This window comes from Mesocricetibacter intestinalis, assembly GCF_004363295.1.
GTDB classification, from domain to species: domain Bacteria; phylum Pseudomonadota; class Gammaproteobacteria; order Enterobacterales; family Pasteurellaceae; genus Mesocricetibacter; species Mesocricetibacter intestinalis.
On record NZ_SNYQ01000010.1, the window covers coordinates 1 to 57,671 of the forward strand.

46 protein-coding genes (1 of these 46 running past the window's edge) are annotated in these 57,671 nt (G+C 47.3%); 23 read left to right on the plus strand and 23 right to left on the minus strand.

Going from position 1 to position 57,671, the window contains the following annotated elements; all coding sequences use genetic code 11:
* The 7 genes from EDC45_RS09420 to EDC45_RS09450 form a co-directional block, all read left to right on the plus strand.
* On the plus strand, positions 1–2,859 hold a 2,859-nt coding region (locus tag EDC45_RS09420; RefSeq protein WP_208107270.1), incomplete at its 5' end, for a YadA-like family protein.
* A gap of 483 nt (positions 2,860–3,342) precedes the next feature.
* Positions 3,343–4,470 carry a glutamine-hydrolyzing carbamoyl-phosphate synthase small subunit gene (gene carA / locus EDC45_RS09425; protein WP_133545761.1) on the plus strand — a complete coding sequence of 376 codons (1,128 nt, stop codon included), beginning with the start codon at positions 3,343–3,345 and terminating at the stop codon, positions 4,468–4,470.
* Between the two features lie 132 nt (positions 4,471–4,602).
* Positions 4,603–5,253, plus strand: coding sequence for a leucine efflux protein LeuE (gene leuE / locus EDC45_RS09430; RefSeq protein WP_133545763.1), 651 nt, complete (start codon positions 4,603–4,605; stop codon positions 5,251–5,253).
* A gap of 34 nt (positions 5,254–5,287) precedes the next feature.
* A complete protein-coding gene (carB, locus tag EDC45_RS09435) occupies positions 5,288–8,497 on the plus strand; it encodes a carbamoyl-phosphate synthase large subunit (RefSeq protein ID WP_133545765.1) in 3,210 nt (1,069 codons plus the stop codon).
* Positions 8,498–8,855: 358 nt separating this feature from the next.
* Positions 8,856–9,971, plus strand: a complete 1,116-nt coding sequence (locus tag EDC45_RS09440) for an MBL fold metallo-hydrolase (RefSeq protein WP_243728783.1) — start codon at positions 8,856–8,858, stop codon at positions 9,969–9,971.
* Between the two features lie 136 nt (positions 9,972–10,107).
* Positions 10,108–11,256 carry an iron-containing alcohol dehydrogenase gene (locus EDC45_RS09445; protein WP_133545767.1) on the plus strand — a complete coding sequence of 383 codons (1,149 nt, stop codon included), beginning with the start codon at positions 10,108–10,110 and terminating at the stop codon, positions 11,254–11,256.
* 271 nt (positions 11,257–11,527) lie between these two features.
* Entirely contained in the window at positions 11,528–12,922 is a 1,395-nt protein-coding gene (locus tag EDC45_RS09450) for a cytochrome c peroxidase (RefSeq protein ID WP_133545769.1), read from the plus strand.
* A 238-nt stretch (positions 12,923–13,160) separates the two neighbouring features.
* Here the strand turns inward: EDC45_RS09450 and glpC are convergent, their stop codons facing one another.
* The 7 genes from glpC to EDC45_RS09485 form a co-directional block, all read right to left on the minus strand.
* Positions 13,161–14,432 carry an anaerobic glycerol-3-phosphate dehydrogenase subunit GlpC gene (gene glpC, locus EDC45_RS09455; protein WP_133545771.1) on the minus strand — a complete coding sequence of 424 codons (1,272 nt, stop codon included), beginning with the start codon at positions 14,430–14,432 and terminating at the stop codon, positions 13,161–13,163.
* A complete protein-coding gene (gene glpB / locus EDC45_RS09460) occupies positions 14,432–15,715 on the minus strand; it encodes a glycerol-3-phosphate dehydrogenase subunit GlpB (protein WP_133545773.1) in 1,284 nt (427 codons plus the stop codon). The genes glpC and glpB overlap by 1 nt, the downstream gene beginning before the upstream one ends.
* A complete protein-coding gene (gene glpA, locus EDC45_RS09465) occupies positions 15,705–17,387 on the minus strand; it encodes an anaerobic glycerol-3-phosphate dehydrogenase subunit A (RefSeq protein WP_133545775.1) in 1,683 nt (560 codons plus the stop codon). Before glpA ends, glpB begins: the two co-directional genes overlap by 11 nt.
* Before the next feature lie 229 nt (positions 17,388–17,616).
* The gene (glpQ, locus tag EDC45_RS09470) at positions 17,617–18,717 is read right to left on the minus strand and encodes a glycerophosphodiester phosphodiesterase (protein WP_133545777.1); all 1,101 of its coding nucleotides are present in this window, start codon (positions 18,715–18,717) and stop codon (positions 17,617–17,619) included.
* Between the two features lie 75 nt (positions 18,718–18,792).
* The gene (locus EDC45_RS09475; RefSeq protein WP_133545779.1) at positions 18,793–19,704 is read right to left on the minus strand and encodes a hypothetical protein; all 912 of its coding nucleotides are present in this window, start codon (positions 19,702–19,704) and stop codon (positions 18,793–18,795) included.
* Positions 19,705–19,834: 130 nt separating this feature from the next.
* The gene (gene glpT, locus EDC45_RS09480; protein ID WP_133545781.1) at positions 19,835–21,280 is read right to left on the minus strand and encodes a glycerol-3-phosphate transporter; all 1,446 of its coding nucleotides are present in this window, start codon (positions 21,278–21,280) and stop codon (positions 19,835–19,837) included.
* Positions 21,281–21,826: 546 nt separating this feature from the next.
* Positions 21,827–22,570 carry an MIP/aquaporin family protein gene (locus EDC45_RS09485; protein WP_133545783.1) on the minus strand — a complete coding sequence of 248 codons (744 nt, stop codon included), beginning with the start codon at positions 22,568–22,570 and terminating at the stop codon, positions 21,827–21,829.
* 367 nt (positions 22,571–22,937) lie between these two features.
* Between EDC45_RS09485 and glpK the strand changes: the two genes are divergently transcribed.
* Positions 22,938–24,452 carry a glycerol kinase GlpK gene (gene glpK, locus EDC45_RS09490; protein WP_133545785.1) on the plus strand — a complete coding sequence of 505 codons (1,515 nt, stop codon included), beginning with the start codon at positions 22,938–22,940 and terminating at the stop codon, positions 24,450–24,452.
* Between the two features lie 113 nt (positions 24,453–24,565).
* On the opposite strand, the gene EDC45_RS09495 is transcribed toward glpK, so the two are convergent.
* The 8 genes from EDC45_RS09495 to EDC45_RS09530 form a co-directional block, all read right to left on the minus strand.
* A complete protein-coding gene (locus tag EDC45_RS09495) occupies positions 24,566–24,964 on the minus strand; it encodes a hypothetical protein (protein ID WP_133545787.1) in 399 nt (132 codons plus the stop codon).
* Between the two features lie 483 nt (positions 24,965–25,447).
* On the minus strand, positions 25,448–26,782 hold the full coding sequence (rimO, locus tag EDC45_RS09500) for a 30S ribosomal protein S12 methylthiotransferase RimO (protein ID WP_133545789.1): 1,335 nt from the start codon (positions 26,780–26,782) through the stop codon (positions 25,448–25,450).
* 137 nt (positions 26,783–26,919) lie between these two features.
* Positions 26,920–27,555 carry a peptidylprolyl isomerase gene (gene slyD / locus EDC45_RS09505; RefSeq protein WP_133545791.1) on the minus strand — a complete coding sequence of 212 codons (636 nt, stop codon included), beginning with the start codon at positions 27,553–27,555 and terminating at the stop codon, positions 26,920–26,922.
* A 63-nt stretch (positions 27,556–27,618) separates the two neighbouring features.
* Positions 27,619–28,320, minus strand: a complete 702-nt coding sequence (locus EDC45_RS09510; protein WP_133545793.1) for an SIMPL domain-containing protein — start codon at positions 28,318–28,320, stop codon at positions 27,619–27,621.
* A gap of 63 nt (positions 28,321–28,383) precedes the next feature.
* Entirely contained in the window at positions 28,384–28,836 is a 453-nt protein-coding gene (gene rraB / locus EDC45_RS09515; protein ID WP_133545795.1) for a ribonuclease E inhibitor RraB, read from the minus strand.
* 57 nt (positions 28,837–28,893) lie between these two features.
* Positions 28,894–29,277, minus strand: coding sequence for a large-conductance mechanosensitive channel protein MscL (gene mscL, locus EDC45_RS09520; RefSeq protein ID WP_133545797.1), 384 nt, complete (start codon positions 29,275–29,277; stop codon positions 28,894–28,896).
* Positions 29,278–29,351: 74 nt separating this feature from the next.
* Positions 29,352–30,728 carry a Trk system potassium transporter TrkA gene (trkA, locus tag EDC45_RS09525; protein ID WP_133545799.1) on the minus strand — a complete coding sequence of 459 codons (1,377 nt, stop codon included), beginning with the start codon at positions 30,726–30,728 and terminating at the stop codon, positions 29,352–29,354.
* A gap of 112 nt (positions 30,729–30,840) precedes the next feature.
* Complete coding sequence (locus EDC45_RS09530) at positions 30,841–31,428, minus strand: anthranilate synthase component II (RefSeq protein ID WP_133545801.1); 588 nt, start codon at positions 31,426–31,428, stop codon at positions 30,841–30,843.
* A 107-nt stretch (positions 31,429–31,535) separates the two neighbouring features.
* On the opposite strand from EDC45_RS09530, the gene EDC45_RS09535 reads away from it, so the two are divergent.
* Positions 31,536–32,522 carry an aminodeoxychorismate synthase component I gene (locus EDC45_RS09535; RefSeq protein WP_133545803.1) on the plus strand — a complete coding sequence of 329 codons (987 nt, stop codon included), beginning with the start codon at positions 31,536–31,538 and terminating at the stop codon, positions 32,520–32,522.
* Complete coding sequence (locus tag EDC45_RS09540) at positions 32,522–33,106, plus strand: aminotransferase class IV family protein (protein WP_133545805.1); 585 nt, start codon at positions 32,522–32,524, stop codon at positions 33,104–33,106. The genes EDC45_RS09535 and EDC45_RS09540 overlap by 1 nt, the downstream gene beginning before the upstream one ends.
* 278 nt (positions 33,107–33,384) lie before the next feature.
* On the opposite strand, the gene pssA is transcribed toward EDC45_RS09540, so the two are convergent.
* A complete protein-coding gene (pssA, locus tag EDC45_RS09545) occupies positions 33,385–34,743 on the minus strand; it encodes a CDP-diacylglycerol--serine O-phosphatidyltransferase (RefSeq protein WP_133545807.1) in 1,359 nt (452 codons plus the stop codon).
* 167 nt (positions 34,744–34,910) lie between these two features.
* Between pssA and EDC45_RS09550 the strand changes: the two genes are divergently transcribed.
* Positions 34,911–36,050: a TrmH family RNA methyltransferase gene (locus tag EDC45_RS09550; RefSeq protein WP_133545809.1), complete on the plus strand. Its 1,140-nt coding sequence runs from the start codon at positions 34,911–34,913 to the stop codon at positions 36,048–36,050.
* Here the strand turns inward: EDC45_RS09550 and EDC45_RS09555 are convergent.
* Positions 36,047–36,316 (minus strand): YfhL family 4Fe-4S dicluster ferredoxin, encoded by a 270-nt coding sequence (locus tag EDC45_RS09555; RefSeq protein WP_133545811.1) that lies wholly within the window; start codon positions 36,314–36,316, stop codon positions 36,047–36,049. The two genes, EDC45_RS09550 and EDC45_RS09555, sit on opposite strands and share 4 nt — an antisense overlap.
* A gap of 205 nt (positions 36,317–36,521) precedes the next feature.
* On the opposite strand from EDC45_RS09555, the gene EDC45_RS09560 reads away from it, so the two are divergent.
* From EDC45_RS09560 to EDC45_RS09575, 4 genes are all read left to right on the plus strand, one after another.
* The gene (locus tag EDC45_RS09560) at positions 36,522–37,259 is read left to right on the plus strand and encodes a ribonuclease T2 family protein (protein WP_133545813.1); all 738 of its coding nucleotides are present in this window, start codon (positions 36,522–36,524) and stop codon (positions 37,257–37,259) included.
* A 200-nt stretch (positions 37,260–37,459) separates the two neighbouring features.
* Positions 37,460–38,632 carry a phosphoglycerate kinase gene (pgk, locus tag EDC45_RS09565; protein WP_133545815.1) on the plus strand — a complete coding sequence of 391 codons (1,173 nt, stop codon included), beginning with the start codon at positions 37,460–37,462 and terminating at the stop codon, positions 38,630–38,632.
* Between the two features lie 107 nt (positions 38,633–38,739).
* A complete protein-coding gene (gene fbaA, locus EDC45_RS09570; RefSeq protein WP_133545817.1) occupies positions 38,740–39,819 on the plus strand; it encodes a class II fructose-bisphosphate aldolase in 1,080 nt (359 codons plus the stop codon).
* 100 nt (positions 39,820–39,919) lie between these two features.
* Positions 39,920–41,179 (plus strand): O-antigen ligase family protein, encoded by a 1,260-nt coding sequence (locus EDC45_RS09575; RefSeq protein WP_133545819.1) that lies wholly within the window; start codon positions 39,920–39,922, stop codon positions 41,177–41,179.
* 79 nt (positions 41,180–41,258) lie between these two features.
* On the opposite strand, the gene EDC45_RS09580 is transcribed toward EDC45_RS09575, so the two are convergent.
* Complete coding sequence (locus tag EDC45_RS09580) at positions 41,259–42,152, minus strand: LysR family transcriptional regulator (RefSeq protein ID WP_133545821.1); 894 nt, start codon at positions 42,150–42,152, stop codon at positions 41,259–41,261.
* A gap of 355 nt (positions 42,153–42,507) precedes the next feature.
* Between EDC45_RS09580 and atoD the strand changes: the two genes are divergently transcribed.
* Genes atoD through EDC45_RS09600 form a run of 4 tightly spaced genes read left to right on the plus strand, consistent with a single transcriptional unit; the run spans position 42,508 to position 46,413 of the window.
* Positions 42,508–43,167: an acetate CoA-transferase subunit alpha gene (gene atoD, locus EDC45_RS09585; RefSeq protein WP_133545823.1), complete on the plus strand. Its 660-nt coding sequence runs from the start codon at positions 42,508–42,510 to the stop codon at positions 43,165–43,167.
* A 15-nt stretch (positions 43,168–43,182) separates the two neighbouring features.
* On the plus strand, positions 43,183–43,836 hold the full coding sequence (locus EDC45_RS09590; RefSeq protein WP_133545825.1) for a 3-oxoacid CoA-transferase subunit B: 654 nt from the start codon (positions 43,183–43,185) through the stop codon (positions 43,834–43,836).
* A gap of 9 nt (positions 43,837–43,845) precedes the next feature.
* Complete coding sequence (locus EDC45_RS09595; protein ID WP_133545827.1) at positions 43,846–45,189, plus strand: TIGR00366 family protein; 1,344 nt, start codon at positions 43,846–43,848, stop codon at positions 45,187–45,189.
* A 42-nt stretch (positions 45,190–45,231) separates the two neighbouring features.
* Positions 45,232–46,413, plus strand: coding sequence for an acetyl-CoA C-acetyltransferase (locus tag EDC45_RS09600; protein WP_133545829.1), 1,182 nt, complete (start codon positions 45,232–45,234; stop codon positions 46,411–46,413).
* A 201-nt stretch (positions 46,414–46,614) separates the two neighbouring features.
* Here EDC45_RS09600 and asnC read toward each other — a convergent pair whose 3' ends face one another.
* Positions 46,615–47,067, minus strand: coding sequence for a transcriptional regulator AsnC (asnC, locus tag EDC45_RS09605; protein ID WP_133545831.1), 453 nt, complete (start codon positions 47,065–47,067; stop codon positions 46,615–46,617).
* Between the two features lie 172 nt (positions 47,068–47,239).
* Between asnC and asnA the strand changes: the two genes are divergently transcribed.
* Positions 47,240–48,232, plus strand: a complete 993-nt coding sequence (gene asnA, locus EDC45_RS09610) for an aspartate--ammonia ligase (RefSeq protein ID WP_133545833.1) — start codon at positions 47,240–47,242, stop codon at positions 48,230–48,232.
* 40 nt (positions 48,233–48,272) lie between these two features.
* Here asnA and dusA read toward each other — a convergent pair whose 3' ends face one another.
* Together dusA and EDC45_RS09620 are read right to left on the minus strand one after the other, a co-directional pair.
* The gene (dusA, locus tag EDC45_RS09615; RefSeq protein WP_133545835.1) at positions 48,273–49,256 is read right to left on the minus strand and encodes a tRNA dihydrouridine(20/20a) synthase DusA; all 984 of its coding nucleotides are present in this window, start codon (positions 49,254–49,256) and stop codon (positions 48,273–48,275) included.
* A gap of 19 nt (positions 49,257–49,275) precedes the next feature.
* Positions 49,276–50,649 carry a chloride channel protein gene (locus tag EDC45_RS09620; protein WP_133545837.1) on the minus strand — a complete coding sequence of 458 codons (1,374 nt, stop codon included), beginning with the start codon at positions 50,647–50,649 and terminating at the stop codon, positions 49,276–49,278.
* Positions 50,650–50,842: 193 nt separating this feature from the next.
* Here EDC45_RS09620 and ansB point away from each other — a divergent pair, with 193 nt between their 5' ends.
* Both ansB and EDC45_RS09630 read left to right on the plus strand, forming a co-directional pair.
* Positions 50,843–51,892, plus strand: coding sequence for an L-asparaginase 2 (ansB, locus tag EDC45_RS09625; protein ID WP_133545839.1), 1,050 nt, complete (start codon positions 50,843–50,845; stop codon positions 51,890–51,892).
* Positions 51,893–52,245: 353 nt separating this feature from the next.
* Positions 52,246–52,707, plus strand: coding sequence for a DMT family transporter (locus EDC45_RS09630; RefSeq protein ID WP_133545841.1), 462 nt, complete (start codon positions 52,246–52,248; stop codon positions 52,705–52,707).
* 221 nt (positions 52,708–52,928) lie between these two features.
* Here EDC45_RS09630 and polA read toward each other — a convergent pair whose 3' ends face one another.
* Positions 52,929–55,721 carry a DNA polymerase I gene (polA, locus tag EDC45_RS09635; protein ID WP_133545843.1) on the minus strand — a complete coding sequence of 931 codons (2,793 nt, stop codon included), beginning with the start codon at positions 55,719–55,721 and terminating at the stop codon, positions 52,929–52,931.
* A 111-nt stretch (positions 55,722–55,832) separates the two neighbouring features.
* The gene (gene guaB, locus EDC45_RS09640; RefSeq protein ID WP_133545845.1) at positions 55,833–57,296 is read right to left on the minus strand and encodes an IMP dehydrogenase; all 1,464 of its coding nucleotides are present in this window, start codon (positions 57,294–57,296) and stop codon (positions 55,833–55,835) included.
* A gap of 186 nt (positions 57,297–57,482) precedes the next feature.
* Here guaB and birA point away from each other — a divergent pair, with 186 nt between their 5' ends.
* Positions 57,483–57,671, plus strand: partial view of a bifunctional biotin--[acetyl-CoA-carboxylase] ligase/biotin operon repressor BirA gene (birA, locus tag EDC45_RS09645; RefSeq protein WP_133545847.1) — the 5' portion only. 747 nt of this gene lie beyond the right edge of the window; the window shows 189 of its 936 coding nt (coding positions 1–189); it begins with the start codon at positions 57,483–57,485; its stop codon lies off the right edge, out of view.

A 57,671-nucleotide genomic window follows, 5' to 3' on the forward strand; every position in this document is an offset into this window, starting at 1 on the left:
GGCAATGTCATCACGGAAAACGTAACCCGTGAAGTGGCGACCATGGACGACGGTCTTATCTTTGCCGGTAATAATAACGACACGCTTAACCGCCACAAATTGAACAGCCAAGTCAATATTGTGGGCGAAGGTGTGGAGAAAGAGGCTTCGGAAAGCTTCGTGAGTGCGAGCGGTAATATCAATGTGAAAGCGGACGGTAACAACACCCTGACCGTTCAGTTAAATAAAGATATTAACCTGGGCAATAACGGTAGTCTGACCTTGGGTGATACCCGCTTGGATAACAATGGCTTGATTATCCAAAACGGCCCATCGGTAACCACAACAGGTATTAATGCCGGAAATAAACTTGTTACGAATGTTACAAGTGGTGTAGAAGGTTCTGATGTAGATGGAAGTACATGGCAGGAAAAATTTGCCAATGTAACAGGTGATGCCTTGAACAATGCGGTGAATGTTGGAGATCTGAAAAATGCAGCAGCGAATATTACTAATAATACGCTGGCGCAAACAGGCTTTAACTTAGCGGCGGCGGCGAAAGATGGCGGTACCTATGTTGTGAAAGAGGGCCTAACTGACGCGGATAAACGCATTGCCAATAATGAAACCTTCAAGCTGACGGCCGGTAAGAACATTGCTATTACCCAAGTTGAAAATGGTTATGAAATTGCCGCCGGTAATGAAATTATCATTGGTGAAAAAGGTGAACCGGGACAAGAAGGTCAACCGGGTAAACCTGGTGTTGACGGCAAGATCGGGGTACAGGGTAAAGACGGTGCTTCCGTTGTGCTCAACGGTAAAGACGGCTCAATCGGTTTAACCGGCCCGAAAGGTGCGGACGGTAAAGATGGTCAATCGGCCAATATTACGGTAGGCAACGGTCAAACCACGCTAGATCCGAAAGACGGCAAAGATGGTCAGGATGGCAAAGACGGCATTACCCGTATTGTGTATGAGACCACCCGTCCGGTATTGGATGAAGAGGGTAAACCGAAAACGGATGATAATGGCAATGTCATCACGGAAAACGTAACCCGTGAAGTGGCGACCATGGACGACGGTCTTATCTTTGCCGGTAATAATAACGACACGCTTAACCGCCACAAATTGAACAGCCAAGTCAATATTGTGGGCGAAGGTGTGGAGAAAGAGGCTTCGGAAAGCTTCGTGAGTGCGAGCGGTAATATCAATGTGAAAGCGGACGGTAACAACACCCTGACCGTTCAGTTAAATAAAGATATTAACCTGAGCAGTAACGGTAGTCTGACTGCCGGTGATGTAAACACAACCAACTTAACCGTAGGTAATGTAACCGATAAAGACGCCCCGAAAGTAAGCTTTACGGCGGAAAATGCCACGACGGTAAGCGGCAATGAGGATGCTTCGGGTGCCGCATTGAACTTAACCACTAATGGTAAGCCGACACAGATTACAGGTGTGGGATCGGTATTAAATACCAGTATGGTCGGTTCATCATCATTGCTTAATTTGGGCAACTTAAGCACTGCCTCACTGAACTCGGTGGCCACGGTACGTGATTTAACCAATATGGGTTGGTTAGTATCGGCAAAAGGTAATGATTATCTGGATACGGTAAAAAATGCTAATGAAGTAAAATTCATTGGAACCGGTCTTGCTAATGTTACCGGAGAAACTAAAGATAACGTTCGTGAAATTACCATTGATGTTAAGGGTAAATTAATTGAAAAAACCGTTACAAATGAAAATGGCGATTTGATTATTACCTATACGGACGGTACAACAAGCACTGTTCCGAAAGGACAAAAAGGTGATCCGGGCGAAAAAGGCGAATCCGGTCAAAAAGGTGAAGAGGGGCCTACCGGTCCGCAAGGTCCTAAGGGCGAAGATGGCGCTACCGGTCCTCAGGGCCCGCAAGGTCCTAAGGGAGAGGACGGCGCTACCGGACCTCAGGGGCCGCAGGGACCTAAGGGTGAGGACGGTACCGGCGGTCAAAACGGAAATTCTTCCGACTTAACTCTGGGTGAAGGTCAAACTACCATCGATCCTAAAGATCGCGGCGAGAATATTACCCGTGTTATCTATGAAAGCACGACTACACGTCCTGTAATGGATGAGAAAGGAAATATTGTCCTTGACAAAGACGGTAAACCGGTTATGGAAACGGTAACGGTTAAACGTGAAGTGGCCACTATGGATGACGGTTTGGAATTTATGGGTGATACGGGTACGGTATCTAAACAAAAATTAGGTTCGCGTGTCGATATTGTCGGAGCGGAAACCGAACGTTCAACAGGTTCCGAACAAAGCGGAAAAGCTAAGAATATTACCGTTAATTCAGACGGTAAAGGTAAGCTTGAAGTGAAACTTGCCGAAAATATTGATTTAGGTGATAAGGGCTCCATCCGTACCGGAGATACGGTTATTAATAATGAAGGCGTTACCGTGGGTAATACCAGCATTAAGAATGACGGTATCCGTATTGAAAACGGGCCTTCGGTAACCTCTAAAGGTATTGATGCGGGTAATAAAGTTATCAGCAATGTAAAAGAAAGCGATGTGGATACGGATGCAGCAACCGTCGGACAACTGAAGAGAGTTGCGGGTAACGTTAATCACATTAATCAGAGAGTGGATAAACTGGATAAACAGGTTCGTGGTATTGGTGCTAACGTAGCAGCGGCAGCTTCATTACCTCAGGTGTATATTCCGGGTAAATCTATGGTATCCGCCGCTGCCGGAGGATATAAAGGTGCATCCGCTGTGGCTGTGGGTTATTCCAGAGCCAGTGATAACGGCAAACTTATTCTGAAGCTTACCGGAACGGCCAACTCCGAAGGAGATTACTCCGGCGGTGTTGGTGTCGGTTATCAGTGGTAATCGCCCGTTAAAGGGAAAAGCTCGAACTTTTCCCGCTGCCTAAAATAGATTAAATCCGCATATCAAAGCCTTAAGGGTGAGTAAGATGCGGATTTTTTTATGTTTTATTGGTAAGCCGATAGGGACGGAATCCGGCGTTGCTTGGAAAAGAGCGGTCAAAAAATTGAAAGTTTTTATATGAGAATAAGTATGTTCGAGAGGCCTCGCTTTTACTAACGGATAAGGGAGAGGTTGCTTTGAGGTCGCTAAATATTGAGTGAATTTTATTATATTGGACTGAAGTGATTTTTTATGCTAAAAAAGTGAATAAAAAATCATATGAAATTCGCTTGAATAACTTACGGCGCTTCATTAGAATAGCGAGGCTTGGCAAAGCCAGACACAGTTTAGTTAAGGTTCGTATTCCGACCCGGATTGCTAAATTGTGGTTAATGAACATTCGTAAGTGTTCAACCTGACGATTACATTTACCAGGAGTAATTTATGTCTGAACCTGCAGTTTTAGTACTGGCGGACGGTAGCGTTTTTTACGGTACATCCGTCGGCGCCACGGGTTATACCCTTGGCGAAACGGTGTTTAATACCTCGATAACCGGCTATCAGGAAATACTCACCGACCCTTCTTATTTTCAGCAAATCGTAACTTTAACCTATCCCCATATCGGTAATACCGGCACCAATCCAGAAGACATTGAATCCGAGCGGGTATATGCCGCCGGTCTGATTATCCGTGATCTTCCTCTATTGCATAGTAATTTTCGTGCCAATCAGAGTTTAAGCGATTATTTAAAAGCCAATAATGTGGTCGCCATTGCGGATATAGACACCCGTCGTCTGACCCGGATTTTGCGCAATAAAGGCGCACAGGCGGGCTGCATTATGTGCGGTGAGATTGATGAAGACAAAGCACGGGAATTGGCACTAGGTTTCGGTTCCATGGCGGGTAAGGACTTGGCTCGGGAAGTTACCGGCCGCAAGCCTTATCGCTGGACCCAAGGCGAGTGGCAGCCGGGACGGGGCTATGCCGAGGTAGAAAATCCTTTATTTAATGTTGTCGCCTATGATTTCGGGGTGAAGCATAATATTCTCAGAATGCTGGCGCAGCGTGGTTGTAATATTACCGTAGTACCGGCCGAAACAAGTGCGGAAGAGGTGTTGGCATTAAATCCGGACGGTATTTTCCTGTCTAACGGCCCCGGCGATCCGCAGCCTTGCGATTATGCGGTGTCGGCAATTCGAACCCTGTTGGCATCAAAGAAACCCATATTCGGTATTTGTCTGGGACATCAGCTATTAGGACTGGCGGTCGGCGCAAAAACCAAAAAAATGCCTTTCGGACATCATGGTGCGAATCACCCGGTACAGGAGCTGGCTTCACAGAAAGTTTTTATTACCAGCCAGAATCACGGTTTTGAGGTGGATGAAGAAAGCTTGCCGGAAAATGTGTATGTAACCCATCGTTCCCTGTTTGATCACTCGGTTCAGGGGATTGAATTGCGCGATCAGCCGGCATTTTCTTTCCAGGGCCATCCGGAAGCCAGTCCGGGACCAAATGATATCGCCTGTTTGTTTGATAAATTTATTGCCAATATGCGCGCCGCAAAAGCCTAAAGTGCGGTCAAATTTTTCATTATTTCAGGCGAAGTTAAATTATCGCATCAAGCTGTTTTAACTGTCTGACAAACAAAACAGAAAATAAGGGTTTTACCCTGAAATTCCGTTCAATACGAAGGAATAAAGACAATGCTCGGTATTACGGATCCCATTACTTACCTTATCGGTGTTATTACTATTATCCTGCTGCCGGGAGCAAACACCATGTTTAGCTTAACCGTTGCGGGGCGTTATGGTATTGCCGAAGGTTATAAGGCGGCAGCCGGTATTTTACTCGGGAATAGCGTGCTGATGGCTATTAGCGCTCTGGGCGGCGCCTCGTTATTGATGGCGATTCCCCATCTGTTCGAGTTATTGCAAATGCTGGGCTGCGGTTATTTAACCTATATCGGGGTGAAAATGCTGTATGCCGGACTAGGGCGTTGGCACAATAATGGCGGGCGCGTTAAAGCGGTACCGACTCCGGTGAAAAGCGTACGGCATATTTTTCGGCAGGCGTTTTTGCTCAGTTTGCTGAATCCGCAGACCATTTTCTTTTTTCTGTCTTTTTTCGTTCAGTTTGTCGATCGCCATTATTCACAGCCGATATTAAGCTTTTTTCTTCTGGCCGGAATTTATCAGCTGGTGTCATTGATTTATCTGAGTATTCTCATTTTAAGCGGAGCATCGCTGGTGGCTCGGTTCGGGCGGAGCAAACCCCTGGCCGGCGCAGCGATGTCATTAATCGGATTTGCCTTTATCGGTTTTGCCGTAAAACTCTGGACGGCAAGCATAAAGTAACGAACCCCCTACTAAATAAATATACGGAAGCACTATGCCAAAACGTAACGACATAAACACAATTTTGATTATCGGCGCAGGGCCGATAGTAATAGGTCAGGCCTGCGAGTTTGACTATTCCGGCGCACAAGCCTGTAAAGCCTTACGTGAAGAAGGTTATAAAGTGGTACTGGTTAATTCCAATCCCGCCACTATTATGACAGATCCCGATATGGCGGACGTTACCTATATCGAGCCCATAACCTGGCAAACGGTGGAAAAAATCATTGCGAAAGAACGTCCCGATGCCATTTTGCCCACCATGGGCGGTCAAACCGCTCTTAATTGTGCGCTGGATTTATCCAAACAGGGCGTGCTAAAAAAATACGGGGTGGAATTAATTGGCGCCACGGAAGATGCCATCGATAAAGCGGAAGATCGCGGCCGCTTTAAGCAAGCGATGGCAAAAATCGGCCTGAATACGCCGAAATCCTTTGTATGCCATAGTTTTGAAGAAGCCTGGGCGGCACAGGCGGAGGTCGGCTTTCCGACCTTAATCCGGCCTTCGTTTACGATGGGCGGATCCGGCGGCGGTATCGCCTATAACCGCGATGAATTTAGCGCAATCTGCGAACGCGGCTTTGAAGCTTCGCCGACCCACGAACTATTAATCGAACAATCGGTGCTGGGTTGGAAGGAATATGAAATGGAAGTGGTACGAGACAAAGCGGACAATTGCATTATCGTCTGTTCCATTGAAAACTTCGATCCTATGGGTGTACATACCGGCGACTCCATTACCGTAGCACCGGCGCAGACGCTGACCGATAAGGAATATCAGCTGATGCGTAACGCTTCATTGGCGGTGCTGCGCGAAATCGGGGTGGATACCGGCGGTTCTAACGTACAATTTGCGATTAATCCGGCTAACGGCGAGATGATTGTGATCGAAATGAATCCTCGTGTCAGCCGTTCTTCCGCCCTGGCTTCGAAAGCCACCGGTTTTCCTATTGCCAAGGTAGCGGCCAAATTGGCGGTGGGTTATACCCTGAATGAGTTGCGTAATGATATTACCGGCGGTTTAATTCCCGCTTCTTTCGAACCTTCCATTGATTATGTGGTTACCAAAGTACCGCGCTTCGCCTTTGAAAAATTCCCGCAGGCGGATGATCGTCTGACGACGCAAATGAAATCCGTCGGTGAAGTGATGGCGATGGGACGTACCTTCCAAGAGTCCCTGCAGAAAGCCTTGCGCGGTTTGGAAACCGGCATTTGTGGTTTTAATCTGATGTCGGAGGAAGCGGAAAAAATCCGGCGCGAACTGGGTAACCCGGGGCCTATTCGTATTTTGTATGTGGCGGACGCTTTCGGGGCCGGTTTCAGTTTGGAAGAGGTACATCATTACAGTAAAATCGATCCTTGGTTCCTGATTCAGATTCAGGATTTGGTACAGGAAGAGCTGGCTTTGGAAAAACGCCGTTTGGAGGATTTGGATCGCGATGAGTTGCGCCGTTTGAAACGCAAGGGCTTCTCCGATAAACGCATTGCCCAATTGACCCGGAGCGATGAAAGTGCGGTCAGAAAACGCCGTTATGCTTTCGATTTGCATCCGGTGTATAAACGGGTAGACACCTGTGCGGGCGAATTTAAATCCGATACCGCCTACTTGTACTCCAGCTACGAGGAAGAATGCGAAGCTTACCCGTCCGAACGTAAAAAAGTGATGATTTTGGGCGGCGGGCCTAATCGTATCGGGCAGGGAATTGAATTCGACTATTGTTGCGTACATGCCGCTCTGGCATTACGCGAAAGCGGTTTTGAAACCATTATGGTGAACTGTAACCCAGAAACCGTATCTACCGATTTCGATACCTCGGATCGTTTATATTTTGAACCCCTAACCCTGGAAGACGTACTGGAAATCATTCATGTGGAAAAACCTTGGGGCGTAATCGTGCATTACGGCGGCCAAACGCCGCTTAAACTTGCTAACGCTTTACATGAAAACGGGGTAAATATTATAGGTACCTCCGCCGATAGCATTGATCTGGCGGAAGATCGCGAACGTTTCCAGCAGGTGTTGCACGCACTGAATTTGCGTCAGCCGGCCAATCGAACCGCACGTAATGCGGAAGAAGCGGTACGCCTCGCCGATGAAGTGGGTTATCCGTTGGTGGTACGTCCTTCCTATGTGCTGGGCGGGCGGGCGATGCAAATTGTGTATAACGACGAAGAATTACGCAAATATATGCGTGAAGCGGTGTCCGTATCCAATGATAGCCCGATTTTGCTTGATCATTTCCTGAATAATGCCATTGAAGTCGATGTGGACTGTATTTGCGACGGCGAGCAGGTTATTATCGGCGGTATTATGCAGCATATCGAACAGGCGGGTATTCACAGCGGCGACTCCGCCTGCTCTCTGCCGCCTTATTCTCTATCCGCGGAGATTCAGAACGAAATTCGCCGCCAGACCAAAGATATGGCTTTTGCTCTCGGGGTGAAAGGGTTAATGAACGTACAGTTTGCGGTGCAGAACAATGTGGTTTATGTGTTGGAAGTTAACCCGCGCGCCAGTCGTACGGTGCCTTTTGTCAGTAAAGCCAGCGGCCGTCCGCTGGCGAAAATCGCCGCCCGCGTAATGGCGGGGATTAGCCTGAGCCGGCAACAGATCGAAGGTGAAGTGATTCCGGATTTCTATGCGGTAAAAGAGGCGGTATTCCCATTTATTAAATTCCCGGGGGTCGATACCATTTTAGGGCCGGAAATGAAATCCACCGGTGAGGTCATGGGGGTTGGCGCCACTTTCTCCGAAGCTTTCCTGAAAGCTCAGATTGGCGCTGGAGAGCGTATTCCGAAAACCGGAAAAGTATTTGTCTCGGTAGATGATGCCGATAAGGCGCGATTATTGCCGATTGCACAGCACTTACAGGAACAGGGGTACGGAATTTGCGCCACCATGGGGACGGCGAAATTCCTGCGTGAACAAGGGGTTTTTGCTCAGCCGGTGCATAAGGTACGCGAAGGGCGCCCGCATATTGTAGATGCCATTAAAAACGGCGAAATCGCAATTGTAATCAACACCGTCGGTAGTCTGCCGGAATCTATTGCCGACAGTCATGCTATACGGCGTACCGCATTACAACATAAGGTCTTCTTGCAAACCACATTGTCCGGTGCGGAAGCGCTGGTGGAAGGGTTGAAAAGCCTGGATAACTGTGATGTTTATTCAATACAGGCGCTGCAGCACAAGCTCGGTGCCTAAGCTAAAGAGCTAACTTTAAACGGAACCGTATTAGGGTTCCGTTTTTTATCCCGTCGCTTTTCCCTTCAATGCGAGAAAAAAACTTGGCAAATTTCGACCGCACTTTATTTATGAAATCTGCTCATAAGCGCATTGAGTTTTTCTTTACTAATGCTTGTTGTGCTTTTTTATTATAATAAGCATCTTCTATCGGCAACGGAAAACACCTTCCTCCGCTTGAGTATATACCGAGTGTTAGTGGTTAACCTTTTGTTTTATAGAGCTTATTTTACCGAAGCGGAGGAGGTTGTCATTTCGTCTGCAGATTAATTTGGGTATTATTGCCTAGAAAACGGATGAAATAACCACAGGGAAAATAATGTTAAAAAATATTTTTATCGCACTTATTCTACTGATTGCCTTTGTATTAATCGGTGCTTACTGGTTTATGCACAGCAAGCCTTTCGGACGTTATCCTGAAGGTGAACGCCTGCAACGGGTGGAAAGTTCGCCGAATTACCATCAGGGAGAATTTCGCAATCTTTCGCCCAAGGCGCAATCTACCCAAACTACGAAAAAACCGCGCTGGCAGGTGTTCTACGAATTTTTATTCGAACAACGGGAGAATCTTCGTCCGCAGCAGAAATTACCCGGGATAAAAACCGATTTAAAAGCCTTACCCGCGGATCGAAACTTTTTTGTCTGGTTCGGCCATTCTTCCTATTTATTGCAGCTCGAGGGCAAACGTTTTCTGGTGGATCCCGTTTTAGTTGCAGGTTCACCTTTATCTTTTATTAATAAAATGTTTGAAGGCTCAAATCTTTACGGCCCGCAGGATATGCCGAGCATAGATTACCTGATTATCACCCATGATCATTGGGATCATCTTGATTATGAGGCGGTAACCGCACTGCAACCGAAAGTCGGACGGGTCATAACCGGGCTTGGGGTAGGCGCGCATTTGGAATACTGGGGTTACCCGGCAGATAAAATTATTGAATTGGACTGGGATCAACAGGTTCGGCTAGAAGGCGAATTTCGGGTTACCGCACTGCCGGCGCAGCATTTTTCCGGGCGCGATTTAACCCGTAATAAAACCCTGTGGGCCTCTTTTATGCTGCAGACGCCGCATGAAAACATATATATCGGCGGTGATAGCGGTTACGGCGATTTCTACCGGGATATCGGCCGTCGTTTTCCGCATATTAGTCTGGCGATTATGGAAAACGGTCAGTACAATCAGGACTGGTCGAATATTCATATTCTGCCGGAACAGTTGTTGCAGGCGATTCGGGATTTAAATCCGCAGCGGGTGATCGGTGTGCATAATTCTAAATTTGCGTTGTCCAAACATCCTTGGAAAGAACCCTTGGAAAAACTGTTCCGAGGCGCACAGCAGCAGGGGTTTAATTTGTTTACGCCGATGATCGGCGAAGTTTTTTACTTTAGTGAAGACAATCAAGAGTTTACCAAATGGTGGGAAACAATCCGCTGACTTCCGTCTGGATAAGGGTAAAAAAACTTGGCTAAAAACCACCGCACTTTAGGTGTATCCGGGGAAAAGGTTATATGGGGTAACCTCCCGTTAAGGGATTCAACATAACATTCATGTAATAAAAGGAGTGATAATTATGTATCAATTTAGTTTTTATAATCCGACTCGAATCGAATTCGGCGCTGAAAAAGAAAAACGGATGGGTGAGTTTATGGCTCAGTTCGGAGTGTGTAAAACACTGATTGTGTACGGCAGCGAGCGCATTAAAAAATCCGGTTTATTTGATTCCGTGGTTGCCGGTTTGAAGGAGAAGGGAATTGAATTCGTCGAAATGGGCGGGATTAAAAGTAATCCGGTGTTAAGCAAAGTCAATGAAGGTATCGTCTTGGCGAAACAATTCGGGGCGGACAGTATTTTAAGTATCGGCGGCGGTTCTTGTTTGGACAGCGCCAAAGCCATTGCCGCCGGCACCTGCTATGAGGGCGACGTATGGGATTTCTTTATCGGGAAGAAAGTGGAAAAAGCACTGGCGATTTTCGATATTATGACCCTTGCCGCTACCGGCAGCGAAATGAATTCCGGCGGCGTAGTAATGAATGAACAAACCTTGCAGAAATATTCAATTAAGGGCACGCCGCTGTTCCCGAAGGTTTCCGTAATCAATCCTCAACTACAGTCCACGGTTAGCCGCGATTATCTGGTGTATTCCGCGGCGGATATTATCGCCCATTCCATTGAAGGGTATTTTACCGCCAGCATTCAACCGGAAATTATCAATATGCAAATTGAGGCGAATATTAAAACTGTGATTAAAACCACCGAGATTTTACTTGAAAATCCTCATGATCTGGATGCGCGCGGCGATTTTGCTTGGGCGGCGACCATGGCTCTAAACGGGTTAACCTATGTCGGTACCAAAGGCGCCAGCTATCCCAACCATATGATCGAACACGCCATGAGTGCTGTGTGCGACGTGCCGCACGGTGCGGGTTTATCTGTGGTGATGCCGGCCTGGATGAAGTGGTGGAAAAAGCGTAATCTCGCCCAGTTCGAACGTTTTGCCAGAGAAATTTTCGGATTACAGGGGGCCGATGCGGGGATTGAGGCATTAAAAGCCTGGTTTGACAAAATCGGTACCCCGACCACATTGGCGCAACTGAAGATTGAAGGTAAGGTGCTGGAGCAGGTAATTGATAACGCGACTCAGAACGCCCTTGACTGGCAAATGAGCGATATTTATACCCGCGAAGCCATCGCCGAAGTATTTGCGCTGGCAAAAAACTAATTAAAGTGAGTTAACACGAGGCCCTTAGTCTAATATTTCGGCTAAGGGCGTATTTTTTATAGTGGAATCTTTGTTTAATACTGAAAATCAGAGCGGATTGTTAGCGGGAAAAAGGATTTTTATGTAATAATATTGCCGTTAGCTATCGATTCGATAGGATTTATATATTATATTTATCGAAAAAGATTCAATAAACTAACATAAAATATGGGGATAATATATCCCCGCGTTTTTTCTCACTGTTACAACAATATCCATGGAGGATTGCTTTATGAAAAAGCTCGTGTTGCTAGGAACAGCCGTTGCCGTAGCAGGTTATTTAGGCACGGTAGCCTATCTTAATCAATTTGATAAACGGCAGGCCGAAACCTTATTGAGTGCCAGTTCGCTACAGGATCCGCAACAGCGTGCGGTAGCGCAAATTCTGTATAAAAACGGTTGCCAGTATTGTCATACCCCCTCAGCGGAATTACCCGCCTATAAGCATGTTCCCGGTATTAGCGGGCAAATGCGCCAAGATATCGCCGAGGGTAATCGTGTCTTTCGTTTAGATCGCTTATTTGAAGGTATGCAGGATCCGGATAAACTTTCCGAAGCGGATCTGGCAAAACTTGAGCGCGTGCTTTTAAACGACGAAATGCCGATTTCCAGCTTCCTGCATTTGCACTGGGGTTCACGCCCCGACGAAGAGGAAAAAGCGATCTTATTTGACTGGATTCATGCCCAACGCGCCGCTCATTTCTTACCGAAGCTCGTTGAGGGCGCGGATGCCGCTCGTTTCGTACAGCCAATACCGGATAAGCTACCTACTGATCCGGCACAGGTGGCTTTGGGTGAAAAGCTTTATCATGATACACGTCTCTCTAAAGACGGAACGGTTTCCTGCCACAGCTGCCATCAGCTGGATAAGGGCGGTGCCGACGGGCTGGCGACATCTACCGGGATTTACGGGCAGAAGGGCGGAATTAACGCTCCGACGGTGTTTAACGCCGCCTTTAATAAATTGCAATTCTGGGACGGCCGTGCCAAGGATTTAGCTGATCAAGCTTCCGGCCCGCCGCTAAATCCGGTGGAAATGGGCTCCGACAGCTGGGAGCAGATTTTAGCTAAATTCTTAGCCGATGAAGAATTTAAGGCGGAGTTTTTAAGCGTATATCCGGAGATCTCACAACAGACTCTGACCCATGCCATAGCTGAATTTGAGAAAACCCTGATTACCCCGAACAGTCCTTTTGACCGTTACCTAAAAGGGGATAAAACGGCGTTAAACGATAGCCAGATCCGCGGTTATCAATTATTCCAGCAGCATAAATGTGATACCTGTCATACCGGCACTGCATTGGGCGGACAATCCTTCGAATACATGGGCTTATACGGCGATTATTTTGCCGCACGAGGTACACCGTTAACGGAAGCGGACGAAGGTCGTTATGCGAAAACCAAGGATCCGAGCGATATGCATAAGTTTAAGGTACCGACATTACGCAATGTGGCCCTGACCGCCCCTTATATGCACGACGCGCGCACCGATAAATTAGACGAAGCGGTTCGTATTATGCTGCAATTCCAAAGCGGTAGCAAAGTGGTGGAAAGCGAAGTACAGGATATAACTAATTTCTTACATAGCCTGACCGGCGAACTGCATGGTAAATCCTTAGCGAAGTAAAGCGCCCTTAGCGCTTGTAGTGCTACCTGATAGCGACTTATTTTCTTGTTTAGCTTTATAAGTGGGGACGAATTCGGTAAAGACGGCGGCACAGAATAACTGAAAGTAAATGCCCTTGGCCTATTGAGGCGAAGGGCATTATATTATCCGGCATCGGTTAACAGATGAGAAAACTTTCCGATTTTAGACCGCTCTTTTTGTTCGGATTCGGTTGCAGCAGTGCGGTCATTCGGCCTGCTTATTTCAGCGCCATGGCAAGTAGGGTTATCGGATGAATACAGGTAACCTCGGAAGACATATCAATTTGCCATTTACAGGTCTGGCATTCGGAGATGACATAATCAAAACCGCCCTGATTAATATGTTCAAACAGCGTTTTCCCGATAGCCTGAGACACCTCATAGTTTTCCGCCTTAAATCCGTAGGTTCCGGCAATACCGCAACATTGCGAAGGCAGCATTATCACTTCCAGCCCCGGAATCTGTTTTAACACTTCCAGCGTGTATGGCGCCCAACCGGCTTTTTCCACATGGCAGGCGGTATGATAAGCCACCCGCAGTTTAAGCGGTTTTAAGGGGAGACGTTTGCCCCGGTTAAATAATTTATACAGATAAGGGGTAACCATATGAATATGGGGTCTGACTTTGGCATTATCGATTCCCAGAATATGATGGTATTCATCACGCAGATTCAGCGTACAGCTAGAAGCTTCGCTGATTACTTCCAGCCCGTTTTCGTCCAACATTTTACCGATAAATTCCGTATTGAAACGGGCGATTTTCTTGGCTCTTTCCGGAAAGCCGTTAACACTTAGCGGTAAACCGCAGCATTTTTCCTTTTCCAATAGGACCACGCCGATATCCATGGCGTTAAACACATCAATCAGCTCTTTACCTAATTGCGGGTTATTATAATTAACATAACAACCGTGATAATAGGCGATTTTTTCCGGATATTCCGCCTGTTTGGCCGCCGCTTTTTTCAAATACCAGTTACGGAAGGTACCGAAAGCGTATTTGGGCAAGCTGCGTTGCTTGCTGACCTTAAGGGTTTTTTCCAACAGGAAGCGGGTGGCTTTCAGTCCGGTAACCTTATTAACAATCGGTGCCAGCGGCGTATTCAGCGAACCCATAATATCCGTATTGCTTAATACCGCATCGCGCAATTTGTGAATAAGAGGTTTATTTTGGCGATCCACATGGCTGTTACGCGCCCGTACGATAATATCGCCGATTTTTACGTCGGAAGGACAGGCAATTTCGCAACGTTTACAGTTGGTACAGTATTTGAGGGTTTCGTCATAGAAATCCGGACTTTTCAGCCGCAGGCGTTCGCCGTCCGGCCCGGATTGTTTCGGTCCCGGATAGAACGGATTACGGCGGGAAACCGGACAGACGGCGGTACAGGCGGTACATTTGATACAGCTTTCAAAACTTTCGTCCTTATGGGCTTGTGCGGCGGGGTTATTCATGTCCCGTTTCGCACTTTCAATCAATTCCTGAATATTCATTACATTCCCCCGATTCGTTCCGCCGCAATCAGCGCCGTTACTACGGCAACACCGGCGCCACAGCCCAATTCAATGGCATTATAACCGCCGATAACACTGCCCGCCGCATATAAATTCGGTAAAAAACGACCGCTCTTTTGTACCTGGCAATGGGCGTTAATTATTACTCCCGCCGCTTGATAAGGCTGCGGAGAAGAGAAACGTTTATGGGTCCAGGAAAAACGATCCTGCGCCCGGAATTGTTCGGTTTCGATAATATCCGCATCAAATACAGGTTCACGGATTCGCTCAAATTCGGCGCTTAAACCGTTGCTGAAAAAACCGCCCGCAGCGAGTACGAAATTTTCTGCGGCAATGGGTTCTTCCTGATGTAAGCGGGTATAAACACAGGCTACTTTATCACCTTCGAATTCGGCGCGTAGCGCGCGGTCGCCGTTTAGCATCATACCGCCCAGTTTTTCAAAGCGGTAGCTCAGTTGCTTATGCTGGCGGATACCCAGTAATGAAGGCGGTAGAGTCGGCAGTTCGTATAATGCCAAGCCTGTGGCCTGTTTCAGCCCGTTAAACAGAGATTGATCATCCAGTCCGAAACAGGCGGGCAGGAATACCGCTTCCGCATCACCGGCGGCCTGTTTGATTTCCGCCGCCAGTTCATCAAAGGAAAGCTTATGTTCTAAGAGTTGAGCGATATTGACGCTGCGAAATTCACGGGCATCACGGCGTAGCTGATCCAGTTCCGGAATATTTAGAAAGCCGCTTGAAAATTGGCAGTGGGCGAATTGCGGATTGAGCTGCAGATTATCGATCAGCAACTGCGGCTGAAAATCATGATAGCCTTCAATGCCTAGTACCGCAATGCGCTGATGGATGAAGTTCTGATGATTGGTTACGGTCGGTACCGTATTCGGCGATAACCAGGCGGGGCGTAAGCCGCCGATGGCGGTAACCCTTTTGTGGTTTTCCCGAGCCGATCCCGCTAATTCCAAATTCAGCTGATGTAGGATATTTTCAAATTGTGTTGCCTTGCTTTCTACGGCTTCAATTCCCAGTACGCTGTAAGGATGCTGAGGCGCTTGTCGGCGCAGAGATTCAAATGCCGGGCGTAGAGAAGACACGGCGGAGCCGTCCGGCAGGCGGCCGAGTAAATCCATAGAACCCGAGGCGAAATCCAGTGCGGCTTGGCCGTTATTGATAATTACACAGCGTTTGCCCTGTTCCTGCAACGCGATGCCGCAGGTTAAACCGGCAAGCCCGCCACCGATAATGACCACATCAAAATTCATTGTTACTTACTCCTTGCGGCGCTTCGCTCGGTACATCGTTGAGACCGAGCAGACTGTAATAAATCCAGCTGGTAAATTCCGCTTCGCGCAGGGCATCACCCCAGGCAATCGGCTGAATACCACGCCAGCGTTCTTCCATAAAGGAAGCGAGTTGAGTGGTGGATTGGCGCGGCGTGGCAACTTCAAAGCGCGCCATTAAACCGGCGGCGCGGCAGGCGCAAAGTTCCGCCTGGCAGGTACCCATACCGACTCGGGTACGGCGGCGTAAATCTACCAGGTTGTTAACATTTAACTCTTCCACCGCATAGCGGACTTCACCGGCGGTTACCGCTTCGCATTCGCACACCAGGGAACGATCCAAACGTTCTGTTTCAAGTAAACGGGTTGCACGCGAACCATGGCGGTAAACGGCGGAGTTACGAATGGTGGTTGGCAGGGAAACCACTTTTTTACTGGTTTCTTCTCGGCTTTCGCTAGAACCCGGCAGAGGACGTTCGGCGGTTTGGCATTTTTGATTATTGTTGAGTTTTTTACATACCAGATCCGTTGCCCATTCGGCCATTAAGCGGTAGGTCATCAGTTTGCCGCCGGTAATGGTAACAAAGCCATCCAGACCGTCCCGTTCGGCGTGATCAAGTAATACGATACCACGGCTGACGTTACGTCCGGAAGGATCATTGTCGGTGGCTACCAGCGGTCTGACTCCGGCATAGGCACGTAGTACGCGGGTATGGCGCAGGCTCGGTGCCAGTTTTTCCCCTTCGCGGAATAAAATATCCACTTCCTGCGGGGTAACTTCCATATTGTCGATTTGATCATAAGGAATGCGATCGGAAGTAGTGCCTATGACGCAGATGGTATCGCCCGGTACCAGAATATCGGCGTCCGCAGGTTTGCGGCAGCGGTTAATCACCAGATTGTTAATCCGGTGCCCCATCACCAGTAAGGCGCCTTTCGCCGGGAACATTCTGATTTTGAGATCGGCGTATTCGGCAATACCCTGCCCCCAGATTCCGCCGGCATTGACGACGACGGCGGCAAAGAACTGCCGTTCGACCCGGTTGCGATGATCAAAAACCTTTACGCCGATAACGCGTCCGCCTTCACGGATCAACCCCATGACTTCACAATAGGTAAAAATTTGAGCGCCGTTTTCGGCCGCATCAATCATATTGGCGGCAGTCAGGCGGAAGGGATCTACGGAACCGTCCGGCACCACAACGGCGCCGACCAGTTCGGGGTTAACCGACGGCTCCATATGTCTGGCCAGCGCCGGATCAATCGAAACCGCCTCGATACCCGATGCGTTACAGGCTTCAATAAAGGTTTTCTGATAATTCAGATCATCTTCGGGCAGAGTAATAAATAAACCTTTGGTATCGTCAACACAATGGCGGGCGATACGTTTCAGAATCATGTTTTCTTTAATACATTCTTCGGCAGATTCTCTATCGTTAACCGCATAGCGCGCACCGCTATGTAACAGACCGTGATTGCGCCCGGTGGCTCCGGTGGCAATATCACGCCGTTCCAGCAAGATAGATTTCAGGCCGCGCAATGCGCAATCGCGGGCGACGCCGGCACCCGTCGCACCGCCACCGATAATGATAACGTCGGTGCTGATGGGTGAAAAATCACCCACATCTTTGTAAAGCTGAGATGTCATTGCCATGATACCCCCACAAAACTGGTAATAACCTTGAAAAAATAAGTGCTATTTTAAGCCAAATGTTCGTTTTAGAATAGTTTTATGAGCGAAAAAGAAACTAAACTGTGATAAGGTTCACAGTTTTTAACCAAAAAACATCTAAGTAAAAAGAAAAACGGGCTTTTAGGCGCAGTATCGTTAAAAAGCCCGAATGGCATTTCCATTCGGGCTTTTTAATTGTTAGTGGTTGCGTTTATTTTTGAGCCTTATCTTTACCGAGGAACTGTACCGCAGTATCCGGGAAATCGGTGAAGATACCCGTTGCACCGGCCTTATTCAGCAAGGCATCATACATCTGATTTACATCGCTGAAGAAATCGGGTAAAGCGTCTTTACGTACGGTATAAGGATGGACTTCCAATTTATATTTTTGCAGCTCTTTTACTAACGGGGTATAAACGATATTGCCTGCTTTGGATTTTTTATCGTCTACCAGCATATACCAGCCCGGGCCGACGCCGTCGGCATATTTGGCCACTTCTGCCATCGCCCCTTCTTTAAACATCCAATCGTAATCGTAGTTTATCCATTTGCCTTGGGCATTTTTTTCTTCGGTTTCATGCCAGTCCGTATAGGCTACCAATTGTACCAATTTGATATCCATGCCCATTTGCGGCAGCAATTCGGTTTTAATCCGTTTTAATTCATTAAAGTCGAAGGTTTGCAGATAAACCATATCTTCCCGGCTGTCATAGCCGTATTTTTTCAACACTGCAAGAGTGGCTTTGGCAATATCCTTACCTTCTTTATGGTGTAACCAAGGCGCTTTGATTTCCGGATAAATACCGATTTTTTTACCGGTGGATTTTTCCAGTCCCTGAATAAACTCCAGTTCGTCTTCAAAGGTATGAATTCTGAAGTGGGATTTCCACATCGGGAAACGGTTCGGATAAACCTGTTGCAGCTTACCTTCTTTATTACTGAAGTTTTCCGTCATTTCCAGGGTTTGAATTTCTTTTAAAGTAAAATCCGCAACATAGTAGCGTCCGTCAGCACGTTTACGGTTCGGAAATTTCTTCGCTACATCGGTGAGGCCGTCCAAAAAATGATCGTGAATAACCACTAAGCGGTTATCCTTGGTCATGGCCAAATCCTGTTCTAGGTAATCGGCTTTTTGTCCGAATGCAAGGGCTTTACTTTCCAGTGTATGTTCCGGTAAGTAACCGCTTGCTCCGCGGTGAGCGATGACTAATTTATCCTTTTCTTGCATAGATTGTACCTGTGCCTGATTGGAACAAGCGGTTAATGTGGCAAGCGCTAATGCCGCCGCCAGGGTTTTCAGTTTAAATTTCATGTTTTCCTCTCTTATGGGATAGGTTTTTGCTGAACAACATAAAATACCGTACTCAAAGTGCGGTCGGAATTTGAGTTATTTTTTACATCTCGGGGTCATATCATAAAAATACAGTTCGCTGATTTCACGATCATAACCGGGGTAAAACCCTTTCGGCATACCCAATACGATTTGTTTGCCGCGGTTGGCATGAATAATCATTTGCCGGGTTTCGGGATTGATCGCCAAACCTTCGATTTCGCCGTAATCTTTCAGATCGTCCAGGGTGCGTTCCAATACAACTGAGGCCTGATTATGCCGATCCGAAATTTCCACTCTATACAGATGATCCGGTTCTTTTTCATCGGCGGTACCGTCGTCTGCGGTCAGATAGAGTTTGCCCTGATGGGCGAATATCCCCTGAATCCATTGAGGCACAGGTTGTAAATGTACTTTTCGTTTATATTTACCGCTGGTTAAGTCGTATTCGTATAGATAACGCCCGCTTTCTTCGCCCACCCAGGAGGCCATCCAGACGCTGTTATGTACCTTATCCACCGTAATCCCGGAAACTTCCACCTGGCCGGAGTCCGGATTGAAATCTATTGCGCGCTTCAGCGCTAGGGTTTCGGGGTCATGTACGGCGATTTGAATATTCTTACCGACGCCGTCTTCAAACCATTCGGAAGAAACGTAGAGTTCATTGTTGTAAATATCAATGTCGCCGATATGGTTGGCGGCTTTACTATAACCTTCGAACGGGGTTTTATTTTCATGTAGCAGTTTGCCGTTCAGATCATATTTGGCTAATGTGGTACTGCCGGATACATAGAGATATTTACCCTCGGTGGTTACTCCCTGGCGCCCCTTCACTTCTATTACTTTATTGAGCTTGTAGTTGTATTCGGGTAATGCTTCGACCAGGGGCGATTGGCAACTGTCGGCGGAATATCCGGCGGCGGAAAACAATATACATCCGAGGACAGCGGCGATTTTACTTGCTTTCATCTTTATTTCCTTAGTTGAGTGGCGCTAAGCCTTATGTTGAAACAAGCGATGTTAAGTTTAAAAAAACTTTATGACAGTTTAACGACAAAAACAAAAAAGGAAGAACCCGAGGTTCTTCCTTTTCAGCGAATTACTTGCCGTAGTGATCGGCCAGTTTTGCTTTATGTTTGCCTTCTTCCAGCATTACGATAAGCATTAACAGAACCGCTAACACACCGCCGGCAATCATTACGTAGAAACCGCCGTCCCAGCCGTAGTATTCGGCCGCCCAACCGACGACTGCGGAAGCAGATACGGTTCCGCCCAAGTAGCCGAATAAGCCGGTGAAGCCTGCGGAGGTTCCCGCCGCTTTTTTCGGTGCCAGTTCAAGGGCGTGTAAACCGATAAGCATTACCGGACCGTAAATTAGGAAACCGATAGTTGTCATCAGAATGAAGTCCGTTAACTGATACGGGTTTTCATACCAGGCATGGTTAGCATATTGCGCCAGTTCGGCTTCCGGTGTGGCCGGGTTTTTCCACAATGCGACAACGGCAATGGTGGTTAAAATCATAAAGATAAATCCGGTCAGACCGCGTTTGCCTTTGAACACTTTATCCGATACCCAACCGCATAACAGCGTACCCGGAATCGCAGCCAATTCATAAATGGTATATGCCCAGGCCGTACCCTTAATATTGAAGTGTTTTACTTCACCCAGATAAACCGGAGACCATTTCAGTACGCCGTAGCGGATTAAGTAAACGAATACGTTGGCGATAGCGATGTACCACAGCAGTTTATTTTTCAGAACATAGGTAACGAAGATTTCTTTGGTACTCAGATCATGCTCATAGGTTTTTTCATTGTAATCGTCCGGATAGTCGTTACGCCATTTTTCAATGGCCGGTAATCCGCAGGATTGCGGAGTATCTTTCATGACGAAGTAAACCGGAATAGCAGCGATCATTGCGGCAATACCCGGATAGTATAAGGCCTGTTGCCATACGTCTTTCGCCGTTGCCTGAACACCGTGATTACTGAAGTAGATGGCACTGGCTAACAGAACCATTGCACCTGGTACCATACCGCCCACGTTATGAGCACAGTTCCAGATGGAAACGATGGTACCGCGTTCGGATTTAGACCACCAATGCACCATGGTTCTTCCGCATGGCGGCCAGCCCATTCCCTGGAACCAACCGTTTAGGAAAATCATAATGAACATTACCGCAATGCCGGAGGTGGCCCAAGGCATTAACCCCATCATGGTCATACATAAACCGGAAAGTAACAAACCGAAAGGTAAAAATACTTTCGGATTCGAGCGGTCGGAAATCCCCGCCATCACGAATTTGGACAGGCCGTATGCCAGACCGGCACCTGTACCGATAATACCCAATTCGGCTTTATTATATAGGCCGGCTTCAATCAGACCTTTTTGCGCTAAATCGAAATTGGCGCGCACAAAATAATAAGCCGCATAGCCGAAGAAAATCCCAGCGAAAACCTGCCAGCGTAAGCGCCGATAGGTCGAGTCGATTTTTTCAGCCGGTAATTCCGCAATATGCGGCGCCGGTTTAAATGGACCAAACATAGTAATCTCCAATCTTTATACTTTTTAACGTTATATTTATCCGTTTTTAGGGTTGTTGAAAACGCATTATTAACGGAAACCAGAGCATATCGGCGCCTTCTTTACCGCCTCCACACCCAAAAATTAGCTTTTGTATAAACTGTAATATCCTTACAAACAGTATGTGTAGTTGAGTTGTCAAAGATACCCGATTTTGGTGGAATAAAGAAATGCTTTGTAGTGAATTTGTGAGGTTAATCACATAAAATATGCGTGTTTTCGCTCATGATATTTTCGTATTGTTCTTTTTCGCTTGTTGTTTTGTATTCTTATGGATTGAAAATCCGCCGTAATTTAATTTTTGCGGTTGTTTATAAACAACAAGGGAAGAAATTAGCGCCGGGCTTCAGTATAGGCGCTTATACCGATAAAAATCGAAAGTTGCCTGTATAATCGGGTATTTTCAAATTATTACTATCCGCAGTATTGTTATATCTATTTTAAATAAAAAAGCAGGCTTAGCGCTAAGCCTGCCTGATTCGTTATTTTTTATTACATCAGCTTTTATTACATCAGCGCATTATAAGCCAAGCCGGCCAGTAGGGCGCCGAGCATCGGGCCGATAACGGGTACCCAGCCGTATTGCCAGTCCGCCGTCGTATTCAGTTTTTTCCCGAGCAGACTAAGGGTCAGGCGAGGTCCCAAGTCGCGGGCGGGATTAATCGCATAGCCGGTGGTACCGCCTAAACTCAGGCCTATGGCCCAAACCAGTATCGCTACCGGCAAGGCGCCGATTGAACCTAAACCTATTGGTGTTGCGGTGCCGTTTTCGGGGAATGTGATTGTCGCTTCTGCCGTGATATAGAAAATAACGAAAACCAGCACGAAGGTACCGATAATTTCACTGAGTAAATTGGTAGGGTAATTACGGATCGCCGGTTCGGTACTGAAGCAGGCGCGTTTTAAACCGGCTTCTTCGGTGGCGGCAAAATGATCTTTATATACCAGATAAACGAACAGCGCACCTAAGCTGCCGCCCAGGATCTGGCTGATGCTGTAAGGGACTACCTGTTCCCAAGGGAAAGCGCCTTTCAGTGCCAGACCGAGGGATACCGCCGGATTTAAATGAGCGCCGCTGTATGGGCCGCTAAAAACGACCGCCACATAAACGGCGAATGCCCAGGCGGTGGTGATAACTATCCAACCTGAGCTTTGTCCTTTGGTTTTATTCAGGCAAACGTTAGCTACAACACCGTTCCCCATCAGTACCAACAATGCGGTACCAAGAAACTCCGCTAAATAAGGGTTCATAGCATCTTCTCCTTTTTATTAAAGTAATATTAGGCATGAATTAAGCGGTTAATAAAATTCTGTGATTTGTCGTTATTAATTTATAAGCAAATAATTCTTTCAGCCTGGAAAAGGCAATAGAATACGGCGTCATTATTCAGTTCCGGCGGAAAAATAAAAGTAAAAAAGTTTGATTTTGTAAGCCAGTTCACATTTATTTTTCAGACTATTTGTGGAGGGAAAATATAATGTGAGCGAGTTCAAATTATTGATAATTATCCCTTTATTATTTGAGCGTTTTCGATTAGTTTCTGCGGGTGATTTGTTCGTTTATTCGATTTTTGATAAGCGTTTATTAACGTATTACCTAAATTGCAGGAGATTTGCTATGTCGGACAAGAAATATATTATTGCTCTTGATCAGGGAACCACCAGTTCCAGAGCGGTATTACTGGATCATGACGCCAATGTTGTGGAAATCGCTCAACGGGAGTTTACTCAGATCTATCCGCAGGCAGGTTGGGTGGAGCATAATCCGATGGAAATCTGGGCGACCCAGAGTTCCACATTGAATGAAGTGGTGGCAAAAGCGGGGATCTCTTCGGATCAGATTGCCGCTATCGGGATTACCAATCAGCGCGAAACCACCATCGTATGGGAAAAAGAAAGCGGCAAGCCCGTATATAACGCTATTGTATGGCAATGCCGCCGTACCGCCGATATTACGGATAAGCTGAAAGCGGAGGGACAAGAGGATTATATTCGTAAAACTACGGGTTTAGTGGTGGATCCTTATTTCTCCGGAACTAAGATTAAATGGATTTTGGATAATGTGGAAGGCGCCCGCGAAAAAGCCGAACGGGGCGAATTATTGTTCGGTACGGTGGATACCTGGTTGGTATGGAAATTGACGCAGGGAAGGGTACATGTAACCGATTATACCAATGCATCACGTACCATGTTGTTTAATATTCATACCAAGCAATGGGACGAGAAGATGCTGGAGTTGTTAAATATCCCGCGTTCAATGTTACCTGAAGTGCGTAACTCTTCCGAAATTTACGGACAAACCAACATCGGCGGTAAAGGCGGCGTTCGTATTCCGGTGGCGGGTATTGCCGGCGACCAGCAAGCGGCCTTATACGGACATCTGTGCGTGCAGGCCGGGCAGGCGAAAAACACCTATGGTACAGGCTGCTTTATGCTGATGCATACTGGTGATAAGGCGGTTGAATCTAAAAACGGTCTGCTCACCACTATTGCCTGTAATGCCAGAGGGGAGCCGGAATACGCATTGGAAGGTTCTATTTTTATGGGGGGAGCCTCTATTCAGTGGTTGCGCGACGAATTAAAAATCGTACATGACAGTACCGATAGTGAATACTTTGCCACTAAGGTTAAAGATTGTAACGGTGTGTATGTGGTTCCGGCCTTCACCGGTTTAGGCGCTCCTTACTGGGACCCTTATGCCCGAGGAGCGATTTTAGGCCTTTCCCGCGGAGCAAACCGCAATCATATTGTACGCGCGACCTTGGAATCCATCGCTTATCAGACTCGTGATGTGTTGGAAGCCATGCAATCCGATTCCGGTGCGAAGCTTAAATCGCTACGGGTTGATGGCGGCGCCACCGCAAATAACTTCCTGATGCAGTTCCAGGCGGATATTCTGGATACGCAGGTTGAACGCCCGCAGGTTAAGGAGGTTACCGCACTGGGAGCCGCTTATTTAGCCGGTCTGGCGACGGGATTCTGGAAGGATTTGGAGGAATTGCGCGATAAGGCGGCGGTGGAACGCAGCTTTATTCCGGACGATGACGAAGCGAAACGGACAAGACGCTATAAAGGTTGGAAAAAAGCAGTGCGCCGTGCCTTGGAATGGGCTAAGGAAGAGGAAGAAGCATAAGCGGAAAACGCCGAATATCAGGTTCGGCGTTGTTCTTAGCTAAAAATGCAGTTAATATATTTTCATATTAACTGTATTTTTTTATGGAATAGGTAAATAATCAGTTTATTAACTTAATATATTGACAATAAATTATTAGGTATCTTATCTTCCTTCATTCCTGAAAACTTAAGTAAGGCATTGTGATCTACGGCTCTTGTTACTAATAACTTAATGCCCGTTCTTTTACAAGGTATCCTTTCTACTGAAATGAAACAAGGCTCGTTATTGACTAATGCCCAGAAAGAATAGGAATTATTGCCGGCATGATGGTTATTAGCATCATATTCTTTTAATATATTATAGGCTTCTTCTAAAGATATACTCGGATATATTTTTGAAGGCGCCGAAATACCGCCATAATATTGTTTATGGATCTCTTTTATTAAAGATGATTTAATTCCTACTCCAGATTTTCCCGAAATTATTATAAATATTAAAATAACTACAATAATGACAGTTAAGATTTCCATGTTATTCCCAGTAATTATGCGCTAAAAATTATGAGTTAAGGGACACAATGATACAGAGGATACATTCAATGTGTAAGTGGAGCCTAAGACATCGTAATAGCAAATTTTATTCATGCCATCAGTGCGTTCTCCTTTTAAAAAACCGGTAGCGGCATATGCCGATGAAATAAGTGATAAAGTAGCGACTAATCCTATTAGAATTTTTTTTGAAAAAAAGCGAGACATAATTTTTCCTTATTGTGTATAAAAATCACCCGAATTGTACAAAAAAAAACAACTTCGCAATAGGATGGAAGAAAAAATTATCACTTAGTTAGGCATAAATATAATGAATTATTGGTCGCTTATGCGACCAATAATTAGGTCGTGGGAGGGGAGATAAAACTGAGGTCGGCTGGAAGCTTAGCCCTTTAATTTATTGTTTAGCCGCAGCTATATTAATGTTACTACTATGATTAATCCCTTTGTCGGGATTAATGCGGATTAACAATTTCCCCATAGGTCGTATTCGTCCGCCGCAGTAATGGTTACGGCAATAATATCGCCGACCTTGACCTCTTTGCCGCTGAGATTATCCACATAAACCGCTCCGTCGATTTCCGGAGCATCTGCCATAGAGCGGCCGATGATTCCCTCTGCATCGATTTCATCAACAATGACGGCTAAGGTTTTGCCGATTTTCTGTTGCAGACGCTGGGCGGAGATTTGTTGTTGTAGTTCCATAAAACGGCGGAAGCGTGCTTCTTTTACCTCTTCAGGTACCTGGTCGGGCATATCCGTTGCGGTCGCTCCCTCTACCGGGCTGAATTTAAAGCAACCGACCCGATCCAATTGTGCCTGCTGCAGAAAATCCAGTAGCAGTTGAAAATCTTCTTCCGTTTCACCGGGAAAACCGACGATAAAGGTTGAACGCAGAGTAAGTTCCGGGCAGATTTCACGCCATTTCTTAATGCGCTCCAATACCCGTTCCACCGACCCCGGACGTTTCATCGCTTTAAGGATTTTCGGGCTGGCGTGCTGTAGCGGAATATCCAAATAGGGCAGAATTTTACCTTCCGCCATTAATGGGATCAGATCATCTACATGGGGATAAGGATAAACATAGTGCAGACGTACCCAAACTCCGAGATTGCCAAGCTGACGGCATAATGTCAGCAAATTGTTTTTGATCGGCATTCCGTTCCAGAAGAGGGTTTTATTCTGTACTTCTTTACTTTGATCCAAGGCATAGGCGGAGGTGTCCTGAGAAACGATCAGCAGCTCTTTTACCCCGGAATCCGCCAGTCGTTTTGCTTCATCCAGAATCTGAGTAATAGGACGACTGTCCAGTTCGCCGCGCATGGAAGGAATAATGCAGAAGGTGCATTTATGATCGCAGCCTTCGGAAATCTTTAAGTAGGCGTAATGTTTCGGTGTCAGTTTAATGCCTTGTGCAGGTACCAGGCTGGTATAAGGATTATAGGCCGGTTTGGGCGCATATTTATGGACATGTGCCATTACCGCTTCGTAGCTGTGCGGTCCGGTGATTTCCAGTACCTTAGGATGGACTTCGCGAATTTGATTTTCCTTGGCACCGAGACAACCGGTAACTATAACCCGACCGTTTTCTTCCAGTGCTTCGCCGATGGCCTCCAGAGATTCCTGTACCGCACTGTCAATAAAACCGCAGGTATTGACGATTACCAGATCGGCGTTTTCGTAGCTGGGAATAATGTTATAGCCGTCGCTGCGCAGTTCGGTCAGAATACGTTCGGAATCAACCAAATTCTTCGGGCAGCCTAGGCTGATAAAACCGATGTTAGGGGTAGCAGAATTCATAAAATATCTCAAATATTGATGTAAAGGAAAAGGCTACTATTGTATAAAAAACGGCAACGAAAAGTGAAGCGGGAGATAAAAAATACACCGCACTTTATATCAAGTGCGGTGTATGCCGATTAGCCTTTATGCAAAGATTAGTGGCTGCAGCCGCAACCGCCATGACCTTCTTTATCACCGCCGCCGCAACAACCGCCGCCATGATGATGGGAATGCTCCTGATCATGATGATGATGGTGGCCATGACCGCCACAACCGCAACCATGTCCGTCTCCATCTTCATGTCCATGGCCGCCGCAGCAACCGCCTTCCTGATGGATATGGCCATGCGCGATTTCTTCTAATGTGGCTTCGCGAGTCGCCACCACTTCGACGCTGAATAACAATTCCTGACCCGCCAACATATGGTTGCCGTCTACCACGACTTCATCGCCGGATACTTCGGTTATAACCACCGGTAGCGGACCTAAATCCGTATCGGCGATAAAGCGCATACCCACCTGCAGGTCATCCACGCCGACAAACACATCTTTAGGTACGCGCTGAACCATATTTTCGTTATATTCGCCGTAACCTTCTTCCGGTTTTACCCGGACTTCGAATTTATCACCGACGGATTTGCCTTCCAGCGCTTTTTCCAGCCCCACGACTAAATTATTATGTCCCTGTAAATAATCCAACGGTTGGTTTACCGGCGCTTCGTCCACCAGTACGCCGTCTTCGGTACGCACCTGATAGGCGATGCTCACAACAACATTCTTTGCAACTTTCATTTGTTTCCTCGTTTGCCGATTTAAAGTTTGGTCGTATTGTATAGGATTTAGAATATGATGTCATTAATCCTTAATCAGCCCGATTTGGCCGTTCAGCTGCATATGAATAACGGCTTTGCCGCCTTCCAACTGAACCGGTCCCGTATCCCGCTCCAGATTACGGGCCGCCGCCATTTTATAAAGCCGCGGCTCGGATTCCGGGTAACGCTGCGATGGGGCAAGAATATCCAGGCGAACGATATTATAGCCCTTTGCCTGCAGCGAAGTGCTGATAAGTTCCGCTTTGTGGCGGAATTTACCCAGAATTTCCTTGGTCATTTCTTCTTCTATTCTGGCCAGACTTTGTGAAGATACGGTGGCATTAACATTATCAATGGCCATCAGACCGGATAATTCGTCAATCAACTGAGATAATGCGGTACTGTCTTTGCTTTGCAGTACCAGTTCGGCGCTGCCGCGCCAGCCGGTTTTACGGCCTTTATCATCATAGCGGACATGGGTCTGACGGTTATTGCTTTGTATTTCAACAGCTTGCTGTTTTTTTATCAGTTCCGTCGCCTGTACCAGCTTGTCGGAAATCACTTTGTTCAGATTCTTCAGATTCTGGCCTTCTTCATTTAAAAACATTCTGACCTGAAATAAATCCCGCGGCAGTTCTCTTTCGCTTTGAACTTCAAAGCTGACCAGATTATCTTTTTCCGCAGAGGCATAGGCTGCCATGGGAAGCAGAAGGGCGGCGAATAAGAAATGTTTTAGCTTTAACATAATAAAAACTCCTTAAAAAAAGACCGCACTTTAGTTAATGAAGTGCGGTACATCCATGGATAATTAATGTAATTTAGCGCCTTTTTCCCGTGCGAATTCTTCCGAGTCGTCGAATTCACCTTCATCGTCGAAAAATTCGCCGTCTTCGCCGTATTCGTCATCATCGGCGTTAGGATCTTCAAAATAAGTTCCCCAGCCGTCATAGATGCCCTGGTGTTTTTCCAGCAACGGCAGCAGCTCCTTTTGCTGCGCATCGATTATTTCAGGTTTAAGCGCCGCTTCGCTGATAATATCGAAACAATAAATCAGCTTACCATCATCATCTTCAAACTCTTCCGCTTCGGAAACTTCATAGCCGGCCTTAAAGGCGTCAACGGCAATTTTTTCCAATTTGTCGAAATCATAATGAGCGACATGATGCTCGATAATGTAAAGGGCATCGGGATCGCTTCCGTCGTTCAGCAAATCGGCGATAATTTCACGGGTGTTTGCTTTCAGTTGGTCTGGATCTAACATATTTTTATCCTTAATCTCGGCGATAAAACAATATTAGGGAGAGAAAGTCCGCCCTCGTTATTTTTTCAGTAAGTCGCGGATTTCCGTTAGTAGCTGCTCTTCGTTTGAAATTTTAGGCGCTTCTTCTTCAGCCGGTTTTTTCAGTTTATTTAATACCTTAATCATCATGAAAATAGCAAAGGCGATAATCACGAAATCCACTACGTTCTGAATAAACACACCGTAATTTAAAGTAACCGCCGGGGTATCCGCCACCGCTAGGGTAAATTTCAGATCTTTGAAATCGACGCTGCCGGTTAACATTCCCAATAAGGGCATAAAAATATCGCCCACCAGGGAACTGACGATTTTACCGAAAGCGCCGCCGATAATCACACCGACCGCCATGTCGATAACATTACCGCGCATAGCAAATTCACGAAATTCTTTCATAAAGCTCATATCCATACTCCTCTGTTTTTGAATTAAAAAGCGTGCGTATTATAGGTACTGTCGGGCATACTGTATAGCCGTAATTAAATAAAAAATGCGCTGGGTTGAAAGATTTTTTCTACATCGGATACATATTTTTTATCCGTAATATAGACGATAACATGATCTTCATCTTCAATAACCAGATTCTTGCCGGCGATAATTACTTCCGTACCGCGCAGCAACGCACCGATAATGACACCGGTCGGCAGTTTTAGTTCACTGATTTTACGTCCGATAATATTGGAAGTTTCCGCATCGCCATGTACCACAATTTCCATAACTTCGGCGGTACCGTGGCGTAACGAAACCACATTGGGAATATCGCCTTTGCGCACATGACCCAGTAAGGCGGAAATAGTCGCCTGCTGCGGTGATACGGCAATATCTATGGTACCGCCCTGAATCATATTAATATAGGCCATACGCTGAATCAGTACCATGGCTTTTTTGGCGCCCAGCCGCTTGGCCAGTAAGGCGGACATAATGTTGGCTTCATCGTCGCTGGTCAGAGAAATAAACACATCGATATTTTCGATATGTTCTTCGTACAATAATGACTGATCCGAGGCATCGCCGTGAAAAACCAGGGTCTTCGCCAATTTCTCCGCCAACGCCGTGGCTTTGGCTGCATTGCGTTCGATTAGCTTGACGCTGCATTGTTCTTCCAGTTGTTTCGCCACCCCGGCACCGATATTACCGCCGCCGACAATCATAATCCGTTTATAGGGCTTTTCCAGGCGCTGTAATTCCGACATAACCGCCTTAATATGCTGGGTAGCGCAGATAAAGGTAACTTCGTCGCCGGCTTCTATGACAGTGGAACCTTGCGGGCGGATAACCTTATCGAAACGCAGAATGGAAACGATACGGCAATCGATATAAGGCAAGTGATCACGCAGAGCGGAAATGGCATAACCGACCAAAGGTCCGCCGTAATAGGCTTTCACTACCACCAGGCTGATTTGTTTATCCGCCAGATGGGCCACCTGCAGGGCGCCGGGATAATCGATCAGGCGTATAATATCCTCCGTTACCAGATTTTCCGGAGAGATAATATGATCGATTGGAATAACGTTTTGGTTAAATAATTTATCCTTTTCGCGCAGATATTCACGTTCCCGGATACGGGCTATTTTGGTCGGTGTGTTAAACAATGTATAGGCGATTTGACAGGCAATCATATTGACTTCGTCGGCACTGGTAACGGCCACCAACAGATCCGCATCGGGGGCGCCCGCTTCACGTAATATATGAGGGGAAGAAGCCGAACCCGTTACCACCCGCAGGTCATGTTTATCCTGTAAGTTTTCCAGCCGTTTTTCTTCGTTATCCACCAATGTGATATCGTTGTCTTCGCTGACCAGGTTTTCCGCAAGGGTTTTACCGACCTGACCGGCGCCGAGAATAATAATTTTCACCACAAATCCTTTTTCTGCCTGAGATTGCTGCGTATACGGCAACTGCCGTTTCTGCGCCAAATATTAGCCCTTATTAGGCCTTAAGTGAACCGATTTTGATAATTTTATGCCTCTAAAGGGCGGAACCGCCTATTTCCAACCAGTTGCTCAGAATCTGCGTACCATATTCGGAAATAAAAGATTCGGGGTGGAACTGGACGCCGTACAAAGGCAGCGTTTTATGCTGTACCGCCATAATCACCCCTGCATCACAACGGCCGACAATCTCCAATTCGGATGGAAAGTTCTGCGGGGAAACCGCCCAGGAATGATATAGTCCGATACGGAAACGCGCCGGCAGGTTGCGGAATAAATCGCTTTGCCGTTCAAGATTGAAAGATTCTTCCACCCCGTGGCGGCAGGCGCTAAGGTTATACAGGCTTGCGCCGAAAAAACGGCACAGGGTTTGATGGCCCAAACAAACCCCTAAAATTGATTTATGGCGGTAATGACGCCGCAGCATTTCGAACAGTTGCGGATAGGCCTCAGGTACATCGGGACCGGGGGAGATGAGAACATGGGAAAAGCTTTCCATATCCGTTACCGAAGATAACTGTTCTGTGGCTATTATTTGCATCCGGACGGATAAAGGGCGGAGTAAATCCACAAGGTTATAGGTAAAAGAATCATGATTGTTAATAATAAGCAGGCGGTTTTGCATGAGTATCGACTATCGCGGATCTGATTAGGCGCATTATAAGATAAAAATCAGGATTTTTACCCCTGTTTCCGTTAGAATTTATTACCTTTCAGATATTTTTTTAATCTATGGACGCTTTTGCACAATTTATTCGGCAGGCCAATGAATACGGTAAGCAGAAATTACCCTTTTTCTTTTTGGTGGATTTTGAATGCCGCAACCCCCTTATTGTTCCGCTAGGGGAAGCGGCGCAACGGGGAATTTATTTTGATATTCGGGGACGGACGAATGTAGAGCGCGATGGCAAGGTAAGTATGCCGCCCTTTTGGTTGCGGACGGAACCCATGGCGGCGGAGGATTACCGACGGGGCTTCGAAATAGTTCGCCGGGAATTACAGAAGGGCAATAGTTATTTACTTAATCTGACCTATCCGACACCGATTTATACCAATTATACGCTAAAACAGATTTTTCAGAGCGCGGAGGCGGCCTACAAACTATTGCTGGAAGATCAGTTCGTTTGTTTTTCGCCGGAAAGCTTTATTAAGATTGCGCAAAATAAAATTTATACTTATCCGATGAAGGGAACCATTGATGCGGCGACGGAAAATGCTCAACAACTGTTGCTCGGCTCGGAAAAAGAACGTCGCGAACATTATACCATCGTTGATTTAATGCGTAATGATCTGGCCTCGGTGGCTACCGGTATAAAGGTTGAACGTTTCCGTTACCCGGAGGAAGTTCGAACCGGTCGCGGGGCGATACTGCAAACCAGTTCCGAAATCAGCGGTTCGCTGGCGGCGGACTGGCGTCAGCATATAGGAACGATACTGAGCCGATTGCTGCCGGCGGGTTCCGTCAGCGGTGCGCCGAAAGAAAGAACCCTGAGTATTATCCGACAGGCGGAAGCTCAAGCGCGCGGCTATTATAGCGGCGTTTTCGGTATTTTTGAGGGGGATAGGCTACAAAGTGCGGTAGCCATTCGTTTTATCCGTCGGCACAAGGATCGTTTGTTTTTTCACAGCGGCGGCGGAATTACCCTACAGAGCCGGGCGGAAGAAGAATACCAAGAGTTGCTGCGTAAGGTTTATGTGCCTCTGCGGGGGAAGGATTAATGGAATTTCCGTTATTTGAAACCATTGCTCTGGAAAACGGACAAATCAGGCATATCGAAGAACATCAGCGGCGTTATCTGGCGGCGCTGGCAAATTATTATCCGAACCGCCCGATCACCCGTTTCGATTTAAGCAGCCTGATTCGACAAGCGCCGCAGTTTAACGAATTGCGCGGGCAAAAAGGATTGTTCCGTTGTCGGATCGATTATAATGCGCAGGATTTTCGCCTCAGCCTTACCCCTTATCAGCGTCGGATACACCGCCGTTTTCAACCGGTGCGATGCGATAATATCGATTATGCGTTAAAATACGCCGATCGTGATTTATTGAACCTGTTATTACAACAGCGCGGCGATTGTGATGAAATCATTATTATCAAAGGGGGTTGCGTAACCGACTGTAGTATTGGTAATTTAGCCTTCCGGTGCGGAAAAGATTGGTTTACCCCGGATACCCCCTTATTAAAAGGGGTACAGCGCAGTATCCTGTTGGCGCAGCGGAAGATTCGCGCCGTTCGGATTTTGCACGGGGATTTGGATAGGTTTGACGAAATCAGAATTATCAATGCGATGAATCCGCTCTGAAGCTTTTTTCTGTATAAGAAAACACCGAAAAAATAAAGAAAAAATGGCAGGGAAGGAAAGAGCAAAACACATAATTATGCCGCCTTGATGCGGCATTTATTTTAGTTTAAAACTCAGGGGCGCCGCAGAAGCGCCCTTGGTCGGTATGCTATTTTCGCCCCGAAAGCATTGCCTGAAAAAACTTTTCAAAAATTGACCGCACTTTTGTCTATTGTGCCTTGTCTATCGTGTCTTTGTTGCTCAGGCTGTTAAGGAGGCGGGTAATAAAAGCCTCGGCGCTACAGAATCATTTTGACCAGTTTATCCGCCTTAACCCGTTGGAAGCGTTTCAAAATACGCTGAACTGGTGCCGGGTATCGAGGTAAATCTTCCAGTTCGGAATAATGGTTCAAGCGTTCGGTATGACGGCGGATATATTCCAGCTCCTGTTCCGCCTGCGGGCGTAAACGTTGCTGCGGATCATGGATCAATAGGCCGTTTTCCGCATCGAGTCGCCAGGCGCGCGGATTCAGGTTGTTGCCCGTTAGTAGCATATAGCGGTTATCCACCCAGATACCTTTTAGGTGATAGCTGTTATCCTCGTCTTTCCAAATTCTTATGTTCAGTGCGCCGCGCTCGATTTCTGCTTCGAATTTGCGTGCAAAGGCGCGCAGATTTTTCTCATACAAATAAGGCAAAGCCCCCGCCATTTTAAAGGGTTCCTGCGGCGGAATATAAAAATCGTTGGCGGTTTTGTCGCCGACGATAATTTCGATTTTTTTACCTTCTTTTAATAGATGTCGGATTCTGCCCTGTAGAGAACGAGGGAAATTAAAATAAGGGGTGCAGATGGTCAACTTCTCTTCCACCAGCATAAACAGATCTTCAATGGTGCGGTTCAGCAGATTACCTTGATTGGATAAACCGAACAGAGGCGCAATACTTAAATCTTCGCCCGACCTTGTTGCCTCTTTCACCTGATAGCGGCCGTAATGAGCCAGATGACGGCGGAAAGCTTTAATTTGGTGGCGGAGTTCTTTGGTCGTAGGGCGCTGAGGATTATCCAGCGCATGGATAACCTCGGGAACAAGCAGATAAGCGTTGATAAATTCTACCAATGCGTCTGCCAGTCCGGCATTTTTAATTTTCTGATAACGATCGTAACGGTATTTATCCTGATGGTGCAGATAAACATTATTAATACTTGCGCCGCTGTACAGAACCGTATCGTCGAAGACAAAGCCCTTGATATGCAGAACGCCGAATACTTCGCGGGTGTTAATAGGTACCCCGAAAAAGAGGGCGTCAGCTTGTTGTTTTTGCCGTTCGCCGCAGTACCAGTCCGCATTGGTCATTCCTTTTTTCTCGCCGATCAAATTCCGCTGCGCACGATGCCAGTCCACCAGAATTTTAATTTCCAGTTCGGGACGTTGATGTTTGGCAAGATAGATTTCGTCCAGTATCTCTTGGCCGGCCTCATCCATTTGCCAGTAAAGTGCGGTGATATAAATGCGTTTTTGCGCGGCGCGGATCTGTTGAATTATGGCCTGCTTAAACTGCGCAGGGGCGTAAAGTATTTCAAAATCCGTGTCAATCTGCGGTAAGAATTGTAAATCTTGTAAGTGCTGTTTGGCTCGTTTAATTTTATTTACTAACATAATTTTTCTTCTATTCGGCGCCTGCCGATGTATCGACGGCGATCTAGTTTACAATATTTACCCCCGTATTTAATAGAAAAAAGCTTTTTTTTCGTTATAATGCTCACAGTTTTTATTGAAAATAATGACTTTCCCTTCCTGTTTATCCACCTTTTGGCAATACAATAATGAACGAACAAGGTAAAAAAGACCACTTCCAGAACGCTGAATTCCGCTCGCCGGAATTTGAATCGGACAAGCGTAGCAAGCGTTTTAACGAGCGCAGCGTCCTTCGACAGGAGCAATCCGACAAAAGAACCAAGGGTTCCAAATCACCCCACTTCAAGACAAAATCCGGTTCGGGTTCCCGTGCTTTTGCCTCCGCCGGAAAAACCGAAGGCGGCGCCCGTTATCAACGTCGAGAGGGTGGCGTTGCCTCAGCGCTCGGAAAAGAACGGGTGATTACGGAAATAACGGCGGATAATGCGCGTAAAAACGGTACGGTGAAAGTTACCTTGAAAAGCAGCACCGCGGCAGGCGGTCCCGGGGTAAAAAAAACCGGGCCTTTATCACCGCGCGCTCCGGAAAAAATTAAGAAAAATCGAACGGAAGAAATGAAAGTGTACGGCGAATCCGCCTGTGCCGCACTCTTTGCCGAACGTCCGCAAAGTATCGTACGGGTTTGGACGACGGTAGAAGTAGCGCATAAATCCGGCGATTTGTTTCGTTATCTGGCGGCTAATAAGAAAGTCTATCATGTTGTGGATAATCGCGAACTTAGCTTGGTTAGTGCGACGGAACATCATGGCGGCATCTGTATGCTGGTGAAAAAAGCTCGTCCTTTTACCCTATCCGGTTATTTGTCGGTGGCGCGTTCCAGCGATTGCCTGGTATTACTGGACGGGGTGCGTAACGCCCATAATATCGGCGGGATTATACGTACCTGCGCTTTTTTCGGGGTTAAGGCTATCGTCCTTGAAGATCACGAATTATTGAATTCCGCCGCAGCTATGCGGGTGGCGGAGGGCGGCATGGAATATGTGCATGGGCTGCAAACCGAAAGTACGCCGGAAGCTTTGCGCCAACTGCGGCAGGCCGGTTATCAGATTGTCTTCCCTACGACCGATAAGCGAGCAACCGCTGTAGACAGTGCGAGCTTAGCCGCTAAAACGGTATTGGTATTAAGTGAACAGGATAGGCTTGTGTTGGCCGAAGAGGGAGATAAAGTCCTGAATCTGTCCTTTGCTAATCCGCTGCCGGGGAACGGATTAAATGTAGCAGTTCAGGCGGGCGTTTTGCTGGCAAAATGGCAGGCGGAAAAGCATTAAGGATTGCTCAGGGTATCGGCGTGGTGTATGAGCACAAAGCGTTCCCAGAGCTGTTCTTCCGTTTCGGTGTGCTCGGGATCGGTTTTGATACAGTTGTTGATCGGGCAGACCTTTTGGCAGGTCGGCGTATCATAATGTCCCACACACTCGGTGCATAATGTGGGATCGATAATATAAATTTCGGCGCCGACCGAAATGGCCTCATTCGGGCATTCGGGCAGGCACATATCGCAGTTGGTGCATTTTTCCGTAATCAATAGGGCCATAAAGCTTCGTATATAAAGAGAGTTGCGGCGTTTATTAAGCGGCTGATTATAAATAAATCGAATTGAAAAACAAACTGTTTTGTAGGTTCGCCGGCTTGTGAAGGCGGGAGCCTTATGCGGTACGGCGGCAATAAAAAAATCCGCTATAAACGGACCGCTCTTTTTAGCCCTGCGGCACTTAACAATAAAGAAAGAAGGATAATTGATGAATCAGAAGCAGATATTTCAGCTCAGTCTTTTTGTTGTATTCGTATTTATGCTTATTCTGGCCGGTTGGTTTTACAGCGGTCAGTATAAGGATAAGGCGCAGGCGGCTTCCGTTAGCGCGCAAAAGGAAAAGGCGGAGGAAGCAAGGGCACAGGCGGTGCGGGATAAAGAACGGGGCTACGATTATATTATGGCCGAGGACAATTTAGGCCAGAATAAAAAAGCCAAGGTGGATTATTATATGTTGGCCTTATCCTGGTCGCCGGCTTTTTGCGAAACTCAGCGCAAGCGTTACGGCGATAATCTGCCGGATTCGCTGCAGCGACAATGCGGGAGCGAAAATACCTTCGGTTGGGTGATTCACGGTTTATGGCCGCAAAGTAAAACCGCCCGTAAGGCGGAAGATCATCCCCGTTTTTGCCAGGGCGATCTGCCGCCGGTCGAACATAGCCTGATTGAAAAATACCTGGCTCAAAGTCCGAGTGAGAATTTACTGCAGGGGCAATGGGAAAAACACGGGGCCTGCGCCTTTAATTCGGCGGAAGATTATTTCAGCAAGCAGCGGGAATTATACGGACAACTGAATTTGCCGACCAAAACGGCGGATCGTAAAAACCTGTTTACCTGGTTGAAAAAGAATAACCCGCGCTTAAAAGGGATCTATTTAAAGGCGACACGTAACGAATTGTTTATCTGTTATGATCTGCGCTGGAAAATTATCAGCTGCCCGAAATAAGGTCGGGTGATTTAGCGGGTAAAATATTTGCTGTAACGTATCAGTTTTATTAATTTCGCTGATTTTCCATTTTATATCTGGTATTCCCCGGAGAGCGCGATAAATCTCAATAAATTGATCTAAATACGGTTACAAGCCCCCCAATACTGGGTATAATCGGGCCAGTGATTTTTATTATTTTAACCAGAAGAGGATAAATTATGTCAGTAATCAAAATGACCGACCTTGATCTTGCAGGTAAACGTCTGTTTATCCGTGCCGATTTAAACGTGCCGGTAAAAGACGGTAAAGTTACTTCCGATGCACGTATCCGCGCTACGATTCCGACCTTAAAGCTTGCACTTGAGAAAGGGGCGAAAGTGATGGTTACTTCGCATCTGGGCCGCCCTACCGAAGGCGTGTTCGAAGAGGCGAATTCCCTGCAACCGGTTGTTGATTATTTAAATGCAGCCTTGGATGTTCCGGTTCGTTTGGTGCGCGATTATCTGGACGGCGTAGAAGTAAAAGAAGGCGAAATTGTCGTATTGGAAAATGTACGTATCAATAAAGGCGAGAAGAAAAATGATCCTGAGCTGGCGAAAAAATATGCCGCGCTCTGTGATGTATTCGTAATGGACGCTTTCGGTACCGCTCACCGTGCCGAAGGTTCCACCTACGGCGTAGCACAATTTGCCCCGGTAGCCTGTGCCGGTCCGTTGTTGGCGGCGGAGCTGGAAGCTTTGGGCAAAGCACTGAAAGAGCCACAACGTCCGATGTTGGCGATTGTCGGCGGTTCTAAAGTATCCACTAAACTAACCGTATTGGATTCTCTGGCAAAAATCGCCGATCAGCTGATTGTCGGCGGCGGTATCGCCAATACCTTTATTGCCGCGCAGGGCAACAATGTGGGTAAATCTCTGTATGAAGCGGATTTAATTCCGGAAGCGCAGCGTTTATCCGCCGCAACTAATATTCCGGTACCTGTTGATGTACGGGTTGGTAAAGAGTTTTCCGAAACCGCGCCGGCAACGGAAAAAGCGGTTAATGAAGTGGCTGCGGACGAATCTATTTTCGATATCGGCGATAAGAGTGCGGAACAGCTGGCCGAAATTATCCGTAATGCGAAAACCATTCTTTGGAACGGTCCGGTGGGCGTATTCGAATTCCCTAATTTCCGCAAAGGTACCGAGGTGATCGCTAACGCCATTGCCGAGAGTACGGCAAATGGCGCCTTTTCCATTGCCGGTGGCGGTGATACCTTAGCGGCCATTGATTTATTCGGTATCGCCGATAAGATTTCTTATATTTCAACCGGCGGCGGCGCATTCCTCGAGTTCGTTGAAGGTAAGGTATTACCGGCGGTCGAAATTCTTGAAAAACGCGCAAACGGCTAATAGATAACGGCGCCTGATATATAAGGCGCCGCTTTTCCGGATTAAGGGATAGGTTTTTCTATCCCGAGGCTTAAAATTTAACTTCCAACACGAAAGGAAAGATCAAAATGGCAAAATTGTTAGATATCGTACAACCGGGCGTATTAACCGGAGATGACGTACAGAAAGTATTCGCTTATGCGAAAGAACAGGGTTTCGCTATTCCGGCGGTAAACTGTGTGGGAACAGATTCCGTAAACGCCGTATTGGAAACTGCAGCGCGCGTTAAAGCACCTGTTATCGTACAGTTCTCTAACGGTGGTGCGGCATTCTACGCAGGTAAAGGGCTTAAACCGGCCAGCGGCGTCCGTGCCGATGTCTTAGGTGCTATCGCCGGTGCAAAACATGTTCATACCCTGGCGAAAGAATACGGCGTACCGGTTATTCTGCATACGGACCATGCGGCGAAAAAACTGTTGCCTTGGATCGACGGGCTGCTTGAGGCGGGGGAAAAACATTTTGCCGAAACCGGTAAACCGTTATTTTCCTCTCATATGATCGACTTATCCGAAGAGTCCATGGAAGAGAATATGGCAATTTGCCGCGAATACCTGGCTCGTATGAGTAAAATAGGCATGACCCTTGAAATTGAAATCGGTATTACCGGCGGAGAAGAAGACGGTGTGGATAATAGCGATGTACATGAGTCCAAGCTTTATACTCAGCCGGAAGACGTGCTCTATGTTTATGATCAGTTAAATCCGGTTAGTCCGCGTTTCACCATTGCGGCGGCATTTGGTAACGTACACGGCGTATATAAACCGGGTAACGTGAAATTAAAACCTTCTATTTTGGGGGATTCGCAGGATTTCGTGTGTAAAGAACGTAATCTTCCGGCAAAATCGTTGAATTTCGTCTTCCACGGCGGTTCCGGTTCTTCCCGTGAGGAAATCCGCGAAGCGATCAGCTACGGTGCGATTAAAATGAACATCGATACCGATACCCAATGGGCGACTTGGGCGGGTATTCTTAACTTCTACAAAGAAAACGAAGCCTATTTACAGGGACAATTGGGTAATCCGGAAGGCCCTGACGCACCGAATAAAAAATACTATGATCCGCGCGTCTGGCTGCGTAAGGCCGAAGAGTCCATGTCTAAACGCTTGGAGCAGTCTTTTGCCGATCTTAACTGTATTGATGTGCTGTAATGCTTTCTCGGCCATTATACGTCGGAGATAATTAATCTCCCTACTTAGACCGCTCTTTGCGATAAGTGCGGTCTTTGTTTATCCGTAACCGGTATCCCGTATGAAGATAATGACAACTAAAACCTTCGTTATACTGATTAATCTTTTAGTTTCCGCTTTTTTTATGCTGCAGGTCTGTATTAAAGGCGGTTATAACTATTCACCCGTACTACTGATGGTATTCGGCCTCGGTTATCTTTTATATTTTCGATTGATAAAAAAAGCGAGCTGGCGACTATCTTCCGATGAACGTTGGCTCGCTTTTAGCTATGTGGTTTATTTTGCCGTTTTTGTGCTTTCCTTTTGGTTGCATGAGGGGCGTTTAAAAGAGTTGGATAATCCCAGCCGGATTATTTTTATGCTGCCTCTGTTGCTGCTGTTTTCCCGTTTTCCGCTGTCGCCGAAAGGACTATGGTATGCCATGCCGGCCGCGGGAATAGTGGCCGGGATTTGCGCCTTATTTGATGTTTTTTACCGTCAGCAGCCGATGGCCTTTGCGGGACGGATTATGCATATTCAGGGCGGCGATATTTCCATGTCGATAGGTATGTTTTCATTGGCGATAGGAATTTATTTCTTTATTCGTAAGCGGCCGATGCTTATGATTTTTGCTTTAGTGGGTGCTTTATGCGGTGTTATGGGTAGTATTCTTTCTACTGCCCGAGGCGGTTGGATAGGTCTTCCCGTGATTATCGGGTTTATTTTATGGGCCTATCGCCAGTCGTTGTCAAAAACCTTTTTTATTTCGATTTTTACGCTTATGGCTCTTGCCTTGACGACAATGGCGTTAATTCCGCAAACCCGCGTAACGGATCGCCTTGAGCAGGCCCGCCATGAAATTCAGGTTTATATGGAACGTCAGGACGGTTCCACTTCGGTAGGGGCCCGCTTCGATATGTGGAAGAGCGCGCTACTGATGGCCCGTGAAAAACCTCTGTTGGGTTGGGGGGAAGAGGGCGTTTCGTTCGAACGGAAGGCTCAGCATGAGCGCGGTTTAATCGGCAAATATGCGGCACAGTTTAACCACGCCCACAATCAGTATTTAGATGATTTGTCTAAGCGCGGCATTCTTGGGCTATTGACATTAATGGCGATTTTCTTAATTCCCTTGCGCTTTTTTCTGCGTTATGTAGGAGCCTCCTCCGCCGAATTGAAAACCCTTGGCGTTATGGGCAGCGTACATGTGCTGTCGGTAATGTTTTACTGTATCAGTCAGGGCTTTTTTACGCATAACTCCGGTAATATATTTTATTTTTTCCCATTGCTGATTTTCTATACCCTGATTCTTAACCTGTCCGCGGCTAATCAAAGAACGGACTGAGCGGTTGCTAATACAGAGCGCGGGTAGTAAAACCTCGCGCTCTGTCGTTAGGAGCCTCTTAAGCAGAAAAAGTAACGGCTTATTTAAACGCCTTTAATAATGAATCAAGAATATAGTTTTCGATGTTCGTATAATTAGTCTTTTTTAAACGGCATAGCGTAACGCACCACAATACGGGTTGATCGATTTTTCTACAGACAAATTCCGCCGATTTAAACTGCTCCGCAATGGGCAGCGGCAGGATCGTGAGCAGGCTTTTATTGATTTTCACCGTATTCAACAGAAAATCCCATGAGCTGGATTTCAGAATAATATTAGGATGAATATTATGACGCTCGAAGGCCTCTATCAGCTGATGATAGATCATAAAGGTCGTATCGAAAATTGCGATTTTCTCATTATGCAAATCCCGCCAGTTTAGCCGTTCTTTTTGTGCCAGATGATGCTTCGGCGAAAGGAAAACCGCCAGTTCGGAGCGCTGAATGGCAAAGGAATCAATAATATTTTTGGCGATTCTTTCCGGATAGAGCAGTACCGCGATATCGACATTTTCCAATAATAAGTCCCGTTTCAGTAAGTAAGCGCCTTCTTCTTTTATTGTAAAGTTAATGGTGGGATTGGCCAGAATCAGTTTCGGCATAACCTCGGAAAAAACTACGGAAAGCACCAACGGCGGAATGCCTATAGTAATTTTTCCACTGATTTGCTTGTTGGCATTATGCAGATTGATATGCATTTCATTATATTTTTTGATGATTTCCTTGGCATCGCGATAATAATTTTCACCGATATAGGTCAAGCTGACGATCTTTCCCTGCGAACGTTTGAATAACTGCGCATTTTCACGGTTTTCAAAATCGTTGATCATCATGCTTAATGCCGGTTGGGAAATATAGAGATTCTTGGAGGTTTGGCTCAGATTAAAATTATTTTCCACAATGGCGATAAAATAACGTAAATGTTTAATATCCATAATTAACTCCTTGCACAGGCTCGTGCCTTATCCTTAAATCTTCTATAAATTAAATTTATATATGTGTAAAAAATAGGTATTTCTTCTTTTGGCGCAGAATTGCTATAGTGCATAGGCCGAGGAAGTCTCTGGTGGTTTAACATACTTGCCTCGAATAATCAATTGATTATGTGTTTTTGTACGGCTTCGCTTCAGGGAGGAAAATAAAATAGGAAAGGAATCGGAAAGTCTTTATTTTATTGCTCGCTATAAATTATTTTTATTTATCGGTTCGAACTAAGGAATAAAGGCGGAATCCGCAAAATAGAGATTTTCACTGTTCGTAAGTTTACACAAGGATATGCAGGGCATTGTTATGACAAGGACGAAAAGAATCGGAGCGGCGGATATTTCCGCACATTTATATGACGGAATGTCGATTATGGTCGGCGGTTTTATGGGCGTTGGAACCTCGGAGATACTGGTTAACGCGATTCTGGCGGCGGGCATTAAGGATATTACGCTGATCAGCAGCGATACGGCGGTGGTTGATCGGGGCGTTGGCCCGCTAATTGTACATAATCGGGTAAAAAAGGTGATTGCTTCTCATATAGGTACCAATCCCGAAACCGGCAAAAAGATGATTGCCGGAGAGATTGAAGTGGAGCTTGTTCCCCAAGGCACCTTCGCCGAACGCATCCGTGCCGGTGGTTCCGGTTTGGGCGGCGTACTCACGCCGACAGGCATAGGTACCGTAGTGGAAGAGGGAAAACGGAAAATTAGCCTGGAGGGAAGAGATTATCTGCTTGAATTGCCTTTAAAGGCGGATTTGGCGCTACTTAAAGCGGATCTTGGCGATGAAGCGGGCAATCTGATTTACCACGGTGCGGAGAGAAATTTCAATCCGCTGATGGCGTTGGCTGCGACAAAAGTGATTGCCGAAGTCGGCAATATCGTAGCTATCGGCGAGTTGGATCCGAATCAGGTAATGACGCCGGCGACATTGGTTGATTATATTGTTTGTGAAGTTCGCTAAATAGGGAGATTTGCTATGAATTCAAAGGAATTGATTGCGCGTCGCATCGCACGGGAACTTCAGGACGGCGATGTGGTGAACTTAGGTATCGGCTTACCCACCATGGTCGCCGCTTATTTGCCTGCCGGGGTTGATATTACGTTACAGTCCGAAAACGGATTTTTAGGACTGAGTGCGGCGGATCCGGAGCATCCGGATCCAAGTATCGTAAACGCCGGCGGGCAACCCTGTTCAATTAAAGCCGGCGGCGCTTTTTTTGACAGTTCTTTTTCTTTTGCGCTGATTCGCGGCGGGCATGTAGATGCCTGTGTGCTCGGCGGTTTGGAGGTGGATCAGGAGGCGAACCTAGCCAACTGGATGGTTCCGGGGAAAATGGTTCCCGGTATGGGGGGCGCGATGGATCTGGTTACCGGCGCGCGCAAGGTCATTATCGGTATGGAACATTGCGCCAAATCCGGTGCGTCCAAAATTCTAAAGCGCTGTACTCTGCCGCTGACGGCGAAAAATAAGGTGCATATGGTAGTAACGGAACTGGCGGTGTTTAAATTCAGTCGGGGACGGATGTATCTCACCGAAATCGCCGAAGGCTATTCGGTGGAAGATATTCGAGCCAAGACCGAAGCGGAATTCGAGCTTTCGCCGGATTTAAAAGTAATGTCCGTAAGCTGAGGAGTCGCGATGATTAGCCGTGTTTCACGTTTTATGACCGCCCTCGTCAGCAAATATATGCCCGATCCTCTGGTATTGGCGGTATTGCTCAGTATGTTAATCTTCTTTACCGCCTGGGGGACGACTGAGCACGGCCCGGTGGCGTTGATTAATATGTGGGGCGACGGGTTCTGGAATTTACTCTCTTTCAGTATGCAAATGGCTATGGTCGTGGTTACCGGTAATGCCCTGGCTTCCGCTCCGCAAATCCGCGGTTTTTTACATACCAGCGCAGCTATTGCCAAAACACCGGTTCAGGGGGTAATGCTAGTTACTTTTATGAGCAGTTTGGCCTGCGCCGTAAACTGGGGATTCGGCCTGGTAGTCGGCGCCATGTTCGCTAAGGAAGTCGCCCGACGGATTAAAGGAACCGATTATGCGCTGCTGATTGCCTGCGCCTATATCGGCTTTATGACCTGGGGCGGCGGTTTTTCCGGTTCCATGCCCTTGCAAGCGGCAACACCCGGTAATCCTGTTGCCCATTTAGTCCGTTCCGAAGCCTACCCGAATGGCATTATTCCCGCACTGGATACGCTGTTTTCAGGTTATAACCTGTTTATTATGCTGATGCTGTTCATCTCATTACCCTTTATCACCGGAATGATGACGCCGAAAGAAGGGGAAGTGCGTTCCGTTGATCCCGCCTTGCTTCAGCCAGATCCGGTGTTTACTAAAAAGCTGGGGGAACATTCCACACCGGCGGAGCGTCTGGAGGAAAGCCGGTTGCTGGCCTATATTATTGCCGGCGTCGGCTTTTTCTATCTGGGCCGGTATTTTTATCACAACGGATTTAAGCTTACCATTAACAGCGTGAATTTTATTTTCCTGCTCAGCGGTATTTTTCTGCATGCTTCGCCGGCGGCTTATGTACGGGCGATTACCAATGCGGCCCGGAGTACGGCGGGTATTCTGATTCAGTTTCCGTTTTATGCGGGGATGCAGCTGTTAATGGAACATTCCGGCCTGGGTGGAATGATTACCGAATTTTTTGTGAATATCTCCAATAAGGACACCTTTCCGCTGCTGACCTTTTTCAGCTCCGCATTGATTAATTTTGCCGTGCCTTCCGGCGGTGGGCACTGGGTGGTGCAGGGGCCCTTTGTTATTCCTGCTGCTCAGACGCTGGGGGCGGATCTGGGGAAAGCGACGATGGCGATTGCTTACGGCGATATGTGGGCAAATATGGCGCAGCCATTCTGGGCCTTACCGGCATTGGGTATTGCCGGGCTGGGGGTACGGGATATTATGGGCTATTGTATGACCGTACTGATTTTTACCACACCGATTTTCGTTATCGGGCTGTATTTTTTCTAGCCCCTTATAAAGGATTATCAGCACAAGAAAAGGAGATGGGAAATGGAAAATATTGTGATTGTCAGTGCCGCAAGAACGCCTATTGGCGCATTTGGCGGCGCACTTTCCGGCGTAAGTGCGGTGGAACTCGGCGCTACCGTTATTGAGGAAGTATTAAAAAGAGCGGATATGGACAGCGCACTGGTACATGAAGTGATTATGGGCAATGTGTTGCAGGCGGGCATCGGCCAGAATCCGGCGCGTCAGGCGGCGCTGCAAGCGGGAATCGCCCGGGAAATTCCTTCTTTTACCCTGAACAAGGTGTGCGGTTCAGGTATGAAAGCGGTTGTTTCCGCCGCTCAGGCAATTGGTTGCGGTGATGCGGAAATCGTGATTGCCGGCGGTATGGAAAATATGAGTCAGGCGCCTTATATTCTGGATGCCAAGGTACGTAGCGGCGTACGCATGGGGAACCTGAGCCTGCGCGATACTATGGTTGAAGACGGTTTAACCTGTGCGTTACATCGTTATCATATGGGGATTACTGCGGAAAATATTGCGGAAAAATATGATATCAGCCGTGAAGAGCAGGATAATTTCGCCTTACGTTCACAGATTCTGGCCAGTGATGCGGTGCAGTCGGGACGCTTTGAGCGGGAAATTGCGCCGGTACGGGTGAAGAGCCGAAAAGGCGAAATTATCGTTGCTACAGACGAATATCCGAAAGCTGACACTTCTTTGGAGGCTTTAGCCGCATTAAGGCCGGCCTTCAAAAAAGAGGGGAGCGTTACCGCAGGAAATGCTTCCGGCATCAATGACGGCGCCGCCGCTTTATTACTGATGAGCGAACGTAAAGCCAGTTCCATGGGATTGAGGCCTTTAGCCAGAATCCGGGCTTATGCCAGTGCCGGTACCGATCCGGCTTTGATGGGGCTGGGACCGGTACCTGCAACGCTGAAAGCGCTCAGAAAAGCGGGGCTGGCATTGGAGGACATGGATTTGGTGGAAGCGAATGAAGCTTTTGCCGCTCAGTTTATAGCCGTCGGCAGAGAATTGAATCTGAATATGGAAAAAACCAATATTAACGGCGGCGCTATTGCTTTGGGTCATCCGATCGGTGCCAGCGGCGCACGAATTCTGGTTAGCCTGCTGCATAATATGCTGGCGGAAGATTCGACTCTGGGGCTTGCCACCCTATGTATTGGTGGCGGTCAGGGCATCGCTATGATTATCGAACGTGTATAAAGCGTTTATAAAGCAGAGCAAACGGCTATGGCGGCAAATCCCGCCATAGCCGCGTCAATTTATTCCTTAGTTTGCGAAAGTGCGGTGGATTTTGGGAACGTTTTTTATGCGGGGAAATCGGCGGTTTTTAGCAATTCCACCCGCATAAAAAGCTTTTTTCCTGCAATGAAACTAATTCCGGCAGGATGAGAAAAGAACGGATCAGGGCTTAATATCGCGCAGAATCGGATTCTGCATAGAAATCAGGGTTTCCGTTGATTGAATTTCATCAATTCGCTGAATTTTCGTTGCCAGTACCGAATGCAGTTCGGCAATCGTATGGGTCATCACCTTAATAAAAATAGAGTAGTTACCTGTAGTGTAATAAGCTTCCACCACTTCATCAAAGGTTTCCAGTTGTTTAATCACTTTGTCGTAATCTTTTGCACTTTTCAGAATAATGCCGATAAAGCAGCACACATCATAACCCAGTTTGCGCTCGTCAATTTTTACTTTTGTGCCTTCGATAATGCCGGATTGGCGCATTTTTTCGACTCTGACATGAATGGTCCCGGGACTCACACCGAAAGCTTTCGCCATTTCAGCATAGGGGGTTCGAGCGTCTTTGGTTAATACGCGTAGGATCTGCTGATCTAAATTATCGATTGTCTGCATAATTTGGCGCCTTTTTATTTTTTATCTAAAAATAAATATAATATTTTGATTTTAATTTAAGTTGATAAGGGTTTTATTGTTAAATTATCTTTTTCCATTGTTGTATTATTGAATGCTATTTAATTTGGTGCTAAAACTGGTTATGTTTTCAATCGTCATTAAGGGAATAATAATGAAAAAATCTTTTATTTTACAGCAGCAAGAAATTAGCTTTAGCAAAAATACCTTTACTGAAAAATTGATCGAACATTTGGATTTAATTGAGGTTCAGGGACCTATCCTAAGCCAAGTAGGCAATGGTATGCAAGATAATCTTTCCGGTAAAGAGCAGGCGGTACAGGTCAATGTCAAACAAATTCCTTCCGCTCGCTTCGAAGTTGTTCATTCTCTCTCCAAATGGAAGCGACATACGCTCGCCCGCTTCGGGTTTGCCGAGGGAGAAGGATTGTTTGTGCATATGAAAGCGCTGCGGCCTGATGAAGACAGCTTGGATTGTACCCATTCCGTTTATGTGGATCAGTGGGACTGGGAAAAGGTTATTCCGGCCGGACGGCGTAATCTCGCCTACCTGAAAGAAACCGTGCGTTCCATTTATCGCGCCATGTTGGAAACGGAACGGGCGGTAAGCGAAAAATTCTCATTACCTCGTTTTTTGCCCGCGGAAATTACCTTTATCCATAGTGAGGATTTAGTCCGGCGGTATCCGGGAATGAATGATAAAGCGCGTGAAAATGCGATTTGTAAGGAATACGGTGCGGTATTTTTAATTGGTATCGGCGGCGTATTATCCGATGGTAAGCCTCATGATTTTCGCTCGCCGGATTACGACGACTGGACCACCGTTTCGGAAGGCGAATATAAAGGGTTGAACGGTGATATTTTAGTTTGGAACCCGGTTCTGGGCGCCGCATTTGAACTTTCTTCCATGGGAATTCGAGTAGATGAAAGCGCATTGCGTAAGCAGCTCGCTATTAGCGGTGATGAAGACCGGCTACAGCTTGAATGGCATCGTAACCTGTTGGAAGGGCGTTTTCCGCTGTCTATCGGCGGTGGTATCGGGCAGTCCCGTATGTTGATGCTGCTATTGCAGAAAAAACATATCGGTGAGGTTCAGTCCAGCGTTTGGCCGGAATCGGTGTTCCGACAGTTTGAGAATATCCTTTAACGGAAAATAAGCGCGCAGGGCGGCGCGCTTTTTCTCGGTCTCAGTCTTCAATATAAGCCAGCGCCTGTTCCAGCGTTTCGATACCGGCGCCGGGTTTATGGGCGTTTTCACTTAAATGACGGCGCCATTGTCTGGCCCCTTTGCAGTGCTGAAAGGCACCGAGCATATGGCGTACTATATGGTTTAGCTGCGCCCCTTGGGTAAGTTCCTTTTCGATATAGGGGAACATATTTTCCACCGCCCGACGGGGGGGGATAACCGGCGCGGCGGGATCAAACAGCGCCTGATCGATATGGCCTAATAAGGACGGATTTTGATAAGCCTCGCGCCCGACCATTACCCCGTCGACAAATTGCAGATGCCGTTTGATTTCCTCTAGGGTTTTGATACCGCCGTTAATACTGATGCGCAGGTGGGGAAAATCCCGTTTTAAAGTATAGACCCGTTCGTAATCCAAAGGCGGAATCTCTCGGTTTTCTTTCGGACTGAGGCCGGAAAGCCAGGCTTTGCGGGCATGAATAATAAATTCGTTACAGCCGGCTTGCTGCACCCGGCGGATAAAATCACATAGAAATTCATAACTGTCGAACTGATCGATACCGATACGGGTTTTAACTGTTACCGGAAGGGAAACAACGGCTTTTATTTCCGCCACGCATTTCGCCACCAAATCTGCTTCAGCCATAAGACAGGCGCCGAATCTCCCGTTCTGAACACGATCGGAAGGGCAGCCCACATTCAGATTGATTTCATCATAGCCGCGTTGTTGGGCTAATTCGGCGCATTGTGCCAGCTGGGCCGGATCACTACCGCCGAGTTGTAGCGCAAGCGGATGTTCCGCACTATTGAAAGCAAGATGATCATACTTGGCATGGATAACCGCCGGTGCGGTAACCATTTCCGTATACAACAAGGCATAGCGACTGAACTGACGGTGAAAATAGCGACAGTGGCGGGTCGTCCAGTCCAGCATCGGGGCAACGGAAAAACGCCCCGGGTAAAAGTGCGGTTGATTTTGAGTCATTTTTTTAGCTTAACTTATTCTATTGCCGATTTTCTTCCTGTACCCGCTGGCGGAAGCGTGCGGCGGCCAGATGGTAGAAAGGTTTCGGATTAAATTGCCGAGAAACAAAGGTGGCTACGATACAGCTTATCAGCGACCAGATCAAGAACGGCTGTGAACCCGTCATTTCCATAACAATGACCGCAGCGGTGAGCGGCGACTGCGTAGCTCCCGCCAGAAAAGCGGCCATACAGAGTAACACCAGCATACGCGGATCTACCCCTTCTGCCGCAAATACGGCCAACTGTGCGCCTATACCTGCCCCGACGGTGAGAGAGGGGGTAAATATTCCGCCCGCAATACCGGACCAGTAGCTGGCGACGGTAGCAAATAGTTTTGTAATACCAAGGGTATTGGGTTCCAACGCTTCTCCATTCAAGGCTTTAGCCACTTCGGCATAGCCGGTACCATAGGTTTGTCCGTGGCTATAAGTACCCAGTGCGGCCAGGATCAAACCTAGAATAAAGGCTGTATGGATCGGATGACGCCGTATTAGGGCGCGGATTTTTGGCGGGCTGATACCGGCGGCTCCCTTGGCCAGTAGGCGGGCGAAAATACCGCCGCAAACCCCGCATATTAAGCCGCATAAGATAACCCATAGGAACAGATGAGATCCCTCATAGGCTCCCTGATATTGGGGAAAGTAGGAATTATTCCCCTCCAGAGCGACCAGCAAAAAACCGGACGCCAGCACCCCGAGTAACACGCGTCGCTCCCAACGTAGCAATACGCCGCGTCCCAGCTCTTCGATAGCGAAAATCACCCCCGCCAGCGGCGCATTAAATGCTGCCGCCAGTCCTCCGCCGGCACCGGCCGCCATTAACTCGTTAGCGCTTAACTCGCGGAAAGCGAAATTATGGCGGCGGCAAAAATTCCCCCAGGCCAGCATAACTGCCGCACCAACCTGTACGGAAGGCCCTTCGCGCCCGACGGAAGCACCGAGTAACATGGCAAGAAAAGTGAGCGGAATTTTCCAGAGGGTTTGCCCGAACCTCAGTAACCGGTTCTTATTGGCACCCGGTGCTAAGGCGAGCGAAGCAATAACCTGAGGGATACCGCTGCCTGCCACATAGGGCGTATATTTGGCGGTAAACCAAGCCAGTATGGCTAATCCCGTCGGCAGTATGAACCATACGGCAACGGGATATTGCGCCGTCCAACGGGCATTCCAATACAATCCGAGATCCGCCAATTTAGCGAATCCGAGGGAAAACAGGGACACCAGTGCGGCGCCTATTAATAAACAGGATAAGGCAATGGTTTTTTGTGGAATTTGGTAGGTGTGGCGCAGTTTTTTGTGCATCAATTGCACCAGTCGTATTTTTAATGTGCGGATTGAGAAGGTTGAAAGCATGGTTGTATCCGTCCGGTGAAAATATTGCTAATTATAGCGCTAAATTTTTATCTCCGGCAGCAAGGGTTTTGTTGAGGATTTGTAATATTTGAGAGCCGGATCAAAGAATAATATTGCAACTTTACTATAATATAAGGCTGAAATACCCTGTTACGGGTATTTTATTACAACAATAAATTATTAAGGAGATCGTATGAAACTGAGTAAATTGGCCGCATTAACTTTATTAGGGCTGGGGGTTTCTACAGCAAATGCCGCACAGTTGCCGGATATTACCATTTTGGCTACGGGCGGAACCATTGCCGGCAGCGGAGCCAGTGCCGTAGGCTCCGAATATAAAGCGGGTCAATTAACCATACAGACTTTAATTGAAGCGGTACCGGAGATGAACGATTTGGCGAATATCAAAGGAGAGCAGGTTGTAAATATCGGCTCACAGGATATGAGTGATGAAGTCTGGCTGAAACTGGTAAAAACCATTAACGCACAATGTGATAAAACCGACGGTTTTGTGATTACGCACGGAACCGATACTATGGAGGAAACCGCTTATTTCCTGAATCTCACCGTAAAATGTGAAAAACCTGTGGTGCTGGTCGGCGCAATGCGCCCGGCAACTGAGAAAAGTGCCGACGGCCCGCTTAATTTATATAATGCGGTTGTAGTGGCTACCGATAAAAAATCCGCCGGACGCGGTGTGTTAGTGGCGATGAACAATGAGGTGCTGGGGGCTCGTGATGTAACAAAAACCAGTACCACCGCGGTACAAACTTTCGAATCGCCGAACTTCGGCACCCTAGGCTATATTCATAACAGCAAGGTAGATTACGAACGTTCGCCGGAAAGTAAACATACTTCGAATACGCCGTTTAATGTGGATAATTTAACCGAGCTGCCGAAAGTCGGTATTATATATGCCTATTCCAATATGCCGACCGAGCCGTTGAAAGCTTTATTAGACAATGGTTACAAAGGTATTATCAGCGCCGGTGTGGGGAACGGCAATATGAATGCGGCTAATCTTGAAATGCTGGAAAAAGCGGCAAAAGATGGGGTTGCTGTAGTTCGTTCTTCCCGCGTACCTACAGGTTATACGACCCGTAACGGCGAACTGGACGATAATAAACTGGGCTTTGCTGCTTCCGGTACCCTTAACCCTCAGAAAGCTCGAGTTCTGCTACAACTGGCTTTAACACAAACCCAGGATATTAAACAGATTCAGCAATATTTCGAAGATTTCTGATTTTTATATCCGATAAGAAAAAGTGCGGTGATTTTACCGCACTTTTTTTTGCTCGAAACCGATTAAAAATAATCCCGGTGATTGTTACAATAAGCGAGTTTTGCCGCAACCGGCACGGCGGAACATAGAAAGTCTGGTATGCGCGGATTTGATAATCTATTGCTATTAGCGCAAAGGTCTTGCCGAAGGATAGGGAAACCCCCTGTTCGACTCGACCGCTTGAATAACGGCGGAGGAAAGCCGTTTTGCATTGGAATGGAAGTAGGCCGCAGCAGGTCGGTTTAATTGCTCTTGGGTTTATTTTTTCGCTCCGCTTTAGCTAAAAAGCGGATTTTAATTGGTAGGGAAAAACTATGTTAATTTCTTTTATTGTTATTGCCCTCTGTGCCGGTTTTGCGCTGGCGACTCAGGCGGCGATAAACAGTCAGCTGGCCGCTTCGCTGGCGGGGCAACCGGCAGTTGCCGCCCTGGTTTCCTTTGCGACGGGTACATTGGCTTTATTGCTGATCTGCCTGTATAAGGCGGATTTATTGCAGGCTTGGCAGCATTTACCGAAACAGCCCTGGTGGAAGCTGATCGGCGGGCCGCTCGGCGCTTTGGTGGTGTTTACGACGATTTTTCTGGCGCCCAAGCTGGGTATTACCAATATGCTGTTTTTTATTATTATCGGACAACTTGTAGCGGCGGCGATTATCGATCACTTCGGCTTGTTGGGTATGCTACAGCGCCCTTTTCAGATTTGGCAATTGCTCGGGCTATTGGTTATTGGCTTGGGATTGGCATTGTTTTTCTTCGGCAAGAAGTTATTCGGTTAGCTGAAGATAGCGAATGGCAGCGGAGTAAAGGCGGAGAAGCGGGGAATAATGGATAAAAGCGCGCTGGAATTCAGGCAAGGTTTAGCGCGGGTGCATACCGGAATCAAAGTGCTCGGCACTGAAATCCCGGCATATGTGCTATTTAATTTGTATCCGCCCGGCAATTCCGCAGGCCTGTAAGAATAAAGCGGCTTAATGCCTCTTGAGTCAATCCGCTTAAATTAATGGGCCTGATCCCAGTTATCGCCGATTCCCACATCAACGATTAAAGGCACATGCAGTTGTGCGGCACCTTCCATCAGCGATTTGATCAGTTCCGCATAGCTTTCCACCTTGTCCTCGCGTACTTCAAAGACCAGTTCGTCATGTACCTGCATCAGCATACGAATATCCTCTTTCTCCCGAATGGCGGCGTCGATAGCAATCATGGCCCGTTTGATAATATCCGCTGCGCTACCCTGCATCGGCGCATTAATCGCCACCCGTTCCGCACCTTTACGGCGCATAGCGTTGGCAGATTGAATATCCGGCAAATAGAGGCGTCGACCGAATAATGTTTCCACATAACCCTGTTCCTTCGCTTTTTGCTGAATATCATGCATAAAATTTTGTACGCCCGGATAGCGGCGGAAATATAAATCCATATAGCGTTGCGCATCATTGCGGGCAATACCCAGTTGGCGCGCCAGACCGAAAGCGGACATACCGTAAATCAGACCGAAATTAATCGCTTTGGCGCTTCGTCTTTGTTCTGAGCCGACTTCGTCCAGCGCCAGGCCGAAGATTTCCGCCGCGGTGGCGCGGTGAATATCTTTCCCTTGTTTAAAGGCTTCGGTCAGTCCTCGGTCGGTGGACAAATGAGCCATAATCCGCAGTTCGATTTGCGAGTAGTCGGCGGCGATAATTTTATACCCGGGACGGGCGATAAAAGCCTGGCGGATACGGCGCCCTTCTTCATTTCGGATCGGAATATTCTGTAGATTCGGATCGCTGGAAGACAAACGCCCGGTAACGGTAACCGCTTGGTGATAAGAAGTATGCACCCGTCCGCTGTGCGGATTTATCATCAGCGGCAGTTTATCGGTATAGGTGGATTTCAGTTTGCTTAGCCCACGATGTTCCACCAGTAATTTGGGTAATTGATGTTCGTAGGCCAGTTCTTCCAGTACCTCTTCGTTGGTGGAAGGTGCGCCTTTCGGCGTTTTCTTCAGTACCGGCAGCCCCAGCTTAGTGAATAAAATTTCCTGTAATTGTTTGGTGGAGGCCAGATTAAAACTTTCCCCCGCCAGTTCATGGGCCTGTTGTTCCAGGGCGTTTAAACGCTGGCTTATTTCGCCGGACTGAGCGAAGAGGGCGTCGCTGTCAATTAATACGCCATGGCGTTCCATTCTGGATAATACCGCAAGTAGCGGCATTTCCATTTGGGTGAATAATTCGCTCAGTGCGGGAATGGCTGACAGTTTCGGCCATAATACCTGATGCAGTTTCATCGTAATATCCGCATCTTCCGCCGCATATTCGGCGGCGGTAGCTATTTCAATTTGATCAAAGGTCAGCTGATTTTTACCTTTGCCGGCAATCTGTTCGAAAGAAATGGTTTGATGGTTCAGATAGCGTTTGGCCAGTTCGTCCATATTATGCCGGCCGGTGCTGTCCAGCACGTAGGATTCCAACATGGTATCGTATTTTACGCCCTGAACCAGGATACCGTGGCGAGCGAAAATGGTGAGATCATATTTGAAATTTTGTCCGACTTTGGCGATTTGCGGGTTTTCCAGAATCGGCTTCAACAATTCAAGTGCGGTGCTGAAATCGATTTGCCGCGCCACCCCCATATAATGATGTCGCAGCGGTAAATAGGCCGCTTCTCCGTTCTCCAGGGCAAAGGAAATTCCCACCAGATTGGCAAGCATATAATCGAGATTATCGGTTTCCGTATCCAGCGCGATCAGCCGGTCGTTTTGCAGTTTTTCCACCCAGCGCCGCAGATCTTCTTCCTTCAGCAAGCATTCATATTTACTGCGATCGAAACGGACGTTGATTTCGCTCTCCGCTACATTGGGTACAGCAGCGGTTGCCTGATAAGGATTGATTTTTTCCGTTCGGCTGCGCGGTGCGGTAACGGAACTTTCTCCTTCGATCACTTCCTTCAGCCAGCGTTTAAATTCATAACGGCCGAAATATTCCAGCAGACGATCTTTATCGGCATTGCCGATGGTTAGCTGATCGACGCCGACTTCAAGCGCTACATCGGTTTTAATGGTGGCAAGGCGGTAAGATAAATCCGCATCCGCCTGTGCTTGTGCCAGTTTTTCCCCCAGCTTTTTAGCACCGCGTAGCGGTAGCTCCGCGACTTTATCCAGGTTGGCGTAAATTTGTTCCATACTGCCGATCCCTTGTAATAGTCCCAGTGCGGTTTTTTCGCCGACCCCGCTGACGCCGGGGATATTGTCCGAACTGTCGCCCATCAGCGCCAGGTAGTCGATGATCAGTTCCGGCGGAATACCGTATTTATCAATTACGCCTTGCCGATCCAACAGGCTGTTATTCATGGTATTGATCAACATAATGTCATCATTGACCAATTGTGCCATATCCTTATCACCGGTACTGATCAGCACTTTACGCCCCTGCGCCGAGGCCTGGCGGGCCAGGGTACCTATAACATCGTCCGCTTCCACCCCTTCGACGGAAAGCAACGGAATACCCAGGGCGCGAATAATTTCATGCAGCGGCAGAATTTGTTTGCGCAGATCATCGGGCATAGGTGGGCGGTGGGATTTGTATTGCTCGAACATTTCGTCGCGGAAGGTTTTGCCCTTGGCATCAAATACTACGGCAATATGGGTGGGCTGTACCTGGTTGATCAGACTTTTCAGCATATTCAATACGCCATACATCGCACCTGTAGGCTCGCCGAGCGCATTGCTTAGGGGCGGAAAGGCATGAAATGCACGGTATAAATAAGATGAGCCGTCTACCAGGACGAGGGGATTTTCTGCAATCTGAGCCATAGGAATTCTAATCTCGTTGTAATCAATTTGGGCCACATTATAGCCTAAAGCGGGGCAATAAAAAATGCGGTCAAAATGACCGCACTTTATCAGCTGAATATTATCCGAAGATTATCCCATACGATAATTCGGCGCTTCTTTGGTAATGGTTACGTCATGTACATGGCTCTCTTTGATGCCGGCGCCGCTGATTCGTACGAATTGCGCTTTGGTGCGCAACTCTTCAATGGTGGCGCAACCGGTCAGCCCCATACAGGAACGCAGACCGCCCATTTGCTGATGAATGATTTCTTTCAGAAAACCTTTATAGGCGATACGGCCTTCAATGCCTTCCGGCACCAATTTGTCCGCCGCATTATCGGACTGAAAATAACGGTCGGAAGAGCCTTTCGCCATTGCTCCTAAGGAACCCATACCACGATAGGATTTAAATGCGCGTCCCTGATAAAGTTCAATTTCGCCCGGGGCTTCTTCGGTACCGGCAAACATTGAACCCACCATAACACAGGAGGCACCTGCGGCAATCGCTTTGGAAATATCGCCGGAGTAGCGGATACCGCCGTCCGCAATTACCGGAATTCCGCGTTCTTTTAAAGCTTCCGCCGCTTCGGCAATAGCCGTGATCTGAGGAACACCGACACCGGTAACAATACGGGTGGTACAGATTGAACCCGGTCCGATACCGACTTTTACCGCACTGGCGCCGGCATCGGCCAAGGCAATTGCGCCTTCCGCCGTAGCTATGTTACCGGCGATAATCGGCAGATCGGGATATTTTCTGCGGGTGGCTCGCACACGCTCCAGTACCCCCTCGGAATGCCCGTGTGAGGAATCGATTAACAAAATATCCACACCCGCTTCTACCAAGGCGTCAATACGTTCTTCATTACCCGGGCCTGCGCCCACCGCCGCACCTACGCGTAAACGACCGAATTCATCCTTGCAGGCGTTCGGTTTTTGTTCGGCTTTCTGAAAATCTTTCAGGGTGATCATGCCTTTCAATTTAAAGCTGTTATCCACGACCAACACTTTTTCGATACGGTGCTGATGCATCAGTTCGAAAATCTGTTCGCGCGGCGTATCTTCTTTTACGGTTACCAGGCGCTCTTTCGGGGTCATTACATCGGCGACGGTTTTATCAAGATTTGGAACGAAGCGGGTATCTCGGCCGGTAACTATACCTACTAAATCGCCGTTTTCCGTGGTAACCGGATAGCCGGCGAATTTATTTTGTTTTACCATTTCGGCAACTTCGCGTAATGTGGTGGTCGGGCGTACGGTTACCGGATTGGAAACCACCCCGCTTTCAAATTTTTTCACCTTACGAACCCGATCCGCCTGGCGTTCGATAGACATATTTTTATGGATAAAGCCGATACCGCCTTCCTGTGCAAGCGCGATAGCCAGTTTGGTTTCGGTTACGGTATCCATAGCGGCGGATAACATGGGAATGTTTAAACGAATGGTTTTGGTTAATTGAGTAGATAAATCGGCGGTATTCGGTAGTACCGTAGAATGTGCGGGAACTAGAAGAACGTCGTCAAAAGTTAATGCTTCTTGTTTAATTCGTAACATTGCAATATTCTCTCTTTATATAAGTGGGGGGAAAAATATTGCGCTGGGATTATACAGGGTTCGCAATCGTTTGGGAATTATTTTTTTAGCCGATATTCCGGAAAATCGAACCCGGGATTAAAGGTTGTCGACCTGAAAAATTCGACGGGGTTACAATGGATAAAAACAGGTAGGGGAGCGACGTTGATGTCGGATTTATTAACAATTTTAGCGGAAGGCGGACGATTTGGTTGGGCGCAATTAAGCCGGCTCAGCGGTAAAAGGGTAGCGCAGCTACGACAAGAGATGGACGGTTTGCGGCAACAAGGGTTGTGCTTTGATGATAATGAATCCGGTCTGGAACTGATTATGCCGCTGGCTCCTCTTGACGGTGCG

Excerpts from the sequence above, each read along its gene's own strand:
- carA (WP_133545761.1), top strand. The coding sequence starts at position 3,343 with ATGTCTGAACCTGCAGTTTTAGTACTGGCGGACGGTAGCGTTTTTTAC.
- leuE (WP_133545763.1), top strand. The coding sequence starts at position 4,603 with ATGCTCGGTATTACGGATCCCATTACTTACCTTATCGGTGTTATTACT.
- carB (WP_133545765.1), top strand. The coding sequence starts at position 5,288 with ATGCCAAAACGTAACGACATAAACACAATTTTGATTATCGGCGCAGGG.
- EDC45_RS09440 (WP_243728783.1), top strand. The coding sequence starts at position 8,856 with ATGTTAAAAAATATTTTTATCGCACTTATTCTACTGATTGCCTTTGTA.
- EDC45_RS09445 (WP_133545767.1), top strand. The coding sequence starts at position 10,108 with ATGTATCAATTTAGTTTTTATAATCCGACTCGAATCGAATTCGGCGCT.
- EDC45_RS09450 (WP_133545769.1), top strand. The coding sequence starts at position 11,528 with ATGAAAAAGCTCGTGTTGCTAGGAACAGCCGTTGCCGTAGCAGGTTAT.
- glpC (WP_133545771.1), bottom strand. The coding sequence starts at position 14,432 with ATGAATATTCAGGAATTGATTGAAAGTGCGAAACGGGACATGAATAAC.
- glpB (WP_133545773.1), bottom strand. The coding sequence starts at position 15,715 with ATGAATTTTGATGTGGTCATTATCGGTGGCGGGCTTGCCGGTTTAACC.
- glpA (WP_133545775.1), bottom strand. The coding sequence starts at position 17,387 with ATGGCAATGACATCTCAGCTTTACAAAGATGTGGGTGATTTTTCACCC.
- glpQ (WP_133545777.1), bottom strand. The coding sequence starts at position 18,717 with ATGAAATTTAAACTGAAAACCCTGGCGGCGGCATTAGCGCTTGCCACA.
- EDC45_RS09475 (WP_133545779.1), bottom strand. The coding sequence starts at position 19,704 with ATGAAAGCAAGTAAAATCGCCGCTGTCCTCGGATGTATATTGTTTTCC.
- glpT (WP_133545781.1), bottom strand. The coding sequence starts at position 21,280 with ATGTTTGGTCCATTTAAACCGGCGCCGCATATTGCGGAATTACCGGCT.
- EDC45_RS09485 (WP_133545783.1), bottom strand. The coding sequence starts at position 22,570 with ATGAACCCTTATTTAGCGGAGTTTCTTGGTACCGCATTGTTGGTACTG.
- glpK (WP_133545785.1), top strand. The coding sequence starts at position 22,938 with ATGTCGGACAAGAAATATATTATTGCTCTTGATCAGGGAACCACCAGT.
- EDC45_RS09495 (WP_133545787.1), bottom strand. The coding sequence starts at position 24,964 with ATGGAAATCTTAACTGTCATTATTGTAGTTATTTTAATATTTATAATA.
- rimO (WP_133545789.1), bottom strand. The coding sequence starts at position 26,782 with ATGAATTCTGCTACCCCTAACATCGGTTTTATCAGCCTAGGCTGCCCG.
- slyD (WP_133545791.1), bottom strand. The coding sequence starts at position 27,555 with ATGAAAGTTGCAAAGAATGTTGTTGTGAGCATCGCCTATCAGGTGCGT.
- EDC45_RS09510 (WP_133545793.1), bottom strand. The coding sequence starts at position 28,320 with ATGTTAAAGCTAAAACATTTCTTATTCGCCGCCCTTCTGCTTCCCATG.
- rraB (WP_133545795.1), bottom strand. The coding sequence starts at position 28,836 with ATGTTAGATCCAGACCAACTGAAAGCAAACACCCGTGAAATTATCGCC.
- mscL (WP_133545797.1), bottom strand. The coding sequence starts at position 29,277 with ATGAGCTTTATGAAAGAATTTCGTGAATTTGCTATGCGCGGTAATGTT.
- EDC45_RS09530 (WP_133545801.1), bottom strand. The coding sequence starts at position 31,428 with ATGCAAAACCGCCTGCTTATTATTAACAATCATGATTCTTTTACCTAT.
- EDC45_RS09535 (WP_133545803.1), top strand. The coding sequence starts at position 31,536 with ATGGACGCTTTTGCACAATTTATTCGGCAGGCCAATGAATACGGTAAG.
- EDC45_RS09540 (WP_133545805.1), top strand. The coding sequence starts at position 32,522 with ATGGAATTTCCGTTATTTGAAACCATTGCTCTGGAAAACGGACAAATC.
- pssA (WP_133545807.1), bottom strand. The coding sequence starts at position 34,743 with ATGTTAGTAAATAAAATTAAACGAGCCAAACAGCACTTACAAGATTTA.
- EDC45_RS09550 (WP_133545809.1), top strand. The coding sequence starts at position 34,911 with ATGAACGAACAAGGTAAAAAAGACCACTTCCAGAACGCTGAATTCCGC.
- EDC45_RS09555 (WP_133545811.1), bottom strand. The coding sequence starts at position 36,316 with ATGGCCCTATTGATTACGGAAAAATGCACCAACTGCGATATGTGCCTG.
- EDC45_RS09560 (WP_133545813.1), top strand. The coding sequence starts at position 36,522 with ATGAATCAGAAGCAGATATTTCAGCTCAGTCTTTTTGTTGTATTCGTA.
- pgk (WP_133545815.1), top strand. The coding sequence starts at position 37,460 with ATGTCAGTAATCAAAATGACCGACCTTGATCTTGCAGGTAAACGTCTG.
- fbaA (WP_133545817.1), top strand. The coding sequence starts at position 38,740 with ATGGCAAAATTGTTAGATATCGTACAACCGGGCGTATTAACCGGAGAT.
- EDC45_RS09575 (WP_133545819.1), top strand. The coding sequence starts at position 39,920 with ATGAAGATAATGACAACTAAAACCTTCGTTATACTGATTAATCTTTTA.
- EDC45_RS09580 (WP_133545821.1), bottom strand. The coding sequence starts at position 42,152 with ATGGATATTAAACATTTACGTTATTTTATCGCCATTGTGGAAAATAAT.
- atoD (WP_133545823.1), top strand. The coding sequence starts at position 42,508 with ATGACAAGGACGAAAAGAATCGGAGCGGCGGATATTTCCGCACATTTA.
- EDC45_RS09590 (WP_133545825.1), top strand. The coding sequence starts at position 43,183 with ATGAATTCAAAGGAATTGATTGCGCGTCGCATCGCACGGGAACTTCAG.
- EDC45_RS09595 (WP_133545827.1), top strand. The coding sequence starts at position 43,846 with ATGATTAGCCGTGTTTCACGTTTTATGACCGCCCTCGTCAGCAAATAT.
- EDC45_RS09600 (WP_133545829.1), top strand. The coding sequence starts at position 45,232 with ATGGAAAATATTGTGATTGTCAGTGCCGCAAGAACGCCTATTGGCGCA.
- asnC (WP_133545831.1), bottom strand. The coding sequence starts at position 47,067 with ATGCAGACAATCGATAATTTAGATCAGCAGATCCTACGCGTATTAACC.
- asnA (WP_133545833.1), top strand. The coding sequence starts at position 47,240 with ATGAAAAAATCTTTTATTTTACAGCAGCAAGAAATTAGCTTTAGCAAA.
- dusA (WP_133545835.1), bottom strand. The coding sequence starts at position 49,256 with ATGACTCAAAATCAACCGCACTTTTACCCGGGGCGTTTTTCCGTTGCC.
- EDC45_RS09620 (WP_133545837.1), bottom strand. The coding sequence starts at position 50,649 with ATGCTTTCAACCTTCTCAATCCGCACATTAAAAATACGACTGGTGCAA.
- ansB (WP_133545839.1), top strand. The coding sequence starts at position 50,843 with ATGAAACTGAGTAAATTGGCCGCATTAACTTTATTAGGGCTGGGGGTT.
- EDC45_RS09630 (WP_133545841.1), top strand. The coding sequence starts at position 52,246 with ATGTTAATTTCTTTTATTGTTATTGCCCTCTGTGCCGGTTTTGCGCTG.
- polA (WP_133545843.1), bottom strand. The coding sequence starts at position 55,721 with ATGGCTCAGATTGCAGAAAATCCCCTCGTCCTGGTAGACGGCTCATCT.
- guaB (WP_133545845.1), bottom strand. The coding sequence starts at position 57,296 with ATGTTACGAATTAAACAAGAAGCATTAACTTTTGACGACGTTCTTCTA.